At 70.4% G+C, this 54888-nt stretch carries 60 protein-coding genes and 1 pseudogene (1 of these 61 only partly in view); 44 read left to right on the forward strand and 17 right to left on the reverse strand.

What is annotated here, in order from left to right; genetic code table 11:
- From AB0K18_RS37670 to AB0K18_RS37705, 8 genes and pseudogenes are all read left to right on the forward strand, one after another.
- Window positions 1-252: pseudogene (locus AB0K18_RS37670) on the forward strand (NADH-quinone oxidoreductase subunit H); the annotation flags it as partial.
- Window positions 239-754: an NADH-quinone oxidoreductase subunit NuoI gene (nuoI, locus tag AB0K18_RS37675; protein ID WP_355419610.1), complete on the forward strand. Its 516-nt coding sequence runs from the start codon at window positions 239-241 to the stop codon at window positions 752-754. The pseudogene AB0K18_RS37670 and the gene nuoI, both read left to right, overlap by 14 nt.
- Window positions 747-1550 carry an NADH-quinone oxidoreductase subunit J gene (locus tag AB0K18_RS37680; RefSeq protein ID WP_364924586.1) on the forward strand — a complete coding sequence of 268 codons (804 nt, stop codon included), beginning with the start codon at window positions 747-749 and terminating at the stop codon, window positions 1548-1550. Before nuoI ends, AB0K18_RS37680 begins: the two co-directional genes overlap by 8 nt.
- Window positions 1547-1843 (forward strand): NADH-quinone oxidoreductase subunit NuoK, encoded by a 297-nt coding sequence (gene nuoK, locus AB0K18_RS37685; protein WP_106246199.1) that lies wholly within the window; start codon window positions 1547-1549, stop codon window positions 1841-1843. Before AB0K18_RS37680 ends, nuoK begins: the two co-directional genes overlap by 4 nt.
- 73 nt (window positions 1844-1916) lie before the next feature.
- A complete protein-coding gene (nuoL, locus tag AB0K18_RS37690; RefSeq protein WP_364924988.1) occupies window positions 1917-3767 on the forward strand; it encodes an NADH-quinone oxidoreductase subunit L in 1851 nt (616 codons plus the stop codon).
- Complete coding sequence (locus AB0K18_RS37695; protein ID WP_345394376.1) at window positions 3767-5326, forward strand: NADH-quinone oxidoreductase subunit M; 1560 nt, start codon at window positions 3767-3769, stop codon at window positions 5324-5326. Before nuoL ends, AB0K18_RS37695 begins: the two co-directional genes overlap by 1 nt.
- On the forward strand, window positions 5323-6915 hold the full coding sequence (nuoN, locus tag AB0K18_RS37700; RefSeq protein WP_364924589.1) for an NADH-quinone oxidoreductase subunit NuoN: 1593 nt from the start codon (window positions 5323-5325) through the stop codon (window positions 6913-6915). Before AB0K18_RS37695 ends, nuoN begins: the two co-directional genes overlap by 4 nt.
- An 11-nt stretch (window positions 6916-6926) precedes the next feature.
- Window positions 6927-7916 carry a polyprenyl synthetase family protein gene (locus AB0K18_RS37705; protein ID WP_364924592.1) on the forward strand — a complete coding sequence of 330 codons (990 nt, stop codon included), beginning with the start codon at window positions 6927-6929 and terminating at the stop codon, window positions 7914-7916.
- Here AB0K18_RS37705 and rarD read toward each other — a convergent pair.
- From rarD to AB0K18_RS37720, 3 genes are all read right to left on the reverse strand, one after another.
- Window positions 7892-8821 (reverse strand): EamA family transporter RarD, encoded by a 930-nt coding sequence (gene rarD / locus AB0K18_RS37710; protein ID WP_364924594.1) that lies wholly within the window; start codon window positions 8819-8821, stop codon window positions 7892-7894. The two genes, AB0K18_RS37705 and rarD, sit on opposite strands and share 25 nt — an antisense overlap.
- Before the next feature lie 71 nt (window positions 8822-8892).
- The gene (locus AB0K18_RS37715) at window positions 8893-9099 is read right to left on the reverse strand and encodes a DUF4143 domain-containing protein (protein WP_364924991.1); all 207 of its coding nucleotides are present in this window, start codon (window positions 9097-9099) and stop codon (window positions 8893-8895) included.
- A 227-nt stretch (window positions 9100-9326) separates the two neighbouring features.
- On the reverse strand, window positions 9327-10265 hold the full coding sequence (locus AB0K18_RS37720) for an NADP-dependent oxidoreductase (protein WP_364924597.1): 939 nt from the start codon (window positions 10263-10265) through the stop codon (window positions 9327-9329).
- Between the two features lie 95 nt (window positions 10266-10360).
- Here AB0K18_RS37720 and AB0K18_RS37725 point away from each other — a divergent pair, with 95 nt between their 5' ends.
- The 3 genes from AB0K18_RS37725 to AB0K18_RS37735 all read left to right on the forward strand — a co-directional run bounded on the left by AB0K18_RS37725 (window position 10361) and on the right by AB0K18_RS37735 (window position 11874).
- Window positions 10361-10933 carry a helix-turn-helix domain-containing protein gene (locus AB0K18_RS37725; protein ID WP_364924600.1) on the forward strand — a complete coding sequence of 191 codons (573 nt, stop codon included), beginning with the start codon at window positions 10361-10363 and terminating at the stop codon, window positions 10931-10933.
- Between the two features lie 23 nt (window positions 10934-10956).
- Window positions 10957-11382, forward strand: coding sequence for a hypothetical protein (locus AB0K18_RS37730; protein ID WP_364924603.1), 426 nt, complete (start codon window positions 10957-10959; stop codon window positions 11380-11382).
- A 201-nt stretch (window positions 11383-11583) separates the two neighbouring features.
- A complete protein-coding gene (locus AB0K18_RS37735; RefSeq protein ID WP_364924606.1) occupies window positions 11584-11874 on the forward strand; it encodes a type II toxin-antitoxin system mRNA interferase toxin, RelE/StbE family in 291 nt (96 codons plus the stop codon).
- A 16-nt stretch (window positions 11875-11890) separates the two neighbouring features.
- Here AB0K18_RS37735 and AB0K18_RS37740 read toward each other — a convergent pair whose 3' ends face one another.
- The 3 genes from AB0K18_RS37740 to AB0K18_RS37750 all read right to left on the reverse strand — a co-directional run bounded on the left by AB0K18_RS37740 (window position 11891) and on the right by AB0K18_RS37750 (window position 14641).
- On the reverse strand, window positions 11891-13033 hold the full coding sequence (locus AB0K18_RS37740; protein ID WP_364924608.1) for a CU044_5270 family protein: 1143 nt from the start codon (window positions 13031-13033) through the stop codon (window positions 11891-11893).
- A complete protein-coding gene (locus AB0K18_RS37745) occupies window positions 13026-13610 on the reverse strand; it encodes an RNA polymerase sigma factor (RefSeq protein WP_364924611.1) in 585 nt (194 codons plus the stop codon). The genes AB0K18_RS37740 and AB0K18_RS37745 overlap by 8 nt, the downstream gene beginning before the upstream one ends.
- 83 nt (window positions 13611-13693) lie before the next feature.
- Window positions 13694-14641 (reverse strand): oxidoreductase, encoded by a 948-nt coding sequence (locus AB0K18_RS37750; protein ID WP_364924613.1) that lies wholly within the window; start codon window positions 14639-14641, stop codon window positions 13694-13696.
- A gap of 54 nt (window positions 14642-14695) precedes the next feature.
- On the opposite strand from AB0K18_RS37750, the gene AB0K18_RS37755 reads away from it, so the two are divergent.
- Both AB0K18_RS37755 and AB0K18_RS37760 read left to right on the forward strand, forming a co-directional pair.
- Window positions 14696-15115, forward strand: a complete 420-nt coding sequence (locus AB0K18_RS37755) for a MerR family transcriptional regulator (protein WP_364924994.1) — start codon at window positions 14696-14698, stop codon at window positions 15113-15115.
- Between the two features lie 388 nt (window positions 15116-15503).
- Window positions 15504-15791, forward strand: a complete 288-nt coding sequence (locus AB0K18_RS37760; protein WP_364924997.1) for a DUF6247 family protein — start codon at window positions 15504-15506, stop codon at window positions 15789-15791.
- On the opposite strand, the gene AB0K18_RS37765 is transcribed toward AB0K18_RS37760, so the two are convergent.
- The 3 genes from AB0K18_RS37765 to AB0K18_RS37775 form a co-directional block, all read right to left on the reverse strand.
- Complete coding sequence (locus AB0K18_RS37765) at window positions 15775-16611, reverse strand: helix-turn-helix transcriptional regulator (protein ID WP_364924617.1); 837 nt, start codon at window positions 16609-16611, stop codon at window positions 15775-15777. The genes AB0K18_RS37760 and AB0K18_RS37765 overlap by 17 nt on opposite strands.
- A gap of 69 nt (window positions 16612-16680) precedes the next feature.
- The gene (locus AB0K18_RS37770; RefSeq protein WP_364924620.1) at window positions 16681-17034 is read right to left on the reverse strand and encodes a hypothetical protein; all 354 of its coding nucleotides are present in this window, start codon (window positions 17032-17034) and stop codon (window positions 16681-16683) included.
- A gap of 117 nt (window positions 17035-17151) precedes the next feature.
- Entirely contained in the window at window positions 17152-17991 is an 840-nt protein-coding gene (locus AB0K18_RS37775; protein WP_364924623.1) for an oxidoreductase, read from the reverse strand.
- Window positions 17992-18104: 113 nt separating this feature from the next.
- Here AB0K18_RS37775 and AB0K18_RS37780 point away from each other — a divergent pair, with 113 nt between their 5' ends.
- The 3 genes from AB0K18_RS37780 (at window position 18105) to AB0K18_RS37790 (ending at window position 20435) form a co-directional block, all read left to right on the forward strand.
- Complete coding sequence (locus AB0K18_RS37780; RefSeq protein ID WP_364925000.1) at window positions 18105-18650, forward strand: helix-turn-helix domain-containing protein; 546 nt, start codon at window positions 18105-18107, stop codon at window positions 18648-18650.
- Between the two features lie 113 nt (window positions 18651-18763).
- The gene (locus AB0K18_RS37785) at window positions 18764-19888 is read left to right on the forward strand and encodes a hypothetical protein (RefSeq protein WP_364924626.1); all 1125 of its coding nucleotides are present in this window, start codon (window positions 18764-18766) and stop codon (window positions 19886-19888) included.
- 127 nt (window positions 19889-20015) lie between these two features.
- On the forward strand, window positions 20016-20435 hold the full coding sequence (locus tag AB0K18_RS37790) for a VOC family protein (protein WP_355419652.1): 420 nt from the start codon (window positions 20016-20018) through the stop codon (window positions 20433-20435).
- Here AB0K18_RS37790 and AB0K18_RS37795 read toward each other — a convergent pair.
- Genes AB0K18_RS37795 through AB0K18_RS37805 form a run of 3 tightly spaced genes read right to left on the reverse strand, consistent with a single transcriptional unit; the run spans window position 20380 to window position 22359 of the window.
- Window positions 20380-21042: a TetR family transcriptional regulator gene (locus AB0K18_RS37795; protein ID WP_364924631.1), complete on the reverse strand. Its 663-nt coding sequence runs from the start codon at window positions 21040-21042 to the stop codon at window positions 20380-20382. The two genes, AB0K18_RS37790 and AB0K18_RS37795, sit on opposite strands and share 56 nt — an antisense overlap.
- A gap of 19 nt (window positions 21043-21061) precedes the next feature.
- Entirely contained in the window at window positions 21062-21727 is a 666-nt protein-coding gene (locus AB0K18_RS37800; RefSeq protein WP_364924634.1) for a DUF4166 domain-containing protein, read from the reverse strand.
- Complete coding sequence (locus AB0K18_RS37805; RefSeq protein ID WP_364925003.1) at window positions 21610-22359, reverse strand: hypothetical protein; 750 nt, start codon at window positions 22357-22359, stop codon at window positions 21610-21612. The genes AB0K18_RS37800 and AB0K18_RS37805 overlap by 118 nt, the downstream gene beginning before the upstream one ends.
- Before the next feature lie 106 nt (window positions 22360-22465).
- Here AB0K18_RS37805 and AB0K18_RS37810 point away from each other — a divergent pair, with 106 nt between their 5' ends.
- The 13 genes from AB0K18_RS37810 to AB0K18_RS37870 all read left to right on the forward strand — a co-directional run bounded on the left by AB0K18_RS37810 (window position 22466) and on the right by AB0K18_RS37870 (window position 36408).
- A complete protein-coding gene (locus tag AB0K18_RS37810) occupies window positions 22466-22837 on the forward strand; it encodes an MmcQ/YjbR family DNA-binding protein (protein WP_345394450.1) in 372 nt (123 codons plus the stop codon).
- A gap of 11 nt (window positions 22838-22848) precedes the next feature.
- Window positions 22849-23427 (forward strand): GNAT family protein, encoded by a 579-nt coding sequence (locus tag AB0K18_RS37815; RefSeq protein ID WP_364924638.1) that lies wholly within the window; start codon window positions 22849-22851, stop codon window positions 23425-23427.
- Window positions 23428-23496: 69 nt separating this feature from the next.
- Window positions 23497-23874, forward strand: a complete 378-nt coding sequence (locus tag AB0K18_RS37820) for a hypothetical protein (RefSeq protein WP_364924640.1) — start codon at window positions 23497-23499, stop codon at window positions 23872-23874.
- Window positions 23875-23915: 41 nt separating this feature from the next.
- Window positions 23916-24788, forward strand: a complete 873-nt coding sequence (locus AB0K18_RS37825; RefSeq protein ID WP_364924643.1) for an EamA family transporter — start codon at window positions 23916-23918, stop codon at window positions 24786-24788.
- Entirely contained in the window at window positions 24785-25408 is a 624-nt protein-coding gene (locus AB0K18_RS37830) for a GntR family transcriptional regulator (protein WP_364924646.1), read from the forward strand. Before AB0K18_RS37825 ends, AB0K18_RS37830 begins: the two co-directional genes overlap by 4 nt.
- Before the next feature lie 80 nt (window positions 25409-25488).
- On the forward strand, window positions 25489-25839 hold the full coding sequence (locus AB0K18_RS37835; protein ID WP_364924650.1) for a hypothetical protein: 351 nt from the start codon (window positions 25489-25491) through the stop codon (window positions 25837-25839).
- Between the two features lie 362 nt (window positions 25840-26201).
- Entirely contained in the window at window positions 26202-27656 is a 1455-nt protein-coding gene (locus tag AB0K18_RS37840; protein ID WP_364924653.1) for a sugar transferase, read from the forward strand.
- A 2-nt stretch (window positions 27657-27658) separates the two neighbouring features.
- Window positions 27659-28726, forward strand: coding sequence for a glucose-1-phosphate thymidylyltransferase (locus AB0K18_RS37845; RefSeq protein ID WP_364924656.1), 1068 nt, complete (start codon window positions 27659-27661; stop codon window positions 28724-28726).
- The gene (gene rfbB / locus AB0K18_RS37850) at window positions 28723-29649 is read left to right on the forward strand and encodes a dTDP-glucose 4,6-dehydratase (protein ID WP_364924659.1); all 927 of its coding nucleotides are present in this window, start codon (window positions 28723-28725) and stop codon (window positions 29647-29649) included. The genes AB0K18_RS37845 and rfbB overlap by 4 nt, the downstream gene beginning before the upstream one ends.
- Window positions 29650-29674: 25 nt before the next feature.
- Window positions 29675-30526, forward strand: a complete 852-nt coding sequence (gene rfbD / locus AB0K18_RS37855) for a dTDP-4-dehydrorhamnose reductase (protein WP_364924661.1) — start codon at window positions 29675-29677, stop codon at window positions 30524-30526.
- Between the two features lie 92 nt (window positions 30527-30618).
- Window positions 30619-31398, forward strand: coding sequence for a WecB/TagA/CpsF family glycosyltransferase (locus AB0K18_RS37860; RefSeq protein ID WP_364924664.1), 780 nt, complete (start codon window positions 30619-30621; stop codon window positions 31396-31398).
- On the forward strand, window positions 31395-32510 hold the full coding sequence (locus tag AB0K18_RS37865) for a hypothetical protein (RefSeq protein ID WP_364924667.1): 1116 nt from the start codon (window positions 31395-31397) through the stop codon (window positions 32508-32510). Before AB0K18_RS37860 ends, AB0K18_RS37865 begins: the two co-directional genes overlap by 4 nt.
- A gap of 70 nt (window positions 32511-32580) precedes the next feature.
- Window positions 32581-36408, forward strand: a complete 3828-nt coding sequence (locus AB0K18_RS37870) for a LamG-like jellyroll fold domain-containing protein (RefSeq protein WP_364924670.1) — start codon at window positions 32581-32583, stop codon at window positions 36406-36408.
- A gap of 5 nt (window positions 36409-36413) precedes the next feature.
- Here the strand turns inward: AB0K18_RS37870 and AB0K18_RS37875 are convergent, their stop codons facing one another.
- Together AB0K18_RS37875 and rfbC are read right to left on the reverse strand one after the other, a co-directional pair.
- Window positions 36414-37244: a glycosyltransferase gene (locus AB0K18_RS37875; protein ID WP_364924673.1), complete on the reverse strand. Its 831-nt coding sequence runs from the start codon at window positions 37242-37244 to the stop codon at window positions 36414-36416.
- A complete protein-coding gene (gene rfbC / locus AB0K18_RS37880; RefSeq protein ID WP_364924676.1) occupies window positions 37238-37795 on the reverse strand; it encodes a dTDP-4-dehydrorhamnose 3,5-epimerase in 558 nt (185 codons plus the stop codon). The genes AB0K18_RS37875 and rfbC overlap by 7 nt, the downstream gene beginning before the upstream one ends.
- A 93-nt stretch (window positions 37796-37888) precedes the next feature.
- Between rfbC and AB0K18_RS37885 the strand changes: the two genes are divergently transcribed.
- From AB0K18_RS37885 to AB0K18_RS37940, 12 genes are all read left to right on the forward strand, one after another.
- Complete coding sequence (locus AB0K18_RS37885) at window positions 37889-39097, forward strand: class I SAM-dependent methyltransferase (RefSeq protein ID WP_364924679.1); 1209 nt, start codon at window positions 37889-37891, stop codon at window positions 39095-39097.
- On the forward strand, window positions 39094-39873 hold the full coding sequence (locus tag AB0K18_RS37890) for a glucose-1-phosphate cytidylyltransferase (RefSeq protein ID WP_364924682.1): 780 nt from the start codon (window positions 39094-39096) through the stop codon (window positions 39871-39873). Before AB0K18_RS37885 ends, AB0K18_RS37890 begins: the two co-directional genes overlap by 4 nt.
- Window positions 39870-40517: a PIG-L deacetylase family protein gene (locus tag AB0K18_RS37895; RefSeq protein WP_364924685.1), complete on the forward strand. Its 648-nt coding sequence runs from the start codon at window positions 39870-39872 to the stop codon at window positions 40515-40517. Before AB0K18_RS37890 ends, AB0K18_RS37895 begins: the two co-directional genes overlap by 4 nt.
- Window positions 40517-41533, forward strand: a complete 1017-nt coding sequence (locus tag AB0K18_RS37900) for an SDR family oxidoreductase (RefSeq protein WP_364924688.1) — start codon at window positions 40517-40519, stop codon at window positions 41531-41533. Before AB0K18_RS37895 ends, AB0K18_RS37900 begins: the two co-directional genes overlap by 1 nt.
- Window positions 41530-42804, forward strand: a complete 1275-nt coding sequence (locus tag AB0K18_RS37905) for a DUF4910 domain-containing protein (protein WP_364924691.1) — start codon at window positions 41530-41532, stop codon at window positions 42802-42804. Before AB0K18_RS37900 ends, AB0K18_RS37905 begins: the two co-directional genes overlap by 4 nt.
- Complete coding sequence (locus AB0K18_RS37910; protein WP_364924694.1) at window positions 42792-43784, forward strand: hypothetical protein; 993 nt, start codon at window positions 42792-42794, stop codon at window positions 43782-43784. Before AB0K18_RS37905 ends, AB0K18_RS37910 begins: the two co-directional genes overlap by 13 nt.
- 12 nt (window positions 43785-43796) lie before the next feature.
- Window positions 43797-45272 carry an oligosaccharide flippase family protein gene (locus tag AB0K18_RS37915; protein ID WP_364924697.1) on the forward strand — a complete coding sequence of 492 codons (1476 nt, stop codon included), beginning with the start codon at window positions 43797-43799 and terminating at the stop codon, window positions 45270-45272.
- Between the two features lie 17 nt (window positions 45273-45289).
- The gene (locus AB0K18_RS37920) at window positions 45290-46168 is read left to right on the forward strand and encodes a glycosyltransferase family 2 protein (RefSeq protein ID WP_364924700.1); all 879 of its coding nucleotides are present in this window, start codon (window positions 45290-45292) and stop codon (window positions 46166-46168) included.
- A 7-nt stretch (window positions 46169-46175) separates the two neighbouring features.
- Window positions 46176-47000 (forward strand): hypothetical protein, encoded by an 825-nt coding sequence (locus AB0K18_RS37925; RefSeq protein WP_364924702.1) that lies wholly within the window; start codon window positions 46176-46178, stop codon window positions 46998-47000.
- Window positions 47001-47089: 89 nt separating this feature from the next.
- Window positions 47090-47929 carry a hypothetical protein gene (locus AB0K18_RS37930; RefSeq protein WP_364924705.1) on the forward strand — a complete coding sequence of 280 codons (840 nt, stop codon included), beginning with the start codon at window positions 47090-47092 and terminating at the stop codon, window positions 47927-47929.
- Between the two features lie 7 nt (window positions 47930-47936).
- The gene (locus AB0K18_RS37935; RefSeq protein ID WP_364924708.1) at window positions 47937-48668 is read left to right on the forward strand and encodes a hypothetical protein; all 732 of its coding nucleotides are present in this window, start codon (window positions 47937-47939) and stop codon (window positions 48666-48668) included.
- On the forward strand, window positions 48665-50089 hold the full coding sequence (locus AB0K18_RS37940) for an O-antigen ligase family protein (RefSeq protein WP_364924711.1): 1425 nt from the start codon (window positions 48665-48667) through the stop codon (window positions 50087-50089). The genes AB0K18_RS37935 and AB0K18_RS37940 overlap by 4 nt, the downstream gene beginning before the upstream one ends.
- Here the strand turns inward: AB0K18_RS37940 and AB0K18_RS37945 are convergent.
- Window positions 49978-50526 (reverse strand): dTDP-4-dehydrorhamnose 3,5-epimerase family protein, encoded by a 549-nt coding sequence (locus AB0K18_RS37945; protein ID WP_364924714.1) that lies wholly within the window; start codon window positions 50524-50526, stop codon window positions 49978-49980. The two genes, AB0K18_RS37940 and AB0K18_RS37945, sit on opposite strands and share 112 nt — an antisense overlap.
- 10 nt (window positions 50527-50536) lie before the next feature.
- Window positions 50537-51451, reverse strand: a complete 915-nt coding sequence (locus tag AB0K18_RS37950) for a glycosyltransferase family 2 protein (RefSeq protein WP_364924717.1) — start codon at window positions 51449-51451, stop codon at window positions 50537-50539.
- Between the two features lie 106 nt (window positions 51452-51557).
- On the opposite strand from AB0K18_RS37950, the gene AB0K18_RS37955 reads away from it, so the two are divergent.
- The 3 genes from AB0K18_RS37955 (at window position 51558) to AB0K18_RS37965 (ending at window position 54873) form a co-directional block, all read left to right on the forward strand.
- On the forward strand, window positions 51558-52373 hold the full coding sequence (locus AB0K18_RS37955) for a 2OG-Fe(II) oxygenase (protein WP_364924720.1): 816 nt from the start codon (window positions 51558-51560) through the stop codon (window positions 52371-52373).
- Window positions 52370-53302 (forward strand): hypothetical protein, encoded by a 933-nt coding sequence (locus AB0K18_RS37960; RefSeq protein WP_364924723.1) that lies wholly within the window; start codon window positions 52370-52372, stop codon window positions 53300-53302. The genes AB0K18_RS37955 and AB0K18_RS37960 overlap by 4 nt, the downstream gene beginning before the upstream one ends.
- 164 nt (window positions 53303-53466) lie before the next feature.
- Entirely contained in the window at window positions 53467-54873 is a 1407-nt protein-coding gene (locus AB0K18_RS37965) for a hypothetical protein (RefSeq protein WP_364924726.1), read from the forward strand.
- On the opposite strand, the gene AB0K18_RS37970 is transcribed toward AB0K18_RS37965, so the two are convergent.
- On the reverse strand, window positions 54774-54888 hold the final stretch of the coding sequence (locus tag AB0K18_RS37970; RefSeq protein ID WP_364924729.1) for a class I SAM-dependent methyltransferase. It continues 641 nt past the right edge of the window; the window shows 115 of its 756 coding nt (coding positions 642-756); the start codon falls outside the window, past its right edge; it ends in the stop codon at window positions 54774-54776. The two genes, AB0K18_RS37965 and AB0K18_RS37970, sit on opposite strands and share 100 nt — an antisense overlap.

The following is a 54888-nucleotide window of genomic DNA, read 5'->3' on the forward strand; positions in this document are numbered from 1 at the left end:
GTCGTGGTGTACGAGGAGAGCCGCACGGTCGGCATCGCACTCGGCGCCGTCATCGTGGTCGGCGCGCTGGCCATCTGGATGCGGTTCGACACCGTTAACCAGCGGCGCAAGGAGGCGAAGAAGGCGCAGGTGGAGGCCGAGTTCGAGGAACTGTCCGAGGAGCCGGCGGCCGGTGGCTTCCCTGTGCCGCCGCTCGACCTGCCGCACTACCACGGGGTGCAGCACAAGGAGATTCCCAGTGGGACTAACTGACTGGCTGAACCCCGTCAAAGGCTTCGGGGTCACCTTCCACACGATGTTCAAGAAGCCCGTCACGACGAACTACCCGGAGGAGAAGAAGCCGACGGCTCCTCGCTTCCACGGGCGTCACCAGCTCAACCGCTGGCCTGACGGGCTGGAGAAATGCGTCGGGTGCGAGCTGTGCGCCTGGGCGTGTCCGGCCGACGCCATCTACGTCGAAGGCGCGGACAACACCGAGGACGAGCGCTACTCGCCGGGTGAGCGTTACGGACGCACGTACCAGATCAACTATCTGCGGTGCATCCTGTGCGGCCTGTGCATCGAGGCGTGCCCGACGCGAGCGCTCACCATGACCAACGAGTACGAGCTCGCCGACTCCAGCCGCGAGAGCCTCATCTACACCAAGGAGATGCTGCTCGCGCCCCTCACGCAGGGCATGGAGCAGCCGCCGCACCCCATGCGGCTCGGTGAGACCGAAGAGGACTACTACCGGCTGGGGCGGACCAATGGGTGAGACCATCACTTTCTGGGTGCTGGCCGTCGTCTCCGTCGGCGCCGCACTCGGCATGGTCTTCAACCGCAAGGCCGTGTACTCCGCGCTGATGCTCGGCACCGTCATGCTCTGCCTGGCCGTCCTGTACGCCGTGCAGGACGCGCCGTTCCTGGCCGCGGTGCAGATCATCGTCTACACCGGCGCGATCATGATGCTGTTCCTGTTCACGCTCATGCTCGTCGGCGTGGACTCGTCCGACTCGTTCGTCGAGACGCTGAAGGGCCAGCGCTTCTGGGCGATCATCGCGGCCGTCGGCTTCTCGGTGCTGATCATCCTGGCCGTGGGCAACGCGATCTTCGCGCCCGAGGCCGGGCTAGCGGCGGCCACCCAGCAGGGCGGCTACATCCGCTCGATCGCGCTGCAGCTCTTCACCAAGTACGTGTTCCCGTTCGAGATCACCTCGGCGCTGCTGATCACCGCGGCGCTGGGCGCGATGGTGCTGGCGCACCGCGAGCGGGTCACCCAGAAGGCGACGCAGAAGGACCTGTCCCGGGCCCGCTTCCAGGGCGACCGCCCGTCGCCGCTGCCCGGCCCCGGCACCTACGCCAGGAACAACGCCATCGACATGCCGGCGCTGCTGCCCGACGGGTCGGTGGCCGAGTCCTCGGTCAACCGCTACATCGCCCGCTACGACGTGGAGCACGACCGCCTGCCGGACAACCCCAAGCTGGCCGAGGCGATCAAGCACACGGCCGAGGAGGGCACGGCGCCGACCGAGGCCGAGCAGGACGCCGAGAGCAATGAGGTGACCAAGTGACGACCCACTACCTCGTCCTGTCCGGCCTGCTGTTCGCGATCGGCGCCATGGGCGTGCTGATCAGGCGCAACGCCATCGTGGTGTTCATGTGCGTCGAGCTCATGCTCAACGCCTGCAACCTCGCGTTCGTGACGTTCGCCCGGCAGGTGGGCAACCTGGAGGGCCAGATCATCGCGTTCTTCGTGATGGTGGTGGCCGCGGCCGAGGTCGTCGTCGGCCTGGCCATCATCGTGACGATCTTCCGAACCCGCAGGTCCGCGTCCGTCGACGACGCCAACCTGCTGAAGTACTAAGAGGTGACTGGTGGAATCTCAACTCGCTGAGATCGTCCAGCACACCGGTGGAGTGATCGGCAACGCCTGGCTGATGATCGCGTTCCCGCTCGTGGGCGCGTTCATCCTGCTGGTGTTCAACCGGTTCACCGACCGTTGGGGCCATCTGCTGGGCGTGGCCATGTCCCTCGCCTCGTTCGTCGTGGCGGTGCTGGCGTTCTTCGAGCTGATCGGGTTCGGGGCGGAGGAGCGCCGCCGGGCGGTGCACCTGTACGAGTTCATCCCCGGCATGGTCGACATGGGGCTGCTCATCGACCCCCTGTCCATCAGCTTCGCGCTGCTGATCACCGGTGTGGGCTCGCTGATCCACATCTACTCGATCGGCTACATGGCGCACGACGAGCACCGGCGCAGGTTCTTCTCCTACCTGAACCTGTTCGTGGCCGCGATGCTGCTGCTGGTGCTGGCCGACAACTACGTCGGGCTGTTCATCGGCTGGGAGGGCGTCGGTCTGGCGTCGTACCTGCTGATCGGGTTCTGGCAGTTCAAGCCGTCCGCGGCGACCGCGGCGAAGAAGGCGTTCGTCGTCAACCGCGTCGGTGACTTCGGCCTGCTGGTCGGCATGTTCGTCATCTGGACCACGTTCGGCACCCTGACCTTCCAGGGGCTGGGCGAGCAGATCCAGCCCGGCCAGACCAACGGCGCGATGCTCGCCATCGGCCTGCTGCTGCTCCTCGGCGCCTGCGGTAAGTCCGCGCAGCTGCCGCTGCAGTCCTGGCTCCTCGACGCCATGGAGGGCCCGACCCCGGTCTCGGCCCTCATCCACGCCGCGACCATGGTCACCGCCGGTGTCTACCTGGTGGTCCGCTCGGGGGCGTTCTTCTTCCCCGAGGGCTCGGGCGCCGCGCTCGCCGCCGCCATCGTCGGCGCGGTCACGCTGCTCGCCGGTGCCATCATCGGTTGCGCGAAGGACGACATCAAGAAGGGCCTGGCCGGCTCGACGATGTCGCAGATCGGCTACATGATGCTCGGCGCGGGCCTCGGCCCCGCGGGCTACGCCTTCGCGATCGGCCACCTGATCACGCACGGCTTCTTCAAGGCCGACATGTTCCTCGGCGCCGGCTCGGTCATGCACGGCATGAACGACGAGGTCGACATGAGGAAGTACGGCGCGCTGCGCAAGGCCATGCCGATCACGTTCGTCACGTTCTTCATCGGCTACCTGGCGATCATCGGTTTCCCGCTGCTGTCCGGCTACTTCACCAAGGACGGCATCATCGAGACCGCGGTGCACCACCAGCCGATTCTCGGCTGGCTGGCCGTGCTCGGCGCCGGCGTCACCGGCTTCTACATGTCGCGGATGGTCTTCATGACCTTCTTCGGCGAGAAGCGCTGGGACAAGGAGGCGCACCCGCACGAGTCGCCGCTCGTGATGACGGTGCCGCTGATGATCCTCTCGCTCGGCGCGCTCGGCCTCGGTGCCTATCTGGTGCTGGGCGGCACGCTGTACAAGTTCCTGATCCCGGCGGTCGGTGGCAGCCTCGACACGGTGCCGGAGTTCGCGCCGTTCAGCACGCCAGGGCTCGTCACGCTCGCGCTCGTCGCGGTCGGCGTCGTGTTCGCCTGGCTGCGCTACGGCCGGGTCGAGGTGCCGTCGGTGCAGCCGCGCGGCAACTTCCTCACCACGTTCGCCCGGCGCGACCTGTACGGTGACGCGCTCAACGAGTCGCTCTTCATGCGGCCCGGCCAGTGGCTGACCCGCCTCGCGGTGTTCTTCGACAACCGCGGCATCGACGGGATCGTCAACGGCCTGGCGGCGGGCATCGGCGGCAGCTCCGGGCGCCTTCGGCGGATCCAGACGGGCTTCGCCAGAACGTACGCGCTGTCCATCCTGATCGGTGCCGCCCTGCTGACCGGCGCCCTGCTCCTCGTTGGGAACATCTGATGTCACCCTGGCTTCCGATACTCATGGCGGTGCCCGTGGTGGGCGCCGTCGTGGTGGCCCTGCTTCCCAAGGGCAGTGACAAGCTGGCCAAGCAGGTCACCCTGCTGTTCTCGCTGGCGACGCTGGTCCTGACCGGTGTCATGGCCGCCGGGTTCGACCCCGACGGCGACCGCTTCCAGTTCACCGCCGCCTACAACTGGATCCCGAGCTTCGGCGTGAAGTTCGGGGTCGGCGTGGACGGCGTCGCGCTCGTGCTCATCGCGCTGTCGGTGGTGCTGGTGCCGATCGTGGTGCTGGCCTCCTGGCACGACGCCGACGGCGTGAAGACCGCCGACGGCACGGTGATCGCGCCCAAGCGGTCGGTGAAGACGTACTTCTCCCTGCTGCTGGTGCTGGAGACGATGATGATCGGCGTCTTCGCGGCGACCGACATCTTCCTGTTCTACGTCTTCTTCGAAGCCATGCTGATCCCGATGTACTTCATGATCGGGTCGTACGGCGGCGCCCAGCGGTCCTACGCGGCCGTCAAGTTCCTGCTGTACTCGCTCTTCGGCGGCCTGCTCATGCTGGTCGCGGTCATCGGCCTCTATGTCGTCGCCGGCAAGCAGTCCTTCATGTTCCCCGAGCTCGTCGGGGCCATCCAGGACCCGGCCATGCAGAAGTGGCTGTTCGGCGGCTTCTTCATCGCCTTCGCCATCAAGGCGCCGCTGTGGCCGGTGCACACCTGGCTGCCCGACGCGGCCGCGCAGGCTCCGGCCGGCGCCGCGGTGCTGCTGGTCGGCGTGCTGGACAAGGTCGGCACGTTCGGGATGCTGCGCTTCTGCCTGGAGCTGTTCCCCGACGCGGCCAAGGCGTTCACGATGCCGATCGTCGTGCTGGCGGTCATCAGCATCATCTACGGCGCCATCGTCGCCATCGGCCAGACCGACATGAAGCGGCTCATCGCGTACACGTCGATCTCGCACTTCGGGTTCATCGTGCTCGGGGTGTTCGCCATGTCGGACGTCGCCCAGTCCGGTGCGGCGCTCTACATGGTCAACCACGGCTTCGCCACGGGCGCGCTGTTCCTGGCGGCCGGGTTCCTCATCGCGCGGCGCGGCTCGCCGTTCATCGGGGACTACGGAGGCGTGCAGAAGGTCGCCCCGCTGCTCGCGGGCTTCTTCCTGATCGCCGGTCTGGCCGGTCTCTCGCTGCCGGGCCTGTCGTCCTTCGTCAGCGAGTTCATGGTCATGATCGGCACGTACTCCAGCCAGGCCCACGGGTCCGGCGCGCTGACGGTGGCGGCGATCGTCTCCGCGGTCGCGGTGATCCTCGCGGCCGTCTACATCCTGTGGATGGTCCAGCGGACCATGAACGGGCCGACGGCCGAGCCGGTCAAGGCGTTCAAGGACCTGAACGCCCGCGAGGTCTGGGTGCTGGCTCCGCTGGTCGCCCTGATCATCGGGTTCGGCTTCTTCCCCAAGCCGCTGCTTGACGTGATCAACCCGTCAGTGCAACAGACGCTGACCAACGTGAAGGTACCCACCTCCACCGTCGCTGAGAAGGGGACAGGCCAGTGAACCCCGCCATCGAAGCGCCGACGATCGAGTACGGCACGCTGGCGCCGCTGCTGGTCGTCTTCGGCGCGGCCTGCATCGGCGTGCTCGTCGAGGCGTTCGCGCCGCGTTACCTGCGCAAGTCCATCCATGTGCCGCTCACGCTGCTGAGCCTGGCCGGCGCGTTCGCGCTGGTGCTGGTGCAGACGCTGCGCGGCCAGGTGTCCGCCACGCCGGCCGCCATGGGCGCGCTCGCCGTGGACGGGCCGTCGCTGTTCATCTGGGGCGTCATCCTCGTCCTGTCGTTCGTCTGCGTGCTGCTCATCAACGACGAGGGTCACTTCGTGGCCTCCGCCGCGGCCGTGCCGGGCAGTGCCGACGAGGAGGAGGCCGAGGCCCACGACAACGGCACCGGTCACACCGAGGTCTACCCGCTGGTCCTGTTCGCGGTGGGCGGCATGCTGCTGTTCCCCGCCTCGCACGACCTGCTGATGATGTTCGTGGCCCTTGAGGTCATGTCGCTGCCGCTGTACCTGCTGTGCGGCCTGGCCCGCAGGCGTCGCCTCCTCTCGCAGGAGGCGTCGATGAAGTACTTCCTGCTGGGCGCGTTCTCCTCGGCCTTCTTCCTGTACGGCACCGCGATGATCTACGGCTTCGCGGGCACCGTCTCGCTGCCGGGCATCAACCAGGCCATGGCCGCGGGCAACTCGCTCGACCCGCTGCTGCTCATCGGGTTCGCGCTGCTCGGCGTGGGCCTGCTGTTCAAGATCGGCGCGGCGCCGTTCCAGGCCTGGAAGCCGGACGTCTACCAGGGCGCCCCGACGCCCATCACCGCCCTCATGGCCTCCGGCACCCTCGTCGCGGCCGTCGGGGCCGTGCTGCGAGTCTTCTGGGTCGGCCTGGGCAACCTCGACTGGGAGTGGCGGCCGGTCATCTGGGGCGTCGCGGCGCTCACGATGATCGTCGGCTCGATCCTGGCGATCACGCAGACCGAGATCAAGCGCATGCTGGCGTACTCGTCCATCGCGCACGCCGGCTTCCTGCTGGTCGGTGTGATGGCCACGTTCGGCGACGCGCGGCAGAACGCCGACTCGCTCAAGGCGATCCTGTTCTACCTCGCGGTCTACGGCATCACCACGGTCGGCGCGTTCGCCGTGCTGACCCTCGTCCGCGACCCGGGCGGCGAGGCGGGGCACCTGTCCCGCTGGGCCGGTCTCGGCAAGCGGGCGCCGGTCCTGTCGGGCGTGTTCGCCTTCTTCCTGCTCGCCTTCGCCGGCATCCCGCTGACGAGCGGCTTCTTCGGCAAGTACGCCGTCTTCGCCGCCGCGCTGAACAGCGGCACGCAGCCCGGCGACTCCATGGGCGGCTGGATGGCCGGCCTGGTGGTCGTCGGTGTGGTCGCCTCCGCGATCGCCGCGTTCTTCTACGTCCGCGTCATCGTGCTGATGTTCTTCAGCGAGCCGGCCGCCGACGGCCCGGCAGTCGCGGTGCCCAGTATGGGGACCGTGGCCGTCATCGCCGTTTCGCTGCTGGTTACGGTAGGGGTGGGGCTCTATCCGGAGTCCGTGCTCGGTGTTGCCAACGACGCTGCTAGCAGCCTGTTCATCAGATAAGGGGATCTCGTATGTCCGCGCCTCCCGTGGTTGACCTTCCCATCGAGGACGAGCGGTTGGCGCAGGACGTGGCCAACGGACTGGCCGCGGTCGAGAAGCTCCTGCGCTCGTCCGTCGAGAGCGAGGACGCCTTCGTCACGGTGGCGTCCAAGCACCTCATCGAGGCGGGCGGCAAGCGGTTCCGTACGTTGATGGTGCTGCTGGCCGCCCAGTTCGGCGACCCGTCGGCGCCGGGTGTGGTGCCCGGCGCCGTGGTCATCGAGCTGACCCACCTCGGCTCGCTCTATCACGACGACGTCATGGACGAGGCCCCGGTGCGCCGGGGCTCCCCGTCCGCCAACGCCCGGTGGGACAACACCGTGGCGATCCTCACCGGCGACTACCTGTTCGCCCAGGCCTCGGATTTGCTCGCCGACCTCGGTCCCGAGCTGATCCGCATCCAGGCGCAGACGTTCTCGCGGCTCGTGCAGGGTCAGATCAGGGAGACGATCGGCCCGCGCGCCGACGAGGACCCGATCGGCCACTACCTGAGCGTCCTGTCCGACAAGACCGGCTCGCTGATCGCGGCCTCGGGCCGCTTCGGCGCGCTGCTGTCGGGCGCCCCGGCCGACGTGGAGGAGCGGCTCAGCCGCGCCTGCGAGGCCATCGGCGTGGCTTGGCAGCTCGGCGACGACCTGCTCGACGTGGCCTCCTCGGGCGCGCAGTCGGGCAAGACGCCCGGCACGGACCTCAAGGAGGGCGTCAAGACCCTCCCCGTCCTGTACGCGCTCGCCGCCGGCGACCACCCCCGCCTGACGGCGCTGCTGTCCGGCCCGGTCGCCGATGAGGACCTGGAGGAGGCCCTGACCCTGCTCCGCGCCCACTGCGGCATGGAGCGGGCGCGGGCGGAGCTGGTGGCCTGGGTGGACCGCGCCCGGGCCGACATCTCGGGCCTGCCCGACATCCCGGCCAAGGACGCGTTCCTGGCGCTCTGCGACTACGTGGTCGAGCGCTCCGGCTGAGCCTTGAGCGCCGCGACGCGGCTCCGGGCGGTCTGACGGGCCGCCCGGAGGCTGTCGTACGAGAAGAGCGCCAGCGCCAGCCAGACGATCGAGAAGCCGATCCAGCGGCTGGGCGGCATGGTCTCCTTGGCGATGAGCACGCCGCAGGCGAACTGCAGGATCGGCGCGATGTACTGCAGCAGCCCGATCGTGCTCAGCGGCACCCTGATCGCCGCCGCGCCGAAGCAGATGAGCGGCACCGCCGTGATGAGGCCGCCCGCGACCAGCAGCAGCGCGTGCCCCGCGCCCTCCTGGCCGAACGTGGCCGTCCCCGTCGTCTGCAGCCAGGCCAGGTAGCCGATCGCCGGCAGGAGCAGCACCAGGGTCTCGATGGCCAGGCTCTCCGTGGCCTCGACGTTGGCCCGCTTCTTGACCAGGCCGTAGATGCCGAAACTGAACGCCAGCGTCAGCGCCACCCACGGCAGCCGCCCGTAATTGAGCGTCAGCACCAGCACCGCCAGCGCGCCGAACCCGACCGCCGCCCACTGCAGCGGACGCAGCCGCTCGCGCAGCAGCGCCACCCCGAACAGCACGTTGACCAGCGGGTTGATGAAGTAGCCGAGGGCGCTTTCGACGACGTGGCCGCTGTTGACCGCGTAGATGTAGGTGCCCCAGTTGACGGTCACGAAGATCGCGGCCAGCGTCAGCAGCCCGAGCTTGGCGGGCTGCCTGAACAGCTGTTTCACCCACGACCAGTGCCGGCGTACGGCCAGTGCCACGGCCACCACGACGAGCGACCACACCATGCGGTGGGCGAGGATCTCGATGGCGCCGGAGGGCTTGAGCAGCGGCCAGTAGAGGGGGAACAGGCCCCACATGGTGTAGGCGGCGATCCCGTAGAAGATGCCACGCCGGGAGTCAGGCATGTAGTCCAGTTTCAGGCATTACCACCTTTCAATACAAATTTGATCTTCTTTGACTGATTATGTAGAGACGCTTAATCGTCGTATGGCGTCGTACAGTGAAGTGGAGGTGGTGGAGGCGTCGCCGTCCACAACGGCATTTCGGTGGACTTGACTTCGATACCGATGATCTCACCAGAGGCTCGTTCGAGTATGCCGTCGACTTCGACCCCATCTCGATCTCGGTAGCGATAGAGCTGTACAGGATCCTCGGACCACGTGAGCTGGGCGGGCCAGCTCACCAAGGGCGAAGTTCTCCATCAGTGGACCTCCGGGGGCCGTCATGTCGGACACGCGGGATGGGGTCAGACCTGCCCGATAGGCGCCAAGGCCAGAGTCGTCCAGCAGCAGTTTGGGGTCGCGCAAGGTCTGTCTTGGCAAAGCTTCAATAAGTGAGGGTGGCGGCCGCGTGGCAGGCCTGAAGCCTGCCGATACGCCCAGGGCTTGCAGTCTCATCTACTGGCGCGGTTCAGAGGGTGATGACGATCTTGCCGCGGACGTGGCGGGTGGCCTGGAGTTCCGTCGCCTCGCGGATCTTGTCCACGGGGAACGTCGCCGCGATGGGCATCCGGATCTTGCCTGTTGCGACCAGGCGGGCGAGCCCCTCCAGGTCGCTGGGGGTGGTGCTCGCGCCGTTGGCGGCTGGTACGCCCTCTACCTGGGCGGCGATGGTGCAGATGCGGTTGTCTGGGACGCCGAGTTCTCTGGCGGTCTCCACCGTCTCCGTTCCGTGCAGGTCCATGGCGGCGGTGATGCCGTCGGGGGCGAGGGCTTGGACTCGGTCGGCCAGGCCGTCGCCGTACGCCGCCGGCTCGGCCCCCAGGTCACGGAGGAAGTCGGCTGAGGTCGGGGAGCCCGTACCGATGACGCGTGCTCCTGCGAGCCGGGCCAGCTGGACGGCGAAGACCCCGACTCCGCCCCCCGCGCCGCCGATGAGCACGGTGTCTCCCGGGCCGAGGTCGGCCACCCCGACGGCGGCCAGGGCCGTGCGGCCGGCGATCGTGAGGGTGGCGGCGGTGTGGTCGTCGATGCCGTCCGGGGTGTGGTGGGCCTCGTTCGCCGCGTTCCCGTCGGCCGGGTCGATCACCACGTGGTCGGCGATCGCACGGGACAGGGCGCCGCCGAACACCCGGTCGCCGGGCGCGTAGCCGCTCACCCCGTCGCCGACCTGGTCGACCACTCCCGCGTAGTCCGTACCGAACCCGGCCGGGAGGCTCAGGCCGAACCGGGCGGCGGTGTCGGCGTCGGCGGTCATGATCCAGTCCATGGGGTTCAGACCGGCCGCGGTGACCCGTACGCGGATCTGTCCAGGGCCGACCTCCGGAACGGGGACCTCGCGGACGTCCAGGACCTCGGGGCCGCCCCACGCGTCGAGCTGGACCGCTCTGCCCTTCTGCTGTTCCTGCATGTGCACCTGTCTCCTTGGGGATCGAGGGAACGCGTTGAAACGGACTATGCTCCGTTTATTGGGATGACAGTAACACAACCGGAGCGTGATCCGTTTTGACTGAGGCTGAGATGCGCGCGCCGCGGGCGGACGCGGCCCGCAACCGCGACCAGTTGCTCGCGGTGGCGACCCGCATGTTCATGTCGGCCGAGGCCGAGCCGTCGATGCGGGCGATCGCGCGCGAGGCCGGCGTCGGCATCGCCACGCTCTACCGGCACTTCCCGACCCGGGAGTCGCTGGTCGACGCGGTCTACCGGGACCAGGTCGTACGGCTGACGTCCGGTGCCCAGGAGCTGCTCGACCGCATGCCTCCGGCGGCGGCGATGCGGCGCTGGATGGACCTGTTCGGGGACTGGATCGCGGCCAAGAGCGGCATGATCGACACGCTGGTCGCCATGATCGAGTCGGGCGAGATCGCCCATGCGCAGACCCGGGGCGAGCTGCTGGCGGCCATCACGACGATCCTCGACGCGGGGCGCGTGGCCGGCGACCTCCGCTCCGACGTCACCGCCGAGGACGTCGCCGACTCCCTCATCGGCATCTTCACCGTGGCGCCCAGGCGCGAACACGACGCCAAGGCCGCCCGCCTCCTGGACCTCCTGATGGACGGCCTCCGCCCCGTCGCCTGAGCCCCAGAAGGAAGGTAGGGCTGATGCGCTTTTTCTGGTGGGTGGTGGTGCCGGTGCTGGCCGGGCTCGTTCTGTTCGCCGCCGTACGCGAGGTGGTCCCCGCGTACACGGCGCAGTTCGGCACCGGGATCCCCGGCACTTTCACCGCCACCGAACGGAACTGCGGCGGACGCAGTTGCAGCTGGCGGGGGATTTTCGTCTCTGATGACGGCTCAGTCGTCAGGCGGGGGATCGGTCTCACGCCGGGCGCGGAGCCGGCCCGGGTGGGGGATCGGGTGCCGGCCATAGAGGCGGGTAATCGGTACAACGTCTATCCACGGGACGGCTCCACGGACTGGTTCCTCATCACCTTGCTCGGCACGGTCAGCGTGGGCGTGCTCGCCGCTTGGGGCATCGGAGTGGTACGCGCGATTCGCCGATCGGTGGGCTGGGGTCCGTCTGGATCCTGAGTCGGGGGGGCTCGCCGGGTCCGATTCTGCGATGGCCTTCTCCGGCGTATGCGCTGGGATTCTGTACAGATCGATGTCCAGTTCATTTATGACTGTTCTGCACGACGCCACTGAATTGAGCGTCACCGAGGCGGCCAAGCGAGGCGTTGCCCGCCTGGTGGCCGACACGGAGCATCCGCCCTTCCGGACGATGAGTCAGTCGTGTCCGACGTCATCTTCACTGCGCCGGCAGTCGACGATCTCAGGCGCATCGGCCCGGACGCGGTGCCCGAAGTGCTCAAGAAGATACTCCTTCTGCTGGACGATCCTGAGGCCGGTTATCCGCTGAGCGGGGAGCTGACCGGTTGTCGCAAGCTGGTGGTCGGACGCAACACCTGGCGGGTCGTCTATCGGATCACCGAGGACAAGACAGTGGAGATCTGCGAGGTGTGGGCGGTCGGTGAGCGGGCTGCGATCGACGTGTGGGCGGAGTACCGATCCAAGCCTCAGTAGTTCGCGCATCCTGGTTTCAGCTTGGTGTCTCGTCGGTCCATTCGGCGACTTCATAAGTTGCGTACTCCGCCAGCTCGCCGGGCTGGTGGAAGCGGTCGGGTTGGGTTTCGGGCGTCAGGCGGCGGGGTTTGCCGTCGTCGCCCGTTGGAAGGTCGCGGGAGCCTTGTGGCGGGGTGGCCACCAGGTCTCGCATGGCGAGCAGGGTTCCGTTGTCGGGGTTGATGATCCACTGGCGGCGGTACGTGCCGAGTTGCCGGGGTGCGGTGGAGAGGCCGAGAGGGATGGTCGTTTCCAGCGGCAAGGAGATCACCACTCCTGTACGGCCCAGCGGGTCGGTCGTTCGGCCTTCGACTTTTACGCCGGGCAGGGCGGCGAGCATGCGGAATGCGGCCGCTCGGACCGCCGGCGGGGCGGGTGCTTCGGCGAGCAGGGTGCCGGCCACGTCGCTCAGCGCCCGGATCCGCTTCTCGCCTTCCAGTGCCCGGATCGGCTGCCGGGTGACTTTCGGTGCGTACGCCTCCCAGTTGCCTTTGAGGTCCAGCAGCGCGTTCTTCAAGTCCTCGGGGTGGGTGGGCAGTGCGGCGAGTCGGCGTGGTGTCATGCCGAAGAATCGACGTTCGGTCACCTGGCGGCACGACTGTTTTCTGTCGGGGGCTTCGAAGAAGAGGAAGCCCGACGCGACCTCCACCTTTGTCGGAGCACCCGCGGCCTGCCATCTCTGCTTGTCGCGGGCGGTCCACGGGCGGGCGGGCAGATCCTTGACGGCGTTGCATCCCGTGCCGCGCAGGTCGGTCCAGGCGTCGTACCGCATTCTCGACTCGACCTTGTAGTGCTCCGCCGCGTTCTCGCCGACCGCGTGAATCTTCCCGACGATTCTGGTGGTGTGCCAGTACGTGCCGGTCGGCCCCCTCTGTACGTTGGTGGCGGCCACCAGAAGGGCGTTTTCCGGGGTCCGCTTGCCGGGAAGCTCCCGGTCCGGGGTTACAGAAATGGCGGCGAACGCTGCCGCGACCAGGGCGGCCGTCGCCATCGCCAAAGGGATTCCGAAGCGGCGTGGCCGGCGAACGGATCGCCAGTCCGCCCGCACGGCGAGCCGTTCCGGGCTTTCCTCCTCGGCCAATGCCGTCCGCATGCGCCGCAGTGCGTCGAGTTCATCCATGGTCGTTCTCCCGCAGGAGGGCCTTGCGGAGTTTCGTCCGGGCCCGGTGAATTTTGGCCTTGACGGTGCCGAGGGGCAGATTCAGTACGGCCGCGATCTCGGCGTACGACAGCTCGCCCCAGGCCAGCAGCAAAAGGGCGCTGCGATCCTGGGCGCTCAGCGTGGCGAGGGCCTTCGCCAAATGGGGGCCCTGCGCCGTGGCGGTGACGCGGTCGCTGACCAGGTCGGCGATGCCGTCCTCGGCCGGGTCCACGCCTGTTCGGGCGAACGCCCTGAACATCCGGGTCTCCTGCCGATGATGCTTGGCGATCGAGTTGCTGGCGATGCCCCACAACCACGCGCCGAACTCCGCCCGCCCGTCGAATCTCCCTCGCTGCCGGAACGCGGTGGCGAATGTCTCTGCGACGATGTCGTCGGCGAGCGTACGTCCGAGGCGGCGCTTGACATAGGCGTGGAGCCGGGGCGCGTGGCGGTGGAACAGTTCGCCGAACGCCTCGGGGTCATCCGAAGAGGCGGCGACGAGTTCCGCGTCGCCGAGCTGCTCCGTCGGCCGACTCACCACTCTGGCCGTGGCCATGGCGCGGTGTGTCGCTTCATGATCGGTTCCTCCGTGTCCGAGGTGCTGGTACCTCCTCTATCCCGATGGCCGCTTCCTGGTTGCTATGTCGTGAAGGTGTCGAGGTCGGTGAGTTCGGCGGAGAGCGTCCAGAGCCTGGCGGCGGAGCCGGGGTCGGTCGCCCATGGCTTCACGCCGCCGATCAGCATGTCGTCGGTGACGGCGGGGTCGGCGATGTCGCAATCCTGGCAGTACGCGCCGCCGTACGCGTCGAGCAGCGGCGACGTGGCGGCCCAGACGGCGGTCGCCGCGCCCTGCTCCGGGGTCTTGAAGCCGTCGGCGGGACGGCCCTCCGGGGTGATCCAGCCCTGGGCGAGCTGCTGCTCGCGGGGGATGCGCCGTTGCAGCGGGGTGAGGATGCTGCCCGGGTGCACCGCGAAGGCGCGCACGCCGTCGAACGTGTCGAGGTGGACGGCGAACAGGGCGTTGGCCGTCTTGGACTGCCCGTACGCGACCCAGTGGTCGTAGCCGCGACGGAAGTGCGGGTCGTCCCAGCGGATGTCCGACAGGAAGTGGCCCGACGAGGCGACGGACACCACGCGCGCTCCCTGGGACAGAGCGGGGCGAAGGCAGTTGATCAGGGCGTAGTGGCCAAGGTGGTTGATGGCGAGGTGGGCTTCCCAGCCGGGGCCGATGAGCTCGTACGGGTGAGCCATGACGCCCGCGTTGGCGAGGACGATGTCCAGGGAAGTGCCGGTCTCCAGGAACTTGTCACTGAAAGTCCGGATGCTGCCGAGATCCGCCAGGTCGAGCTCCCAGACCTCCGTCCGCGGGATGCCGCGCAGCGCCTCCGTCGCGGCGGCGGGGCGGCGAGCGGGCACGATCACGTGGGCTCCGGCGCGGATCAGCGCGCTCGTGGCCGCCAGTCCGAGCCCTGAGTAGCCGCCGGTGATCAGGACGTACCGGCCGGACAGGTCGATGCCGGTCAGGACGTCGTCCGCCGTGCTGTGCGCGCCGAACCCCGACCCGATCTTGTGTTGCGTGATGGTCATGCGGTGGAGGCTAGAATCTAGAGTGCGATCTAGGTCAAGCTATGGCGGTGCGTGATGGTCAGGAAGGCCGGCGACCTCTCCATCGGCGACGTCGCGAAGGTGACCGGCCTGGGCGTCCACGCATTGCGGTTCTTCGAGCGCGAAGAGCTCTTCCTCCGCCCGATCCCGCGTACGGCGGGCGGGCAGCGGGTCTACGAACCGGCCGACGTCGAATGGCTGCTGCTGTGCAACCGGCTGCGCGAGTCCGGCATGCCCATCGCGACCTTGAAGAGGTTCGCCCAGTTGGTCCGCTCCGGTCCCGGCAACGAGCCGGAGCGGCTCGCGCTGCTTGAGGAGCATGAGAGGGCCGTACGGGAGAAGATCGCCGACCTGACGGCCGGCCTGGACATCATCCACGACAAGGTCGTCACCTACCGCCGGCACGTCGAAGAGGGAACCGCAGCCGGCCTCTGGTCACCGCAACCTCCGACATAGCGGCGACTCGCCCGTGGCATCCTCATCCCGGAGGAGGTGCCAATCTACGGACGCGTGGTACGCGGCAGGTATGTCAACCCGGTCCGTTTCCGGTAGGCGGTGGTAGCCCCGTACAGCCAACATCAGAATAAGTTCTGACGTAACTGCGGATGTGAGCACCAGCCATGCAGAAGCGGTGACCTTCTCCGACCTGTCGAGAAATCCGCGAGCGGTCGCCGAACGTGCGACGCGCCTCGGGCGAGTCCGTGTCACGCACCGAGACGCTCCCGACTTCTACTTGACGGCAGCCGATCGGGAAGAAGAGCGTGAGCGGACGCTGGCCACCGCTTCCCGGCTGTTCCTAGCGTTGCTCAAGCACGATTGCACAGCACATACCCTGGTCATCGCCATGCCGGAGGTCTTCCCCTGGGTACGCCACCTGTCTTCGGACGAACTCCGTGCGTTCACGCGGGAACTGGTCGAGGCTCTCTCGGATGCGGCCGAGCTGGACGTCGACGCCACCAGCCAAGAGGTCATTGCGGGCTGGCGAGCCACTGCCAGGATAAAAGCGGATCCGGCGCAGTACGCGAGGCTCGTAAGGCGACGAGCGGCGACTTCGGCCCGGCCCAGGACGCATCTCCTCGGCACCCGAAGGACACCGAGTAGGCCCGGAATATCTATCAATGCCGGCCGGTGAGTTCCTGGGTGCCGATGACGGACAGGAGAGCTAGGCGGTCGGCGTCTTCCGTGCCTGGTTCGGCGGTGTAGACCATGAGGCGCAGGTCCTCGCCGGCCGCCACCAGCACGTCGCAGTCCAGCGTGATGGCGCCCACGTGTGGGTGGTCGATGGTCTTGCGGGCTGATTCGTGGCGGCCCACCGCGCCGGACGTCCAGAGGGTGGCGAACTCCGGGCTTTCGGTGCGGAGGCGGCTCATGAGGTGGTGCAGGTGGCGGTCGGACGGGTAGCGGGCGGCGGTTCTGCGCAGATCGGCTACCTGGGCGGCGCGGAGGGCGCCGAGTGAGTCCGGGGTGTGGCGGACGCGGGTGCCGGCGCCGAGGAAGTTGCGCCAGACGGCGTTGAGGTCGTCGCCCTGCCAGTCGCCCATCAACGCCGTGTAGAGGGGGTTGGCCAGGAGTTGGGTCCAGGCGGCGTCGAAGACCGCGACGGGCGTGCCGGTGAGGCGGTCCAGCATGCGGTGGACGCTCGGCGGGATGTACGCGGGGACCGTCGCAGCGCCGGGGGCGGCGAGGCCGGCGAGCTGGTAGAGGTGGGCGCGGGCGTCGCTGGTGAGGCGCAGGGCACGGGCGAGTGCCTCGACGACCTGGGCGGAGGGGTGGGTGGCGCGGCCCTGTTCGAGGCGGGTGAGGTAGTCGACGGAGATGCCCGCCAGCTGCGACAGCTCTTCCCGCCGCAGCCCGGCGGCCCGCCGGCGACCGCCCGCGCGCAGTCCCGCCGCCTCGGGCGAGACCCGGTCACGCCAGTGCCGCAGCGCCGCGCCGAGTTCTGTGGCTGCCATAACGGACAGTGTGCATCATCTCGTACGAACCAGTCCTGGCCCTGGCGGTCCTATGACCCGTCGGCGGCGTCACTGGCGATAGGGCTTGGTGTAGGGGCTCGTCGACTGGCGTACGGACTCGACGATAGGCCGCATGGCCGGTCCGGCCACGTAGTAACGACCTCGTGCCTGCCCCTGCGGCACCAGCCACTTGAGCCGGCACATCTCCCTGATGTCCCGGACGGCCTGCTGCGGGCTGAGTTCCGCGTCCTGCTGGTAGACCGTACGCCGGACGCGGGACTCCCAGAACGCCGGGAGCAGAGCGAAGACGGTGCGCTCGTCGAGGCCGTCCCCGACGGCCGCTTCTGAGAGCGCCGACCAGGCCCGGCTCAGCAGCGCGACCCGGCGTTTGGCCTGCTGGGCCTGCAGGTGGTGGGCGCGCACGGTTGGGCGATCAGCCCGACCTGAGCCGTGGACGGGCTGCGGGAGGCCGGGATGCGTCTGCCGGGTACGGGGTCGGGCTTCGGGGTCTTCGTTCGTCGTAACGGGGCCGGGTGAGAGTCACTCGCCGGGTGGGAAGGCGGTGGCGAGGGTGAGGTGGCGCCAGCGGGCTGCTTCTTCGGCCCGGGCGCGGGAGGACTGGTCGGCGAGGGTCAGGGCGTCCTCGCCCATGAGGAGGCGGAGCGGGGGGTCGTCCAGGGTGACGATGTCGAGGAGGACGCGGGCGGCGCGGGCCGGGTCGCCGGGGGCCGAGCGGTCGAAGCCGGCGCGGCGGTAGTTCATGGCGCCGACGGTCTGCTCGTAGTCGGGGCCGACCTGCGGGATGTGCATGGACGAGCCGGCCCAGTCCGTACGGAACGCGCCGGGCTCGACGATGGTGACCTTGACGCCGAACGGCTTGACCTCGTTGCTGAGCACCTCGGAGAAGCCTTCGACGGCGAACTTGGCCGACTGGTACGCCGCCAGCCCAGGCGAGCCGCCCACCCGGCCGCCGATCGAGGAGAACTGGATGAAGTGGCCCGAGCGCTGGGCGCGCAGGACGGGCAGGGCGGCCTTGGTGACGTTGACGACGCCGTAGAAGTTGGTCTCGACCTGGGCGCGGAAGTCGTCCTCAGGGGTCTCCTCGATGGGCGAGGAGTTGGCGTAGCCGGCGTTGTTGACGACGACGTCGAGCCGGCCGAACGCGGTGACCGCCTCCTGGACGGCGGCGCGGGCGGCGGCGGCGTCGGTGACGTCGAGGGCGAAGGTGCGGGCGCGGTCGCCGTACCGCTGGACGAGGTCGTCGAGCCGGCGCGGGTCGCGGGCGGTGGCGAGCACGTGGTCGCCGCGCTCCAGCGCGGCTTCGGCGAGGGCGCGGCCGAAGCCGCGCGAGCTGCCGGTGATGAGCCAGGTGGTGGTCATGGTGGTCCTCACGAGATAAGTGCCACTTGATTGTGGCAGTAATACTGTTATATGCAACGGATGTGGGTCTGTCAAAGAGGCATGTGTCACAGTTCGCGTAGACTGATCGGGTGATGAGAGCCGACGCCGCGCGTAACCTGCGGGCGGTCCTGCGTACGGGCGCCCGCCTGCTGGCCGAGGACCCGGCGACGAGCATGAGCGCCATCGCCGCCGCGGCCGGGGTCGACCGCAGGACCGTCTACCGCCGCTTCCCCACCCGCGAGGCGCTGCTCGCCGCCGTCTTCCAGACCAAGCTCGACGGCTCGGAGCGGGTGCTCGACGAGGCCAGGCTGGTGGAGGCGCCCGTGGCGGTGGCGCTGCACCGCTACGTCGAGGGCATCGTCCCGGTCAGCAGGGAGTGGCCGGTGGACGTGCGGCGGATGATGCGCGCCGACCCGACGGCCGACGTGCGGCGGAGCGAGCAGAGCGGGCGGCTCGACCGGTTCGTACGGCGGGCCGCCGACGAGGGGCTGATCCGCGGCGACGTGCCGGTGGCGTGGGCCCGCGCGATGCTGGACGACCTCGTCGACACCGCCGCCCACCGCTTCCCCGACCTCGACCCGCCGCAGGCCGCCGACCTGGTCGTGCGGAGCTGGCTCGGCGGCGTCGGCCACGGCTGATCGGTTCACAACGCGAGAGGCGGATTTGTGCGTCTCTACCTGGGGAAACCGCGGATTGCGGGCGGGAAGGCGATCACCGTAAGGTGAGGCGTCCCGACCCGAGCGGAGTGGTGATGCGCGAGCCGGAGCCGACGGCGGCTGATCAGTGGTCCACCTGGCCGACCGAGCCCGAGCTGCCGGGCTGCTGGCCGGGGCTCGGCGACGAGCATCGCGGTGACGGGTTCCACATCGACCGCAAGGGCGTCAAGAGCGTCGCCGGGCAGATCGTCGGCCTGGCGTTCGGTATGCAGCGCTTCGACGGGGTCCAGGACGCCGGCCCCGGGGTGCCCGAGGGCGAGTGGCTGCTGCCGTACCACCTCGGCCTGATGCTCTCCTCCGCAGCGCACGCCGTGGACGTGTTCTGGCGGGACCTGCACGCCGAGGTCGGCGTGGCCGGCCTGCTGATCGAGCGCGCGTCCTCCCGCTACGACCTCGCCGACGACCCCAAGCTCGGCGACGTGCCCGACTCCACCCTGAAGGAGCGGCTGCCGATCACGGGCGACCGCAACCACCTGAGCGACCTCTACCCGAACGGCGGCATCGACCTGAAGCTGCCCGGCACGTCGTACGACGTCGGCCACCTGACGGCGAGCCAGGCGCAGTGGAGCGTGTCCACCCTGCCCAGCGCCGCGGGCACGGCCGGCATGTTCTTCGGGCGGATGCCGGAGCCGCTGGTCGACCTGGCCAACCTGCTGCTCCGCCGGGCCCAGGACCTGCGCGACGCCCCCTGGTACGGCGCCGCCGCCGACCGGGCCCAGGGAGTGCTGCGGCAGATCTACGCCAACGCCACCGCGCTGGCCGCCGTCTCCGGCCGGCTGGACGCCGCGGCCCGCTCGTTCGTGGAGATCAGCGACTGGTGCAGGAAGAACTTCGAGCGGGTGGCCGACCCCGATCGCGGTGTCCTGCACGAGACCTTCGACTTCGGCGGCACGCCGGACAGCCGAGCACGAGACTTCCTCGCGCGGGCGAACAGCGCGTACATGGAGGTCTACGACAGCATGCCCAAGCGGATCACCGAGGACCTCCCGGGGCTCCAGGTGACCGACCGGGACGTGGGCGCGGAGGGCAGGAGGTTTCTCGAGCTGCGGCTCCGTGCCGAGGAGAGCCTGGCCGACAACCTGGCGGACGGCCCGCAGTGGTGGGTGGACCACGAGGAGGTCTTCGAGGGGCGCCGGCAGGCGGAGAAGGAGTACGGCTGAGCACGCGGCGTGAAATCAGCCGCCAACACGGAATGAACCATCGCTTTCCATCCGGCGGCCGTCGGCATCGGCAGGTGGACACGGCGAAACGAAAAAAGGATATTGGAAGGAAAGCGGAGGTGTTTTCATGCGCGTACGCCTTGACCATCTCGTCTGCTGGGTCTCCGATCAGCTCGTCTCGCTCCATTTCTACGAGCACGTGATCGGGCTGCCCGGAGTGCGGGCCGAGGAGTTCCGTGAGGGGAAGGCACCGTTTCCCAGCGTGCGGATCACGCCGACGTGCATCCTCGACCTGATGTCCTTCGAGGTGATGCGGGGCGTGGACGAGGGCACGGGGGTGCACGGCAGCGCCGGGCACCAGATCAACCATTTCTGCCTGGCGTTCGGGAAAGAGGATTTCGACGCCCTCAAGCTACGCCTCAAGAAACACCGGGTGGAGATCACCGGCACCGGCACGAACTCGTTCGGTGCGCAGGGCATCGCGCCGGAGACTATCTATTTTCCTGATCCCGACGGGAACGTGATCGAGGCCCGATACTACGAGTGAGCCTGGCGCGTACGGCACGGCGCGCGACGGGGCCCATGTCCTCCAGGGCCGTCACCAGCACCGCCAGCTGTTCGAGCGCGTCGAGCGCCTGCGCCGCGCCGTCGCCGTCGACGCCCTCGTAGAGCTCAAGCCCCACGAACGCCGCCGCCGTGGCCTTGGCCAGCCCCGCGACGTCCACGAACTCGGCCAGCGGCGAGTTCGCCAGCACGCGCGTGAGCGCCTGCTCGACCTCGGCGATCCACAGGTTGAGCCCGGCGACCACGGCGGGCGCCAGCTTCTCGTCGGTCTGGCTGCCGGCGAGGAGCTGCGCCAGCGCCGCCACGTTGCCCTCCGCCGCCTCTTCCGCGTGCACCTCGCGGCCGAGGTCGAGCAGCTCGCGCAGGGTGGCGACGGCGGCGAAGCGGTCGCGGTAGCGCTCGACGCGCCGGGTCGAGCCGTGGGCGCAGGCGGCCGACAGGAGCTGGTCGACGCTGCCGAAATGGTAGAAGACCAGGGCCTGGTTGACGCCCGCCGCGGCGGCGATCGTGCGTGCCGACGCGCCGGACATGCCGGACGTGCTGAGCGTCTCCAGCGCCGCTTCGAGCAGCTTCGTACGTGTGTCGGCCACCGCTCCCACTCCGTGCCGGTCAACGACGGGCATCCTCCCGTCTGGGCCTCACGCTAGCGGGAACGCCGTGCTCCGCGACGTCCACGTACGAGACCGTGAAGCTGCCCCAGTAGCCGAAGACGCGGCCGAGCCACGGGTTCGACACGGTCACCGCGATCCTGAACCGCTCGGCCTGCTCGTCGTAGTGCTCGGTGACGACGGCGGTGCCGGAGGCGGCGGCGGGCAGCGGCAGCGCGAGCGGGCCGAGCAGGCGCTGGCGGCCCGAGCGGATGACCAGGCCGCCCCTGTCGTCCACGGAGAGCGTCAGGGGGACGGCGAGGTGCTGGTGGGTGCCCAGGTAGTCGACGATCTCCCCTTGGGCGGGGTCGTAGACCATGGTGGCGTCGAAGCGGCTGCTGGGGAAGGTGCGGACGAAGGTGACGGTCTCGCGGCCGTAGGAGTCGGCGTACGGGTAGTTCTCGATGGTGAACGGCAGGTTCGTGCCGGTGTCGGTGGCGAGGATGTTGCGGCGGCGGCCCAGGGAGAGGAACGGGCGGACGACGGGGCCCGCGTTCCAGACCCGGTTCATCACGCCGGTGCCGACGCAGGCCTCTCCTGAGTCGAGCCCGACGCCGAAGCGGCGCTGGAGCTGAGGGTGGAGGCGGTCGAAGCGGGTGCCGAGCGCGCGCTGGAAGATCGAGGGCATGGCGGCTCCTGACGTTCGGGGCGGTGACGGTGGTGATGGCGGTGGCGGTGGTGGTGGTGGAGGCAGCGGCGGGCGGCGGGGGTGCCGGGGAGCGGCGGCCAGAGCAGGGCGGCGACGAGCACGGTCAGGGCCGCCCAGAGGGGCAGCGCGCAGCCGGCCGCGATGACGGCGGCCGCGCGGACGGCGACCTCGCCGAGCGCCCGGCGCAGCAGGCGCTCGGGGGTGACGCCGGTCTCCAGCCACAGGCGTAGCCGGTCGAAGGACCAGGCGGTGGCCCACCACATGAGGCGGCGGGGCAGCAGGCGGGGGCGGTAGCCGTAGGAGGTGAGGAAGCGCGTGCCGGCCGGGGTGGGCAGGTAGCGCCAGTAGCCCGCGCCGGATCGGATCGGCGACAGCGGGTGGGTGGAGCCGAAGCGCAGCGCCGACGTACGGGTGCCGTCGGCGGCGTGCCGGTCGCCCGTGGCGATGGCCGTGCCGCTGATGCCCAGCGTCGAATAGCGCAGTCGGCCGGAGCCGAGCGCGGTGATGCGGCCGAAGCGCAGGTCCCAGCGCTGGTGCAGGTCCAGGGCCTGGGTGGCCTGCCAGATCCGGTCGATGTCGGCGCTGATCAGGGTCTCGACGTAGAGGCGCATGCGCACGTCCCGGTGTATTTGAGCGAGTGCTTAAGGCGACCGTACGACGATTTGAGCGACTGCTCAAGTCCGCGGAAGTGTCGGACTCGTCTGGTACACAGGCGGCATGGGTGTGACCGTGGATGAGTTCCTTGAGCTGCTGGACGAGTTGCCCGAGGTGCGCACGAACCATGCGGGCGAGTGGATCGGCCTCAAGGTGCGCGGCAAGGGCTTCGGCTACCTGTGGGAGGCCACCGAGACCGTCGGGCTCAAGGCGACCATCGAGGAGCAGATCGCGCTGGTCAACGAGCGGCCCGAGGTGTTCGAGGTGCAGTTCACCGCCGGGCGGTTCGGCTGGGTCGTGGTGCACCTCGACAAGATCGACGCCGACGAGCTGCTTGAGCTGGTGGCCGAGGCGTGGTGCCTGACCGCGCCCAAGCAGCTTGTGGCCGACTTCGAGGCGAACCACCCGATCGGGCAACGGGTGCAATCCGGGTAATCTCGGGCAGCGTGACCTTCGTGAACGTCCGCCTGCGCGCATGGTGCGACGACGACGCCCCCGCCGTGCTGCGCGCCTTCCAGGCCCCCGACCTGCGCCGGCAGGCTCCCTTCCCGGTCGTCACGCTCACCGACGCCCGCGGCTGGATCGCCTCGTGGGAGGGGATCGGTCACGCCTTCGCCATCGTGGAGCAGGGCGTCGGGGTGGGTGCCGGCCAGGAGGATGGGCGAGGCGTCGCGGCGGACGACGCGGGGGAGCGGGTCGTCGGAAACGTGGCGGTGACCAGGATCGACGATCACCTTAACGGCTGGGTGTCCTACTGGGTCGTGCCCGAGGCGCGGGGTCGCGGGGTCGCGGTGGCGGGCACCGAGTTGCTGGCCCGGTGGGCCTTCGAGGAGCACGGGCTGTTCCGGCTGGAGCTGGGACACCGGACCAACAACGCGGCGTCGTGCCGGGTCGCCACCAAGGCCGGGTTCGTGGCCGAGGGGGTCGAGCGGGGGCGGCTCTGTTACGAGGGCGTGCGCTACGACGTCGAACGTCACGCTCGCCTGGCCACCGACCCCGCTCCGTCGCGCTCGCCTGGCCACTGAGCCCGTTCCGTCATGCCCCACCGACCCCTCGCCTGGTCACGCAGGGGTGTCCTGAACTAACCTTTTCGGGTGGACAGCGAGAGTCTGGCCGCAGCCGGGCTGCTGGCGGCCCTTGGTCGGGCGTCGGAGATTCTCGCCGAGTTACGCCACCCGTTCGTGCGCAGCGCCCCCTTCTCCTACTTCTTCCCGCCCGCGGGCGCCCGCGTCGGCACCGCGCTCACCCTGCCCGACGGCCGCGAGCTGCGGTTCGAGGTGTCGATCCGGGCGGCGGGCGGCGCCTTCCACGTCGAGGGCGGGGTCGCGGCCGAGGACGAGGGGCTGCTGACGCTGCCGCGCAAGAGCGTGCCGGGCATCCACGACGGTCTCGCCGTCTTCGAGGACTACGCGGGGGAGGTGGCGGCACCGGCGTCGCGGTTCGTCGAGCAGCTGCTGGAGGAAATTGTCTGACAACTAGACTGCGACTGTCTTATTGTCGGACAATGTCCACCATGAGAACAGGACCACTCGCCGTGGTCGGCGCCGCTGTGCTCTGGGGCACCGCGGGCACGGCGGGACTGCTCGTCTCCGCCGACTCCGTCGCCCTGGCCGCCGCCCGCCTGGTCATCGGCGGCGCCGCGCTCGCGCTCGCGGCGGGAGCCGGGCTGCGGCGCGTGCTCAGGCCGGGGCTGCTGCTGGGGGCCGTGGCGGTGGCCGCGTACCAGCTGTGCTTCTTCGCGGCCGTGGGCCGCACCGGCGTCGCCATCGGCACGGTCGTCGCGATCGGCAGCGGCCCCGTCTTCACCGGCCTGTTGTCATGGATCCTGCACGGGCGCCGCCCGAGCGGCCGGTGGACGCTCGCGACCACGGCCGCCATCTGCGGCTGCGCCGCACTGATCGCCGGCGGTCAGGCTCATGGCGGCGCTCAGGCGGGGGCGCAGGTGGTCTCCGGCGTCCTGCTCGCGCTGCTGGGCGGCCTGCTGTACGCCTTCTACGCGGTCACCGCGGCCCGCGCGATCGACCAGGGACACGAGTCGAACGCCGTGATGGGGCTGATGTTCGGCGGCGCCGCGCTGCTCATGCTGCCGGTGCTCGCGCTGAGCGGCGTCGGCTGGCTGGCCGAGCCGCGCGCCCTGCTCGCCGTGCTCTACCTCGGCCTCGGCACCACGGCGCTGTCCTACTTCCTGTACGGCCGCGGCCTGCGCACCACCCCGGTCGCCACGGCCGCCACCCTGGCCCTGGCCGAGCCGGCCGTGGCCGCGCTGCTCGGCCTGGTGGTGCTGGGCGAGCGGCTGGCCCCGGTGTCGATCGCCGGGCTGGTGCTGCTGGGGCTGAGTCTCGTGGCGGTGGCCGTACCGGAAAGGGAGCTAGAGTCGCAGCCGTGACGTTGCCCCTCAGACCCGTCTCCACCGTCGGCGCGCTCGCCGACGCCCTGCGCAGCAGGGTGTTGTCGGGTGAGATCCCGCCCGGCACCACGCTGCCCGAGCAGGAGATCGCCGCCTCCTACGGCGTCGCCAGGCCGACCGTGCGCGAGGCGCTGGCCAGGCTCGTGCACGAGGGGCTGCTGCGCCGCGAACGCAACCGCAGCGCCTATGTCCCGGAAGTGACGCTCGCGGACCTGGAAGACCTCATGTACGTCCGCCGCCCCCTGGAGGACCTCATGGCCGGCGCGCTGGCCGGCCGGACGGTCCCCGGGGCGCAGGCCGCGCTCGACAGGATGGCCGCCCTGCCCGCCGACGCGCCGTGGTCGGAGGCGGTGGCCGAGCACATGGCCCTGCACGAGGCGCTCATCGAGGCGGTCGGCAGCCCGCGGCTGGAACGCCTCTATGGCGCGCTCGCGGCCGAGACCCGGCTCGGGCTGGTCCGGCTGCGCGCCGTCTACAAGGACCGTGACGTGCTCGTGGCCGAGCACAGCGAGCTGCTCGACGCGATCGCGAACGGCCCCGCGGAGGCGGCGCGGGCGGCCGTGGCGGCGCATCTCAGCCACTCCTGGGGTGGTGACTGATCTTCCATGTGGTGCTCGCATCGGCACCTTTGAGTGCGAACCCTTGCGGGAGTGGCCGGTAACTCGCAAGAATCGCGGCCATGCACGGCAATCCGATGCCGGACTCCTACGTGTATGTCACGGAAGAGGGCGTCACTCGTCACTATGCGGACGGTAGCGTCGAGGCCCTCGCCTGGGAGGACGTGGTGGAGGTCCGTGTCGTCACCGAAGCCGGCGAAGACGTCCTCTACATCCTGCTCGACCGCGAGGGGGAGGGCTGCGTCGTGCCGCGCTCGGCCACGGACGCCACGTTTGTCGCCCGCCTGCGTTACCTGCCGGATTTCGACGTCGACCGGCTGACGCTGGCCGCCGACTCGGCGCACGACGGGGTGGTGGTGGTCTGGCGCAGCCCGGATCCGCCGTCGGCGCTGCCCGACCTCGAATACGACTAAGACGCCGTTTCGGCGCGGGCCGCCTGTCCGGTACGCCTTTCGACGCGCGCACGGCCTGCCCGGTACGGCCTTTCACGCGGCGCTGGCCGCTCACGCCCGCGTAGCCGCATCACATAACGGAAATCGACCGAAATTCCCTGGCAAAACTCTTGCCGACTCTTGCCACTTGTGGACCGTTCCGTCAACCCCTGAGCCGATCTATCAATCGTCCGATTGTGGACATATGTCGTTATTCCCCAGCTCGGAATGGATCTTTACTCTTTAGTGGGGGCCGCCGCCCTTTGTTCACGTGGGACTTGTCAACCCATGTGGTGCAAGGAACGTCAAGTTATCGCGGTGAACGGAGTTGACAGGGTGGTGCTATGAGGGTGGGGACTGGGGAGTCCGCTGTCGTGCTCCTCGAGGCCGTACCGCGCCGCGCGTCGAGCATCTGGACGCGTGCGTACTTACGGCTCCTGCTGTACGGCGACACGACCTGCGTACTCCTGGCATGCGTGTGCGTGCTGGGCATCAGGTTGCTCGCCGGGTCGTACGTGCCGGTGGCCGAGTTCCTGCTGGGAGCCGGCCTCGTCATCGCCTGGCCGATGGCGCTGACGCTGGGCGGCGCCTACCGCCAGCGCGCCAACGGGGAAGGCACGGAGGAGTTCAAAGCGGTCTTCAACGGCGGGGCCGGGCTGATGGCCGCCGTCGCGATCATGGCGTACGCCACGCAGACCGCCATCGCCCGCAGCTTCGTGATGGCGATGCTGCCGCTGGCGCTGCTGGCCACGCTGTTCTACCGCTACCGGATGCGCAAGCGCCTGCACCGCAAGCGAGCGGCGGGCGAGTACCTGCGCCAGGTGATCGCGGTCGGGCACCGGGAGTCGATCCTCGACCTGGTCGTGCAGTTCAGGCGGCAGCCGTACCACGGGATGCGGGTGGTGGGGGCCTGTCTGCCCGATCATGCGCCCGACCTGGATCTCGACGGCATCCCTGTGCTGGGCACCTTCGCCGACGTGGCGAGCGTGGTCGAGCGGGAGGGGGCCGACGCCGTGGCCGTGCTGGCCTGTCCCGAGCTGGACGGGGCGGCGCTGCGCCGGCTGGCGTGGAGCCTGGAGAACGCGCGTACTGACCTGTTCGTCGCGCCGGCGCTGCTCGACGTGGCAGGGCCGCGCATCAGCATCAGGCCGGTCGCCGGAATGCCACTGCTTCACGTGGAACATCCCGAGTTCGACGGCACGCGGCAGTTCGTGAAGAGCGTCTTCGACCGCGTGGTCGCCGGGCTCGCGCTCCTGCCGCTCGCGCTGCCGTTGCTGGGGATCGCGCTGCTGATCCGCGCGACCAGCGACGGCCCCGCGCTGTTCCACCAGACCAGGGTGGGCCGGGGAGGCAAGGAGTTCCGGCTGGTCAAGTTCAGGACGATGGTCGTGGGCGCGGAGAGGCTCAAGGGCGCGCTGCTGGAGGCGAACGAGTTCGACGGCGTGCTGTTCAAGATAAGGAACGATCCAAGGATCACGCGAATAGGCGCTTTCCTGCGGAAATACTCTCTCGATGAGCTGCCGCAGCTGCTGAATGTCCTGCGCGGCGAGATGTCCCTGGTCGGGCCGCGCCCGCCGTTGCCGGAGGAGGTCGGCAAGTACGGCACCGACGTGCACCGCCGCCTCGCGGTCAAGCCAGGCATGACCGGCCTGTGGCAGGTCAGCGGCCGCTCCGACCTGACCTGGGAGGAGTCCGTACGCCTCGATCTGCGTTACGTGGAGAACTGGTCGCTCATCCTCGACCTGCAGATCCTGTGGAAGACCTGGTCGGTCGTCACCCGCGGAGAAGGGGCTTACTAGCGGTGAAAGCACTCGTGCTCGCCGGAGGGTCGGGCACCCGGCTGAGACCCATCACGCACACCTCGGCCAAGCAACTGGTCCCCGTCGCCAACAAGCCGGTGCTCTTCTACGGCCTGGAGGCGATCGCCGAGGCGGGCATCACGGAGCTGGGGCTGGTCGTCGGCGACACGCACGCGGAGATCGAGGCGGCGGTCGGCGACGGGTCGGCGTTCGGGCTGCGGGTGACGTACCTGCGGCAGGAGGCGCCGCTCGGGCTGGCGCACGGCGTGCTGATCGCCAGGGAGTTCCTGGGGGACGAGGACTTCGTCATGTACCTCGGCGACAACTTCATCGTCGGCGGCATCAGCGAGCTGGTGGGCCGCTTCGCGCGGGAACGTCCGGCCGCGCGGATCATGCTCACCAAGGTCGCCGACCCGCGCCAGTTCGGGGTGGCCGAGCTGGACGCGGAAGGCCGGGTGATCGGGCTGGAGGAGAAGCCCGAGCGGCCCAAGAGCGACCTGGCCCTGGTCGGCGTCTACCTGTTCAGCCCGGCCGTGCACGACGCGGTCGCCGAGCTGAAGCCGTCGTGGCGGGGCGAGCTGGAGATCACTGACGCCATCCAGTGGCTCATCGAGGCGGGGTTGCGGGTGGAGTCCTCGCTCATCTCCGGATACTGGAAGGACACCGGCAACGTCACCGACATGCTGGAGGTCAACCGGCTCGTGCTGGAGTCGGTCGAGCGCAGCGTCGGAGGGCGGGTGGACGCCGGCAGCGAGCTGATCGGCCGGGTGGTCGTCGAGCCGGGCGCGGTGGTCGAGCGCTCGCGGGTGGTCGGCCCGGCCATCATCGGCGCGGGCGCGCTCGTCCGCGACAGCTACGTCGGGCCGTTCACCTCCATCGGCGCCGCCTGCACGGTCACCGGCAGCGAGATCGAATACTCGATCGTGCTGCCCCGAGCGTCGATCGCCGGGGTCGGCCGCATCGAGGCGTCGCTGATCGGCCACGACGTCGAGGTCACCCCGGCGCCCAACACGCCAAGAGCCCACCGCCTCGTGCTGGGCGATCACAGCAAGGTACAGATCAGTTCATGACAAGAGTCCTGGTGACGGGGGGCGCGGGGTTCATCGGCTCGCACTTCGTCCGCACCCTTCACGACGCGTACGTGACCGTGCTCGACCTGCTCACCTACGCCGGCGACCGGGCCAACCTCGACGGGGTGCGCCACGAGTTCGTGCACGGCGACATCTGCGACGCCGAGCTGCTCGCCCGCGTCGTGCCCGGCCACGACCTGGTGGTGAACTTCGCCGCCGAGTCGCACGTGGACCGCTCGATCGAGGGCGCCGCCGCGTTCATGCGCACCAACGCGCTCGGCACGCAGACGCTGCTCCAAGCCTGCCTGGACGCCGGGGTGCCGAAGGTGGTGCAGGTGTCGACCGACGAGGTCTACGGGTCGATCGACGTCGGCTCGTGGGACGAGGGCGCGCCGCTGCGGCCGCGCTCGCCGTACGCGGCCTCGAAGGCGAGCGGCGACCTGATCGCGCAGGCGTACGCCATCACCCACGGCCTGAACGTGTCGATCACCCGGTGCGGCAACAACTACGGCCCCGGGCAGTATCCGGAGAAGATCATCCCGTTGTTCGTCACCCGGCTGCTCAGCGGCGGCACCGTGCCGCTCTACGGCGACGGCGGCAACGTCAGGGACTGGGTGCACGTCGAGGACCACTGCGCCGGCATCCGGCTGGTCGCCGAGAAGGGCGAGCCCGGCGAGGTCTACCACATCGCCGGCACCGCCGAGCTGACCAACAAGGAGCTGACCGCGCGGCTGCTGGAGGCGTGCGGGTGCGGCTGGGACCGGGTCGAGTACGTCGCCGACCGCAAGGGCCACGACCGCAGGTACTCGCTGGACGACAGGAAGCTGCGGGCGCTCGGCTACCGGCCGGAGATCCCGTTCGACAAGGGGCTGCGCGAGACCGTCCGCTGGTACGCCGAGCACCGGGACCGGTGGAGCGCGTGATCGCCCGCTTACGCCGGGAGGCGGCATGAGATGGCTCATCACCGGGGGCGGCGGCATGCTGGCCACCGACGTGCTCGACCGGGCGGCACTGACCGGGGAGCCGGTGCTCGCGCTCGGCCGCTCGGAGCTCGACGTGGCCGACCGGCGGGCCGTCCGCGACTTCGTGTGCGCCTACCGGCCGCGCGTGGTGGTCAACTGCGCCGCGTGGACGGCGGTGGACGACGCCGAGGCCCACCCCGACGCGGCCCTGCGCGTCAACGGGCAGGCGGTGGGCTGGCTGGCCGAGGCGTGCTCGCGGGCCGGGGCGCGGCTGGTGCACGTCTCCACCGACTACGTCTTCGACGGCACCTCGCCGCTGCCCTATCGGGAGGACGCGCCGGCCGCGCCGGTCAACGTGTACGGGCGGAGCAAGCGGGCGGGGGAGCTGGCGGCCCTTGAGCACGGGCACTATGTGGTCCGCACGGCCTGGCTCTACGGCGCCGCCGGGCCGAACTTCGTCCGGACCATGATCGGGCTGGCGGGCGCGCGGGACACCGTGGACGTCGTGGACGACCAGCGCGGCCAGCCGACGTGGACGGCCGACCTCGCCGACTACCTGGTCCGCCTGGCGCAGTCCGATCTGCCGCCCGGCGTCTACCACGGCACCAGCGCCGGCGAGACGACCTGGCACGGCCTGGCCAGGGAGATCTTCACGCTGCTCGGCCGTGATCCGGAGCGGGTGCGTCCCGTGCCCTCGGAGGCGTTCCCCCGCCCGGCCCGCCGCCCGGCCAACAGCGTCCTCGCCCACACCCGCGCGGACCCCCTCCGCCACTGGCGCGACGCCCTGCACGCCGCCTGGCCGGTCCTGACCCGCGGCCGCCGGTGCAGCACCGTGTAGCGGCGTGGCCGTATCCGGCCACGTCAGCGGGGCTGTGGGGTGTCACGTTTCCGCGGCTGGGAGCGATATCCCAGGGACACCCAGGGGGACGGATGACGAAATTTCCGGATCGGACCGGCAGAAAAGCGTTATTCGGCACCGTGCTGGACGCCCTGACCATGCGCCAGGTGATCGAGCGCTGCGTGGCGGCCGTGGCGGAGCGGCGCCCGCTGACCATCGGCGTGGTGAACGCCGCCAAGGTCGTCAACATGCGCGCCGACGCGGGCCTGCGGCGCTCGGTGCTGGACAGCGACCTCGTCCTGGCCGACGGGCAGTCCGTGGTGTGGGCGGCGCGGCTGCTCGGACACCGGGTCCCCGAGCGGGTCGCGGGCATCGACCTGTTCACGGAGCTGATGGCCGAGGGCGGCCGGCGCGGCCACCGCGCCTACTTCCTGGGCGCCACCGACGAGGTGCTCGCCGACATGCTGGCCGAGATTCGCAGGCGCTATCCGGGGCTGGCCGTGGCCGGCTCGCGCGACGGCTACTTCGCCGACGAGGAGTCGGGACAGGTGGCGGCCGAGATCGCCGCGTCCGGAGCCGACCTGCTGTTCCTCGGCATCACCTCGCCGAAGAAGGAGATCTTCATCCGCGAGTGGGGCCCGAGCACGGGCGCGTGGGTGATCCACGGGGTGGGCGGCTCGTTCGACGTGCTGGCCGGGCGCACCAGGCGGGCGCCGGCGCGCTGGCAGCGCCTCGGCCTGGAGTGGCTCTACCGCATGGCGCAGGAGCCGGCCAGGCTCGGCCCCCGGTACGTGCGGACCAACGGCAGATTCCTGCTCCTGGTGCTCGGGGAGTGGGCCGGTGTCAGACGCAGGATCGAGGAGACGACGTGACGGATCACCGGATCGCTCTGCTGAGCTCCGGACATCAGGACTTCGTGACCGGCATGGTGGACCTCGCCGTGCGCGGGCTGCCCCCCGCGTACGAGGACGGCGAGTTCGTGTTCACCCGCCGCGCCAGGCGAGAGCTGGGCGGCACGTGGACGGCGGTGCCGGAGGGACGCAGCATCCGTTACGCGGCGATCGTCGCGCTCGGCGTGGCCACCCTCGACGAGCAGCGGCAGCGCGCCGCCCTGGCCGGCGACGACGTGCACGACCTGGTGGGCGCCCTGGTCAAGCGGCTGCCCGAGGTGAGCGGGGTCGGGGACGCGGCGCTGATCTGCTGGGCGGCGGCCGAGACGGGCCACGCGGACCTCGGCAGGGCGCTCGACCGGCTGGACGAGCTGGACACCGCACCTCATCTGCACACCGTCGAGGCCGCGTGGGCGCTGGCCGCCCTGGTCGCGGCCAGGGTGGGGGACGCGCGCCTGGAACGTGCCCGCGCACGCCTGCTCGGCGGGCTCGCGGGCAACCGCCTCTATCCGCACGCGCTCGGCGACGGGCCGCTGGTGCCGCGTTTCCGCGCCCACGTCGGCTGCTTCGCCGACCAGGTCTATCCGCTGCAGGCGCTGGCCAGGCTGCACGCCGCCACCGGCGACGACGCGGCGCTGCGAGCCGCCGAGCAGGTGGCGCGGGGCATCTGCGCCGCCCAGGGGCCGGACGGCGAGTGGTGGTGGCACTACGACGCGCGGACGGGGTCGGTGGTCGAGGGCTTCCCGGTCTACTCCGTGCACCAGCTCTCCATGGGGCCGATGGCGCTGCTCGACCTGGCCGACGCGGGCGGCACCGCGTACGTGGCCCAGATCGAGAAGGGGCTCGGCTGGATGATGGCGCGGCCCGGGTTCGTACGTGACGACCTCGCGCTCACCTGGCGCAAGGAGGCCAGGAACGACCCGCGCAAGCTCGTCCGCGGCCTGCGCGCGGCGGCGACGGGCGTGCACCGGGGGCTGCGGCTCGGGGTGCTCGACCGGCTCTACCCGCCGGTGGCCGTGGACCGGGAGTGCCGGCCGTACGAGCTGGGCTGGCTGCTCTACGCATGGATGACCAGAAGCGGACAAACATCGTGACTTCCGGCTAATTGCATGCGATAGATCGAATTCCGGGCTCGGGGGAGTTTCGCTCTTGGAGGGGGTTCTCGTGGTGAGACGGCTTTGCCGTGCGCTCTTATCCACCCTGTCAGCCACACTGCTGATCACGACCGGTCTGGTGTTCGTCGCCTCGCCCGCCGCGCAGGCGCTGCCCGCCGGCTTCCAGCGGCAGGTCGTCTTCAGCGGGCTGACGAATCCGTCGAACATCGAGTTCGCCTCCGACGGCCGGGTGTTCGTGGCCGAGAAGAGCGGCCTGATCAAGGTCTTCGACTCGCTGAGCGACACCACGCCGAGCGTCTACGCCGACCTGCGCACGCAGGTGCACAACTTCTGGGACCGCGGCCTGCTCGGCCTGGCCCTGCACCCCGACTTCCCCGCTGACCCGCGCATCTACGTCCTGTACTCCTACGACGCCGTGCCAGGCGGCACCGCGCCACGCTGGGGATCACCGGGCGCGACCGCCGACCCCTGCCCGACCCCGCCGGGCCCGACCGGCGACGGCTGCCTGATCACCGGCCGGCTGTCCACGCTGACGCCGTCGGGCACGGGCGGCGCGATCGTCGAGACGCCGCTGATCACCGACTGGTGCCAGCAGCACCCCAGCCACTCGGTCGGCGACCTCGCGTTCGGCCCGGACGGCATGCTGTACGCCAGCGGCGGCGACGGCGCCAGCTTCAACTTCGCCGACTACGGCCAGGACAACCTGACCGGCTCCGACATCACGCCGGACAACCCGTGCGGCGACCCGCCCTCGCCGGGGGGCACCGCGCTCACCCCGCCGGCCGCCGAGGGCGGCGCGCTGCGCTCGCAGGACCCGCGTACGACCGGCGACCCGACGGCGCTGAACGGCACCACGATCAGGATCGACCCGGACACCGGCGCCGCCGCCCCCGGCAACCCGAACGCCGGCAGCAGCGACGCCAACCTCGCCAGGATCGTCGCCTACGGCCAGCGCAACCCGTTCAGGATCACGATCAGGCCGGGCACCGGCGAGGTCTGGGCCGGCGAGGTCGGCTGGAACATCTATGAGGAGATCAACCGCATCCCCGACCCGACGGGCCCGGTGCGCAACTTCGGCTGGCCCTGCTACGAGGGCGCGGGCCGCCAGGGCGGCTACGACAACCTGAACCTGACGCTCTGCGAGAACCTGTACGCGGCGGGGTCGTCGGCCCACACGCCGCCGTACTTCGCGTGGAGCCACAACTCCAGGCCGGCGCCGAACGACCCGTGCCCGTCCGGCGGCTCGTCCTCCAGCGGCGTGGCCTTCTACGAGGGCGGCAACTACCCGCCGGCCTATGACGGGGCGCTGTTCTTCTCCGACTACAGCCGCTCGTGCGTGTGGGTGATGACCGAGGGCGCGAACGGCCTGCCCGACCCGGCCACGATCGCCACGTTCGACTCCGGCATCCCGGCGGTGGAGCTGGAGACGGGGCCGGGCGGCGACCTGTTCGCAGTGGACTACAACAACGGCCGCATCGTCCGCTACCTGTACGACAACACGCCCCCGACCGCGGTCATCGGCGCCGGCGCCACCTCGGGCAGCGCCCCGCTCACCGTGAACTTCACCTCGGCGGGCTCGGGCGACGCCGACGGCGACCCGGTGACGTTCCGCTGGGACCTCGACGGCGACGGCGACTTCGACGACTCCACCGCGGCGAGCCCGTCGCACACCTACACCCAGCCCGGCTCGTACGTGGTCAAGCTGCGGGTGGACGACGGCCGGGGCGGCCAGGGCGACGCGACGGTGACGATCAACGTGAACAACACGGCGCCGGTAGCCGCCATCACGACCCCGTCGGCCACCGACACGTGGGCGGTCGGCGACACGGTGACGTTCTCCGGCACCGGCACCGACGCCCAGGACGGCTCCATCCCCGGCTCCCGGATGTCGTGGCGGCTGATCCTGCACCACTGCCCGAGCACCTGCCACGAGCACGAGATCACCACCTACACCGGCGCGAGCGGCTCGTTCGCCGCTCCGGACCACGAGTACCCGTCGCACCTGGAGCTCAGGCTGACCGTCACGGACGCGCACGGGCTCACCGACACCGCGAGCGTGCTGCTGCAGCCGAAGACGGTCGAGCTGACCTTCCAGACCGAGCCGGCCGGGCTGCAGCTGGGCTTCAACGGCGAGCAGACGATCGCGCCCTTCACCAGGACGGTGATCGCGGGCTCGCACAACTCGGTCTCCGCGCCGTCGCCGCAGAGCGCCGACGGCCGGTCGTACACGCTGGAGTCCTGGTCGGACGGCGGCGCGGCGACGCACAACGTGACCGCGCCCGCCACGGCGGCGACGTACACGGCGACCTACGAGGAGGCTGAGGCCCCCGATGGCCTGGTGGCCGCGTACGGGATGAACGCCGGCACCGGGACGGCCGTCACCGACGCCTCAGGCGCGGGCAACGACGGGACCGCCGCGAACACCTCGTGGGCCGTGACCGGCAGGTACGGTCAGGCGCTGACCTTCAACGGCACCTCCAGCTGGGTCACCGTGCCCGATGACGGCTCGCTCGACCTGACGAACGGCATGACGCTGGAGGCGTGGGTGCGGCCCACCACGGTCACCGGCTGGCGGACGGTGCTGATGAAGGAGTTCGGCGCCGACCTGTCGTACGCGCTGATGAGCAGCGGCGGCAGCGGACCCGGCGCGTTCGTCCACACCACGTCGGGAGCCAACGCCCAGGCCCCGGGGAACCTGCCGCTGAACACGTGGAGCCACCTGGCCGCGACCTACGACGGGACGACGCTCAGGATGTACGTCAACGGCACGCAGGTGGCCACCAACCTGACGGCCGGCAACCTGCGCATCGGCACGGGCCCGCTGCGCATCGGCGGCAACGGCGGCTCCGGCGAGCATTTCGGCGGCCAGATCGACGAGGTCCGCGTCTACGACAAGCCGCTCAGCCAGGCCGAGATCGCGATCGACATGAACACCCCGGTCGGCCGGCAGGGCTCCCCCGACACGCAGCCGCCCACCGCGCCCGGCTCGCTGAGCGCGACCGGCGGCCCCGGCAGCGTCCAGCTCTCCTGGACGGCCGCCACCGACGACACCGGCGTGACGGGCTACACCGTGCACCGCTCGGAGACCGCCGGGTTCACCCCCTCGGGAGCCAACCAGGTGGGCTCGACGGCGGGCACGTCGTTCACCGACTCCGGGGTCGCGGCGGGCACGTACCACTACCGCGTGGTGGCCTTCGACGGGTCGAGCAACACGGGCCCGCCGTCCGGTGAGGCGTCGGCGGTGGTGACGGAGCCGCCGGGCGGTGACGGGCCGGTGGCCGCGTACGGGATGGACGCCGGGTCGGGCACCGCCGTGGCGGACGCCTCAGGTGGCCATCACGGCACGGCCACCGCCACGACCTGGACGGCCGGCAGGTACGGGCAGGCGCTGACGTTCGACGGCTCGTCCAGCTGGGTGACGGTGGCCGACGCGCCCGCGCTGCGGCTCACGGACGGCATGACCGTGGAGGCGTGGGTGCGGCCGACGACCGTCACGGGCTGGCGGACGGTGGTGATGAAGGAGTTCGGGGCCGATCTGGCGTACGCGCTGATGAGCAGCGGCGGCAGCGGCCCAGGCGCGTTCGTGCACACCACGTCGGGAGCCAACGCCCAGGCCCCGGCCAACCTGCCGCTGAACACCTGGAGCCATTTGGCGGCCACCTACGACGGCACGACGCTCAAGATGTACGTCAACGGCACGGAGGTCGCCACCAACGTCACCGGCGGCGACCTGCGGACCGGCACAGGGCCGCTGCGCATCGGCGGCAACGGCGGCTCCGGCGAGCACTTCGGCGGCCAGATCGACGAGGTGCGGATCTACGCCAGGGCGCTCAGCCCCGCCGAGATCGTCACGGACATGAACACCCCCATCACATGACCGGGTCAGCTCCTGCTGCTCTCGTCGCGCAGCCAGGTGGTGTAGTCGCCCGCGCGGATCGCGCGGGCGGCCCGCCGCCTGGCGAGCACGGCGACCAGGGCGAACAGCGCCGCCGCCGGGGCCAGCCACGGCCGCCTCGCCACGATGGCGAGCAGGTCGCGCGCCCCCGTGCGCTCGCCGGCCGTGGCGGCGGCCTGCTCCAGCTCGCTCACGCTGGTGACGGCCCGCACCCGGCGGCGCATCAGGTCGGCGAACGTGCGTGGCGGCCTGATCACGGCGCGGGCCCCGGGCACGATCACCCGCTCGCCGGGCTCGAACGCGAGCGAGGCGGCGAGGTCGTCGGCCATCGCGGGGGGCAGCGCCCTGATGCGCGTGTTGCCCTCCTCGCCGACCGCGATGACGCCGCGGCCGAACAGCCCGGCGCGCACGTGCGGCAGCCGCGTCCAGATCGCGTAGTAGGCGCGGACCGTCCAGGGGCGCCCGGTCATGGGCAGGTCGCGTTCAGGGGCGGCGGCGAGCGGGCCGCCCGGCGCGGACAGGGCCGCCGCGAGCGCGCGGGCGGCGGCGGTGCTCAGCTCGATGTCGGCGTCCACGTACAGGCGGGGGTAGCCGCGGACGGCGGCGTCGCCGAGCCGCAGCGCCTCGCGCTTGGACGGCACCGGCGTCGTCAGGACGCGCACGCCGTGGGAACGTGCCACGCCCTCGGTGTCGTCGGTGCAGCCGTTGGCGACCACCACGACGTCGAACTCGCCCGGCGCCGCCTGCGCGAGCAGGCCGCCGAGCAGCCGGCCGAGCACCGCGGCCTCGTTGTGCGCCGGGACGACGACGCTCACCACGACGGGAGGATCCCCGCGTCGAGCGCCTGCTTGAGCGTGGGCGCGGCGGCGTCCTTGGCCGACAGCAGGGGCTCGCCGTCCAAGGGCCACTCGATGCCGAGATCGGGGTCGAGGGGGTGGACGCCGTGCTCGCGGGCCGGGTCGTAGGGCGTGGAGCAGAGGTAGACGACCGTGGCCGACTCGCTCAACGCCAGGAACGCGTGGCCGAGGCCCTCACCGATGTAGAGGCCGTGCCGGGATTCGTCGTCCAGCCGTACGGACTCCCAGCGGCCGAAGGTGGGCGAGCCGGCGCGCACGTCCACGACCACGTCGAGCACCGCGCCCGCCGCGCAGGTGACGTATTTCGCCTGGCCGGGAGGCACGTCGGCGAAGTGCACGCCGCGCAGGACGCCGCGCCTGGAGACGGAGCAGTTCACCTGGGACAGCTCCATCGAGTGCCCCAGGGCCTCGCGGAGGTCGGCGGCGCGGAAACTTTCCAGGAAATCGCCGCGGTGGTCGCGGTGGATGCGGGGGGTGTGCAGCAATGCCCCGTCGATGCTCAGGCGTTTCATGCAGACACTTGTAACACTCTTTGCCGCCTATCCGAAGTACGTCTGTGGGTGGATATAGGGGGAAATCGTGCCATTAACGGGTGGGATCCATCGATGACGACACCGTGCCGCTTGTGCGGGGCGAAAGACCTGGTCAGCGTGGTGGATCTGGGGGCGACGCCGCCCTGTGAGCTTTTTCTCACCGCCGAACGCCTTGACGAACCCGAGACCACGTATCCGTTGCACCTCCGGGTGTGCACGCAGTGCTGGCTCGCGCAGATACCGCCGCTCATCACACCGGAAGAAACTTTCACGGAATACGCATACTTCGCCTCCTATTCTTCGTCCTGGGTCGAGCACGCAGGACGCTATGTCGCCGCGGCCGTGGAACGGTTGAAGCCGTCCTTCGTCGTCGAGGTGGCCAGCAACGACGGCTACCTGCTGCAGCACGTGGTCGAGCGCGGCATCCGGTGCCTCGGCATCGAGCCGTCGGCCAACGTGGGGCAGGCGGCCAGGGACAAGGGCGTGCCGACGCTGACCGCGTTCCTGACCCCGGAGACCGGCGCCGAGGTGCGGGCCGGGAACGGTCCCGCGGATCTCGTGGTGGCCAACAACGTCTACGCGCACATCCCCGACGTCATCGGCTTCACCGAGGGCCTGCGCGCGCTCGTGGCCGACGACGGCTGGGTCTCGATCGAGGTGCAGCACCTGCTGACGCTGGTCGAGCTCAACCAGTACGACACGATCTACCACGAGCACTTCCAGTACTACACGGTCGCCTCCGCGCAGCGGGGGCTGGCCGCCGGCGGGCTGACGCTGGTGGACGTCGAGCTGCTGCCCACCCACGGCGGCTCCATCCGGCTGTGGGCCCGGCCGTCGGGCAGCCCGTCGCAGCGGGTGCACGACGTGCTCGCCAGGGAGAAGGCGGCCGGGCTGCACGACCTGTCCGGGTACGCCGGCTTCGCCGACCGGGTCGCCAAGGTCAGGCGCGACCTGCTGCGCTTCCTCATCGACGCCGCCGACGCGGGGAAGACCGTCGTCGGGTACGGCGCGCCCGGCAAGGGCAACACGCTGCTCAACCACTGCGGCATCAGGCCCGACCTGCTGGCGTACACGGTGGACCGCAACCCGTACAAGCACGGCAGGTTCACCCCGGGCGCCAGGATCCCGATCGCCGAGCCCGAGCGCATCGCCCGGGACCGCCCCGACTACGTGCTGGTGCTGCCCTGGAACCTGCGCGACGAGCTCACCGCCCAGCTCTCCCATGTGCACGAATGGGGAGGCCGGCTGGTCTTCCCGATTCCCCACCTGGAGGTCGTGTGAAGGTCGTCCTGTTCTGCGGAGGTTACGGCACGCGCATGCGGACGGGCGTCCCGGGCGAGGTGCCGAAGCCGATGGCGCTCGTCGGCCCGCGCCCGCTGCTCTGGCACGTCATGCGCTACTACGCGCACTTCGGGCACAAGGAGTTCATCCTCTGCCTGGGGTACGGCGCCCACCACATCAAGGACTTCTTCCTCGGCTACCAGGAGGCCACCTCCAACGACTTCGTGCTGCGCGGTGGCGAAGTCGAGCTGCTGTCCAGCGACATCTCCGACTGGTCGATCTCGTTCGTGCAGACGGGCGTCAACTCGCCGATCGGCGAGCGCTTACGCCGCGTCCGCGACCACCTCGGCGGCGAGGAGATGTTCCTCGCCAACTACGCCGACGTGCTCACCGACGCGCCGCTGCCGGACGTCATCGACCGGTTCGTCACCTCGGGCGCCGCCGCCTCGATGATGGTGGTGCCGCCCTCGCAGACCTTCCACTGCGTGGACGTGGCCGAGAACGGCGTGGTCGGCGGCATCTCCCCGGTCAGCGAGATGCCGGTGTGGGTCAACGGCGGCTACTTCGTGCTCACCCAGGAGGTCTTCGAGCACATCCCGGAGAACGGCGACCTGGTCGCCGACGGCTGCGTCGAGCTGGCCAAGCGCGGCCGGCTGCTGGCCTACCGGCACCGCGGCTACTGGCGGCCCACCGACACCGTGAACCAGCGGATGGAGCTGGACGAGGCGTACTCGCGGGGCGAGCGGCCGTGGGCCCTGTGGGAACGGTCCCGATGATCGGGCTCCGCGCCGGTCGGCTGACCGGCATCGTGGCGCTCGCCGCCCACTGCGACGATCTGGCGATCGGGGCCGGCGGCAGCCTGCTGACCCTCTGCGCCGCCCGTCCTGGGCTGCGGGTGGACGCGCTGGTGCTGACCGGCGGCGGCACCGCCAGGGAGGACGAGGAGCGTGCGGCGCTCGCCGACTTCTGCCCCGGCGCGGACCTGCGGGTCACCGTGCTCAAGCTGCCCGACGGCTACCTGCCCGCCCGGTGGGAGGAGGCCAAGGCGGCGGTGGAGGACCTGCGTTCGCGTACGGACCCCGGCCTGATCTTCGCGCCCTGGCGGGGCGACGCCCACCAGGACCACAGGGGGCTGGCGAAGCTGGTGCCCACGGCCTTCCGCGATCACCTGACGCTCGGCTACGAGATCGTCAAATGGGACGGCGACCTCGCCGCCCCGTCCGTCTACCAGCCGCTCGCCGACGAGGTGGCCGCGCTGAAGGCGGACCTGCTCCAGCGGCACTACGCCTCGCAACGGCACCGCCCCTGGTACGACCGCGAGGCGTTCCTCGGCCTCGCCCGGATCCGCGGCATCGAGTGCCACGCGCGCTACGCAGAGGCGTTCCACGTTTCCAAGCTGACCGTCGATCTGGAGAACTGATGCGGGTACTTCTCACCGGCCACCAGGGCTACCTGGGCACCGTGCTGGCCCCCATGCTCGTCACCGCCGGGCACCAGGTGATCGGCCTCGACTCGGGGCTGTTCGCCGACTGCGTGCTCGGCCCGTCCCCTGAGCCGGTGCGGGCGCACGCCGTGGACCTGCGGGACGCGGGGCCCGAGCACGTGGCCGGCTGCGACGCCGTGATCCATCTGGCCGCCTTGTCCAACGACCCGCTCGGGGCGCTCGCGCCCGACCTCACCTATGACATCAACCACCACGCCTCCGTCCGGCTGGCCAGGCTGGCGAAGGACGCGGGCGTGCGCAGGTTCCTCTACGCCTCCACGTGCTCGGTCTACGGCGCGTCCGGCGGTGCGGACCTGCTGGACGAGGACGCGCCGCTGCGGCCCGTCACCCCGTACGCCGAGTCCAAGGTGCGGGTCGAGGACGACCTGGTGGCGCTGGCCGACGCCGACTTCACGCCGGTGTTCCTGCGCAACGCCACCGCCTTCGGCTTCTCGCCGCGGCTGCGGGCCGACATCGTGCTCAACAACCTGGTCGGGCACGCGTACCTGACGGGCGAGGTCCGGGTGCTGTCGGACGGCACGCCGTGGCGGCCCCTGGTGCACGCCAAGGACATCGGGCAGGCGTTCATCGCGGCGCTCGAAGCGCGGCGCGAGGCCGTGCACGCCAGAGCCTTCAACGTGGGCACCGAGGTCAACAACGTGACCGTGGCCGAGATCGCGGACGAGGTGATCGAGGCGGTGCCGGGATCGACGCTGACGATCACGGGGGAGGCGGGCGCCGACCCGCGCTCGTACCGGGTGGACTTCTCCCGCATCAGGGCCGCCCTGGGCTTCGAGGCGCGCTGGACGGTCAAGGCGGGCGCGGTCGAGCTGATCGACGCCTACCGCGACTACGGCCTGACCAGGCACGACTTCGAACGCCGCTACACCCGCCTGGCCAGGCTCGGCGACCGGCGCGCGGCCGGCACCGTCGACGCCACGCTGCGGCCATGACCGGCGAGGAGATGCACGCCCTCGTACGCCGCCTCTACCCGCTGTGCCGCAGCATCACCGGCGACGGGCTGCGCCGCACCCTGGAGATCATCGGCGAGTCGGCGCCACTGCGGCTCACCGAGGTGCCGACGGGCACGAAGGTGCTCGACTGGACGATCCCCCGGGAGTGGAACATCCGCGACGCCTCCATCAAGGACCCCTCGGGGGCCAGGGTGGTCGACTTCCAGGAGTCGAACCTGCACGTGGTGGGCTACAGCGTGCCCGTCCACGCCACGCTCACCCTGGACGAGCTGCGCGGGCACCTGCACACGCTGCCCGACCAGCCGCAGCTGGTGCCGTACCGGACCAGCTACTACGCCGAGACGTGGGGCTTCTGCCTGAGCCAGGACACCCTGGACACGATGGGCGAGGGCCCTTACGAGGTGCGCATCGACGCCACGCTCGCCGACGGCCACCTGACCTACGGCGAGCACGTCGTGCCGGGCGAGAGCGCGCAGGAGGTGCTGATCTCCTGCCACGTCTGCCACCCGTCGCTGGCCAACGACAACCTGGCCGGGGTGGCGGTGGCCGTCGCGCTGGCCCGCCGGCTCGCCGAGCTGCCGCAGCGCCGCTACACCTACCGGTTCGTCTTCGCGCCGGGGACCATCGGGGCCATCACCTGGCTGGCCCGCAACAGGGAAAGGACCGGGCTCATCAGCCACGGTCTCACGCTGGCCTGCGCCGGAGACCCCGGCCGGCTCACCTACAAGCGCAGCAGGCGGGGGGACGCCGAGATCGACCAGGTCTTCGCGTACGTGCTCAAGGACCGTCCGCACACGCTGCTCGACTTCACCCCGTACGGCTACGACGAGCGCCAGTACGGCTCACCCGGGTTCAACCTGCCCGTCGGATCGCTGACCCGGTCCACCTACGGGAGTTACCCGGAATATCACACCTCGGGGGACGACCCGGATCTCGTCCGCCCCGAGGCCATGGAGGACACCCTGGAGACCCTGTGGGCCGCCGTACAGGTGCTGGAGGGCAACCGCCGCTACCAGAACCTCAGCCCGTACGGTGAGCCACAGCTCGGCGCCCGCGGCCTGTACGGCTCGCTCGGCGGCCGCAGCGACACCAAAGAGGCCCAGCTGGCCATGCTGTGGGTGCTGAACCTCTCCGACACCGAACACAGCCTCCTCGACATAGCACGTCGTTCCACGATGCCGTTCGCCGCGCTGGCGGACGCCGCACGGTCATTGCAGAACGCCGGTTTGCTGAAGGAGTGGATCAGTTGAGTCCGACGCTGAAAGTCGGAGACGTGGTCGAGGTCCTGAGCGCCGAGGAGATCCTCGCCACGCTGGATGAGAACGGGGAGCTGGACAACCTCCCCTTCATGCCCGAGATGCTGCGCTACTGCGGACGCAGGCTCACCGTGCACAAGGTGGCCACCAAGCTCTGCGACACGATCAGCAGCACCGGCATGCGCCGCATGCGGGACGCCGTGCACCTCGCGGGCACCCGCTGCGACGGCTCGGCGCACGGCGGCTGCCAGACGGCCTGCCTGCTGTACTGGAAGACCGCCTGGGTGCGCAAGGTGGACGGCGCGCCCACGCCGGAGCCCGGCCGGGTGAGCCCCGAGCGGCCGCTGCTGCCGATCCTGGAGGTCAACACCCGCAAGGAGCCCGGCCCCGGCGGCGAGGAGCGCTTTCGCTGCCAGGCGACCGAGCTGCTGCGGGCGGCGCCCGAGTTACTGCCCTTCCGTAACGTCGGGCAGTACGTGGCGGATATCCGGGTGGGCAACGCCGGGATCTGGCCGACGCTACGGACGATCTTCTTCGGGCTGTTCAACCGCTACCAGCGGCTGTCGCGGAAGTTCCCGCGACGGCTGCGCATCAAGGACGGTCTGGCATGGGGGTTCGTCCAGCCAGGCCCGCACACCGGACCCGCCCCGACGGGCACGACCGGTCTGCAGCCGGGCGAGCTGGTCAGGATCAAGTCGAAGGACGAGATCGTCGCCACCCTGACCACCAAGGGCTACAACAGGGGGCTCGGCTTCGAGGAGGACATGGCGCGCTCCTGCGGGCGCACCGCCCGGGTGGTGGCCCGGGTGGAACGCTGCATCGACGAGAAGACCGGCGTGATGCTGACCATGAAGAACCCCTGCATCGCGCTCGACGGCGTCATCTGTGACGGCGTCTACAAGTCCAACTGCCCCCGCGCGTTCATCCCGTTCTGGCGGGAGATCTGGCTGGAGCGGATCGACGAGCCTAGCTAGGGAAAGGCGGGCATGGAAGAGCAACCGGGCCCGGACATCAGCGACATCGGACGCAAGGCCGGCCGAGGGGCCGTGTGGAGCCTGCTCGGCACCCTGGTCACCAGGGCGGGCTCGTTCGTCCTCGGGCTCGTGCTGGCCCGGTTGCTCGCACCCGCCGACTTCGGCATCTACGCGGTCGCCCTGGCCGCGACCCAGCTCGTCATGGTCGTCAAGGACGTCGGCGTCATGTCGGCCGTCGTGCAGTGGCGCGGCCGGCTGGAGGAGATCGCGCCCACGGCGACGACGCTGACCATGTGCTCCGCGCTCGGCCTGTACGGGCTCTTCTGGGTCGGCGCCCCCTACTTCTCGGCGCTGGCCGGCAGCGAGGAGGCCACCCCGGTGGTGCGCATCCTCACCGCGGTCATCCTCGTCGAGGCCATCACCGCGGTGCGCAGCGCCGCCCTGCTGCGCTGGTTCCGCACGGGCAGCAACACCAAGGCCGTGCTGGCGGGCTTCCTGGTCAACGCGCCGGTGGCGATCGTGCTCGCGGCGGGCGGGGCAGGGCCGTACAGCTTCGCCTGGGGGCAGCTCGTCGGGGCCGTGGTGACCGGGTTCTTCATGCTGTACTACGCGCGGCTGCCGTACCGGCTGGGGTTCGACCGGCGGATCGCGGGGCGGCTGCTGCGCTTCGGCATCCCGTCGGCGGCCGGCATCGCGCTGGAGATCATGCTGCTCAACGTGGGCTACATCATCGTCGGCAACATCATGGGCAAGGACTGGCTGGGCTTCTACCTGATGGCGTTCAACGTCTCCAGCTGGGTGCCCGGCGTGATCGGCAGCGCCATCCGCATGGTGTCGATCGCCGGCTTCTCCCGTCTCGCCGAGCGGGACGGCGCCTCGCTCTCGCTCGGGGTGCAGAAGAGCGTGCCGCTGCTCGTCACCATGGTGCTGCCGCTCGCCGCGTTCATGGCGGTGCTGGCCCACCCGCTGATCATCTTCATCTACGGCGAGCGCTGGGAGCTGTCGGCCGGCGTGCTGCGCTTCCTCGCCGTACTGATGGTGGTGCGCATGCTCACCTCCTTCGCCCTCGACATACTCAACGGCCAGGGCGCCACCCGCTCGACCGTGTGGATGAACCTCGGCCACGCCGCCGCGATGATCCCCGCCGTCATCGTCGGCACCCACCTCGACGGCATCCGCGGCGCCGCCATCGGGCAGGCCGCCGCCGCGGTGCTGGTGGCGCTGCCGCTCGCCATGCTCGCCGTGCACCGGGCCGGGGTGCGGCTGGCGCCGGTCCTGCCCGGCCTGCTCCGCCCGGCGATCGGCGCCCTCGTGTGCGCCGCCGTCATGCTGGGCCTGGCCACCGTGACCGACGGCCTGCCGTTCGTCCAGCTCGTCGTGGCCGGCGGCGGCGGGCTGCTGGCGTACGCGCTGGTCGTCGTGACCCGCGACCAGTTAACCCTGCTGAGCGATCGGCTCGTGCGGCTGCTTCCCGCCCGAGCGCGATGACCCACGAGGAGAAGAGCGTGCTGGTGTCCATCGGAATCCCGGTCCGCAACGGCGCGGACCGTCTGGAGACGGCCGTGCGGTCGGCGCTGGCCCAGGACCACGCCGACATCGAGGTGGTGATCTCCGACAACGCCTCGACCGACGGCACCGAGGAGCTCTGCCGCGAGCTGGCCCGCCAGGACGAGCGGATCTCCTACCACCGCCAGCCGCGCGACCTGCACGTGGTGGGCAACTTCGTGGAGGTGCTGAGGCGGGCGCGCGGCGAGTACTTCCGCTGGATGGGCGACGACGACCTGCTCGAACCCTCGTACGTCTCCCAGGCCCTGCGGCAGTTCCTGGCCGACGAGCGGCTCATCCTGGTCACCACCGACATGACGTACACGCGGGCCGACGGCACTGTGCACCGGCCCCGCTACCGCGGCACCCGGATGCTCTCCGACGACCCCGTGGACCGGCTCGACGAGCTTTGGGACGTCGTCACCACCCAGCACCACGGGCTCGACCCGCTCTACGGCCTGATGCGGCGCGAGCGGGTGGCCGCCGTGCCCAGGCCGCTGATGATCCGCGAGGACGAGGTCTACGCCACCATGCTGGCGCTGACCGCGCCCTGGGGGCACGTGCCCGAGCCGCTGGCCCACCGCGGCCTGCGCGAGCGGCGGCTGTCCGGGATCGCCGCCGCGCTCGGCGTGCCGGCCTGGACCGCGCACTTCGCCACCACCCTGCAGTTCCGGGCGATGTACCGGGCCCTGGGCATCGTCGAGCTGTCCGCGGAGCAGCGCGGCAGGGCGCGGGCCGTGCTGGCGCGCACGTACTGGCGGCGGCAGCGGCAGATGCTGACGCACCGTGGCCGCAAACTCGCCGGGCTGGCCGCCCGGGCCGTCTCCTCGAAAGGGTGAATCGCCGGTGTTGATACGTCTCGTGCGGCTGCTCATGCAGCCGGGCCGGATCCTGCTGGCCGTCATGCGCCGCCTGCCGTTCGGCTCGTACGACCTGCGCTGCGCACTCGACCTCTACCCGCGCCCGCACTACGCCTACGGCGTGCGGCAGGCCGCCGAACTGGCCAGGAGGCTCGGCGTGGGCCGGATCAGCGTGGTCGAGTTCGGCGTCGCGGGCGGCGCCGGCATCGTGGAGCTCAACCGCATGGCGGCGCTGGCCACGGCCGCGACCGGCGTGCGCATCGACGTGTACGGCTTCGACACCGGCGCCGGCCTGCCCAAGCCCACCGACTACCGCGACCTGCCCTACATCTGGCGCGAGGGCGACTTCGTCATGGACGTGGACGCGCTGCGGGCCCGCCTGGGCGACGCCAAGCTGATCCTGGGCGACATCAGCGACACCGTGGTCGACTTCCTCGACGCGGAGCGGCCGGCGCCGATCGGGTTCGTCTCGATCGACGTCGACTTCTACAGCTCGACGGCGGCGGCGCTGCGGATGTTCGAGGGCGACCACAAATACTTCCTGCCGCGCGTCTTCTGCTACCTCGACGACACGGTGGGCGACGACGACCAGGTCATCCACAACGAGTACGTCGGCGAGCTGAGCGCGATCAGGGAGTTCAACGAGGCCGGCGAGCTGATGAAGCTGGCCCCGATCAACGGCCTGCGGCACAAGCGCCCGGTGCCCGCGCCCTGGAACGACAACATCCAGGTGCTGCACCGCTTCGACCACCCCGACTACTCGACGTACGTGGCACGTCCCGACACCGAGACGCAGTTGCCGCTCAGCTGAGCAGCGAATTCGGTGAAATGTAACGTTGAACGGCTTATCGGCGATGGCTCCCTATAGAGGGAGCGTCGCGAGGCGGGGGAACGTACCAAATGGAGTTCTGGAAGGCGCTTCTCGGTCTCCTCACGAAAGTGCGCATCGGCCCGCCGCTGATCGTGGCGTCGATCCTGGCCGGCCTCGCCGTGCACGCCTTCGTGCCCGCCCGCCACACCACCGACGTCTCCCTCGTGCTGGCCATGCCGGTCAACGGCGGCACCATTCCCAACGACAAGACCAAGCAGGGCCTGACGAACCCGTTCCTGTCCTTCAACGACGCGCTCAAGACCGGGGCCAGCATCGTCATCCTGTCCATGAACACCCAGGACGTCTGGACGGAGCTGGGCGCGCCCAAGGACGGCCCGACCGACATCGTCATCGACGACGGCCGCAGCAACCCCAACGTCCTCGACATCAACGGCCCCTACATCTACATCCAGGTGACCAGCGACTCGCCGGGCCGCGCCACGTCCGTGCTCATGGCGGCGCGGCAGCGGGTGGCCGACGAGCTGGCGGAGTGGCAGCGGGCGCTCGGCGCGCCGCCGAACACGTTCATCACCTCGACCGACATCGTCCCGCCCTCCGTGCCGGAGGCCGACGAGAGCCTGAAGTGGCAGGCGGGCATCGGCGCCGGACTGCTCGTCCTGGTGCTCGGCATGGGCCTCGCGTACGCGCTGGTCATCAGACGCCCGGCCCGTCCCGTCAAGCAACCCGCCGAGCCCGACGAGCCCGTGCCGCCCGCCGCAGCCAAGGCCGAGGAGCCCGAGGAGCCCTCGGAGCCCGAGGCGGCCGACGAGGACAGCTCCGCCACCGTGGAGTTCCCCGCCTACCGGGGCGAGGACCTCTCGCCCGTCCCCGGGCCCAGGAAGGCCGGCCAGGACGACGGCGAGGGGTGACGGCCCCATGGACTTCTGGGCGACGGTGACGGTGCTGTTCAGGCGCTGGTACGTGACGGCACCTGCCTTCCTGCTGACGATCGCCGCGACCTTCGGCGTGTACGCCACGGCACCGAAGACCTTCGTCTCCACCTCCGCCATCGTCCTCACGCTGCCCGTCACCGGCGGCAGCCTGCCGAGCGACCCCAAGTTCCCCAACCCGAGCACCAACCCGCTGGTCACCTTCGACCAGGGGCTCAACATGACCTCCGCGATCCTCATCCAGGCGCTGAACACCCCGAGGGCCGCCGCCGAGGTCGGGGTGCCGCCGGGCGGCGACGTCACGCTCAGGGTCACCAGCGGCGGCACCAACCCCGAGCTGATGCCGGCGACCCCGTTCATCGTCGTCACCTGCGAGGCGCCGGCCGCCGAGCAGGCCCACTCCATCGTCGTCAAGGTGACCGCGCTGGCCGCCAAGGAGCTGCGCGCCCGGCAGCAGCAGGTCAAGGCGCCGCCCGCCACGTACGTGAGCGCCACCGTCGTCGTGCCGCCGACCGAGCCCGACGAGAAGAAGGGCAGCCGGCTGCGCAGCGCGGTCGTCGCCGGCGCGCTGGCGGCCTTCGTGAGCCTGTTCGCGGCGTTCGCGGCCGACAGCTTCGCCCGTCACCGCCGCGCCCGCCGTCGCGACGGGGCCGCGTCCGCGCCCCTGAAGACGGCCGCCGCCAACGGGGCCCGCTCGCTGGCGGGACACGAGGGATGACGGCCGCGCCCCCCGGCCTGACCGCCGCTCCCGTCGTGGTGCCCCGGCGCGCGGACGGCGCCACGCTGGCCGGCCTGTTCGCCCTGGTGCTGCTGTTCGTCCCGGCCCGGCTGGCGGTCGCGGGGCTGCCGCTGTCGCTCACCCCCGCCGAGATCGTCGCGCTGACGCTTGGCCTGGTGTGGGCGTGCGCGCAGATGGTCAGCACGACCGGCGTGGCCAAGGGGCCGAACCCCGTGCGTACCGCGGTCTTCGCGTACGCGCTGGTCATCCTGGCCGTCTACGGCTACACGACCTCCCTCTACCTGCCCTCCGACGAGCTCAACCTGGCCGACCACACGCTCGTCCTCTACTTCGGGTACGTGAGCCTCGTCCTGGTCATGTGCGACGGCGTCGGCACCCGTGAGCGCCTCGACTTCGTGCTCAAGGCGCTCGTGGTCGGCGGCACGTTCGCGGCGGCCGTCGCGCTGCTGCAGTTCAGGCTGAATGTCGACCTCACCCAATATCTGCGGCTGCCCGGCCTGCGCCCCACGTCGACCGAGGAGGTGCCGACCGTCATCTCCCGCTCGGCCCTGCGCCGGGTGTCGGGCACGCTGGGGCATCCGATCGAGTTCGGCGCGCTGTCGGCGATGCTGCTGCCGCTGGCCGCGCACCTCGGCTTCCAGGCGCACCGGCGCGGCCAGGGCGCGGTGCGCTGGTGGCTCTGCGCCGCCGTCATCGCGGCCGGCCTGATGTTCTCCGTCTCCAGGACCGCCGTGCTCGGCCTGGCGGGCGCCGGGCTGATCCTGCTCATCGGCTGGAACAACCGGCGGCGCCTGGCCGCCCTCGCCGCGTTCGGGGTGTTCCTCGGCGTCATGAAGCTGCTGGCGCCCGGCCTGCTCGGCACCTTCTACAACCTGTTCGCCGGGGCCGGCGAGGACAGCAGCATCATCTACCGCACCCACGACTACCCCTGGGCGATCCGCGAGTTCGAGCGGAGCCCGATCTTCGGTCGCGGGCCGGGCACCTGGTACCCATACAAGCACCAGGTGTTCGACAACCAGTACCTGCTCTCCCTGGTCGAGACCGGGCTGCTCGGCATGCTCGGGTTCGTCGGGGTGATCGTCACCGGGGTCGTCGTGGCGCTGCGCGTACGCCGCATGAGCACCGACCCCGACGTGCGCAACCTCGCGCTGACCGTCGCCGCCTGCCTGCTGATCCCGCTGCTCGGCGCGGCCACGTTCGACCTGCTGTCCTTCCCCGGCATCACCAGCGTGATGTTCCTGTTCGTCGGCACGGCCGGGGCGATGCTGCGGATGGAACGGCGCGCCGCTCAGGCCCCCAGCCTGGCCCTGAGGTCCTTCCACGACCCCGCCGACCGGTCCCGCTCGCTGACCGCGCCGACCGGCAACGGCCACGGCAGCGCGAGGTCGGGGTCGTCGTAGCGGACCGCCAGGTCCTCCGCCGGGTCGTGCTCCCTGTCGATGCGGTAGCAGACGTCGGCGTGCTCCGTCAGCGCCTGGTAGCCGTGCAGGAAGCCGGGAGGGACGTACAGGTGGGCGAACGTCACGTCGTCGAGCCGGACGGCCGTCCGCGCGCCGAACGTCGGCGAGCCGGGCCTGGCGTCCACCAGGAAGTCCAGGACGGCGCCGTGCGCGGCACGCACCAGCTTGGCCTCGCCGCGTCCGGAACGCCCGTGCATGCCCCTGATCGTGCCCCTGCGCGAGCGCGACTGGCTGTCCTGCACGAACGCGTGCGGGTCCAGGCCGTGCTCGGCCGCGAGCGCGGTGTCGAACGTGCGGGTGAAGAAGCCGCGCTCGTCGTGGTGCGGCGTCGGCACGAACAGCAGCACGCCTTCGAGCTCCAGGCGCTCGACTCTCATCGCGTTCCTCTCATCCCGGTAGGGTCCGCAGCCGGCGGGACGGCCTGAGCAGCGCCACGACCGACGCCCGCGCCGTACGCCGGCCGGCCGCCGCCCGCATCGCCTCGCCCAGCAGCACCGCGAGGTAGAAGCATGCGCTCGCCACCCGGCCGCGCCGCCGCCTGAACAGCCGCACCCGGTTGACCGTGAGCAGCGCGGCGAGCATGGGGCTGGTCTTCGCCTCGCCGCCGATGTGCTCGGCCACGGCCTCCGGGTCGTACCAGAGCGTCCAGCCGGCGTCCCCGGCGCGCAGCGCGTAGTCGGTCTCCTCGCTGTAGAGCAGGAACGACTCGTCCCAGGGGCCGACCTGCTCGATCATCTCGACCGACAGGAGCATGGCGGCTCCGGTGGCCCAGTCGGCGGGGCCGGGGCGCTCGTACCTGGCCGGGTCGGTGACCATCTCGCCCAGCGTGCCGATCCGGGCGGCGAGCCGGCCGCCGATCAGCGCCTCGGCCAGCGCCCTGCGTACCGCCGGGGTGCGGCGCAGCGAGTGGTGCAGCACGCCGTCCGTGCTGACCAGGCGGGGGACGGCGATGCCGGTGCCGGGACGGTCGAGCGCCGCGCAGAGGGCGGCCAGCGCTCCCGGGCGGAGCCGGCAGTCGGGGTTCAGGACGAGGACGGCGTCCAGCTCGGCGAGGTCGAGCGCGGCGATGCCGGCGTTGATGGCGGCCGCGTACCCGGCGTTCCTGCCGACCTGGACGGGACGTACCGGCAGCTCGGCCTTCCCGGCGAGCGCGAGCGAATCGTCCTTGGAGGCGTTGTCCGCCACCACGACGGCCGCGAGCCGGGTCCCCTCCGCGCCCGCGGCCAGCGAGGCCAGGCAGCCGCCGAGCACCGGCGCGCTGTTGTAGGTCACGATCACGATCGCGACTCGGGCGGGCGTCACAAATCGGCCATCGTGCCCCAGGAATGGATCGTTACAGGTAACAGAAGGCACATGTGGGGCGATATGTGGATCAGGGGCCGGTGTCGTAGAGACGGAGACACAATCCATGCAGGATCTGCAGGCTTTCACGTTTCGTCGCGACGAGCTCTTCCCGCTCGCGGACAAGTACTCCGAGCAGTTCCGTACGGCGTCGCCGTTCCGTCACGTCGTGATCGACGACTTCCTGCCGCCCGAGGCGCTGGAGCCGGTGCTGGCGGAGTTCCCCGAGCCGCGGGACGCCACCTGGCAGCGCTTCGACACCGCCCGCGAGGTCAAGCTCGCGCTGGCCGACCCCGAGCGCATGGGCCCGGCCACCCGGCACCTGCTGGCGGAGTTCAACGGCGGGGTGTTCATCGACTTCCTGGAGCGGCTGACCGGCATCACCGGCCTCGTCTCCGACCCGCACTTCGAGGGCGGCGGCCTGCACCAGATCCGCCCAGGCGGCTTCCTGAAGGTGCACGCCGACTTCAACCGCAGCCGCCGCCTCAACCTCGACCGGCGGCTCAACGGCCTGCTCTACCTCAACAAGGACTGGCAGGAGGACTACGGCGGTCACCTGCAGCTCTGGAACAAGGACATGACCGCGTGCGAGGGCAAGATCCTGCCGGTCTTCAACCGGTTCGTCCTGTTCGCCACCACCGACGACGCCAACCACGGCCACCCCGACCCGCTCACCTGCCCTGAGGACCGGGCACGGCGCTCGATGGCCCTCTACTACTACTCCAACGGCCGGCCCGCGGACGAGGTCACCGAGGAGCACACCACGCTGTTCCGCCAGCGTCCCGGCGAGGCGTGGAAGAGCAACCTGCGCCAGGTCGCCAAACGCTGGACGCCGCCCGCGCTGGCGGACCTCGTCGGCGGACGGAAGACCAAGGGCGAGTGAGGCCGCGCATCGCGGCCAGGGGTCTCGGGGCGGGCCTGGCCGCGCTGCTCGTGCTGCTCGGTACGGCCTGTCAGGCGTCCGGCGGGCGGGACCGGCTCGACGTCACCCCGGCTCCTTCGAGCCCGGCCGCCGCGCCCACCACGCCTTCCGCCCCGCCCTCCCAGCGGGTCTGGCCCGGCCCTGACAACACCGGCGTGCCCGACGGTGTACGGCTGCGCAAGTCGGGCCCGATGGTGGTCAAGGAGAACGGCGCGGTGATCGACGGCGTCGAGGTGACCGGGTACATCACGGTCGAGGCCGACGACGTGACCATCCGCAACACGCGCGTGCGCGGCACCGACAACTGGTGGGGGATCCTCCAGCGGGAGGGGCGCACCGGGCTGACCGTCGAGGACACCGAGGTGTTCGGGAACGGCAAGAAGCGGACGCAGTTCGGCATTCTCAACCAGGGCAGGCTGATCACGATCCGCCGCGTGGACATCCACACGATCTCCAACGGCATCTCCACCGATCAGGGGTTGATCGAGGACTCGTACGTGCACGACCCGAAGTACTACAAGGGCGATCACACCGACATGATCATGTCTACCGGGAGCGCCGCGCCCGGCACCGAGCTGATCATCAGGAACAACACCGTGATCAACACGCTCGACCAGACGGGCGCGATCGCCCTTTTTCAGGACTTCGGGGTGAGCCGTAACGTCACGGTCCAGGGCAACCTGCTCGCGGGTGGCGGGTGGACGCTTTATGCGGGGGCCGGGGAGAAGGGGCCGTCGTCGAACATCAAGGTCATCGACAACGTCTTCAGCCGCCAGGTGTGGCCCAAGGGGGGAGCTGCCGGGCCGGTTGCGTATTGGGATGATGACGGGTCCGGAAATCAGTGGGAGGGGAATGTATGGGAAAACGGGGAAACAGTAACGCCTGGATAGGTGCCGTTTTATGATCGTTTTTCGGGATATTCGGGAAAGGTGAGTTTCCTGAGAATGGGGAGGCCGCGAGTCCTTTTTCGCGGAATATCCTCTCTTTGTCCTTCGGCATGGCTAATCTCTCCCCCTGGGGGACTTGACGTGGCCGTGATCGGAAGGAGTCGCCTGTGTCCAGGCAGCGCAGGAAGAGCAGGAACGCCGGCTGGTTGTCCCTCGCCGGCGTCTCCGTGGTGGCGGCACTGGCCGGCACGTACGCGGTCGTCGTCGGTGAGCCGGAACCCCGTACCGTCCTGACCGACGCGTCGGAGCCCCGCCTGAGCGGCGCCGAGTCCCGGAAGGTCGCTCCCGGCGCCGCCGCGGGCCGTCACCTGCGCGGCCCCGCCACGACGCCGCCCTGGTACCGGCGCGAGCGGGACTTCTGGCGATGGTGGCCCCGGCGTCCCACGAAGCAGGCGCCCCGCCCGACCCGCCGCCCGACCGCCGCGCCGACCACGACGCGCACGGCGACCCCGGCTCCCAGCCCCACGCGCACCCGCACATCCGCCCCCACCCCGACGCGGACGCGCACGCTGCCCCTTCCCAGCCCGACGGTGACGCGGACGCTGCCGCTCCCGCCGAGCCCCACGCCCGTCCCGACACGGACGTTCACCCGGCCGCCGACCCCGCCCGTCACCCAGACCCCGGAGCCGACCAGGACGCCCACCCCGACCCCCACCCCGACCCCCACCCCGACCCCCACGCCGACCCCCACCCCGACCTCCACGCCGGCCCCGGAGCCGACCAGGACCACCGTGCCGCCCTCGGGCGACTGGCCGGGACCCGGCAACACCGGCGTCCCCGCGGGCACCAGGATGGTCGAGAAGACCGGCTCGATCATCATCAAGCAGGACGGCATGGTCATCGACGGCTGGGACGTCACGGGCGACATCACGGTCGAGGCGGACAACGTGACCATCCGCAACACCCGCGTCCGCGGCCAGAAGGACTATTGGGGCATCCTCCAGCGCGCCGGCCACACCGGCCTGAAGGTCGAGGACAGCGAGATCTTCGGCAACGGCAAGCGCCGCACCCAGTTCGGGATACTCAACCAGGGCAAGATGATCACGATCCACCGGGTCGACATCCACACGATCTCCAACGGCATCCTCACCGACCAGGGCCTGATCGAGGACTCGTACGTGCACGACCCGAAGTACTACTCCGGCGACCACACCGACATGATCATGTCCACCGGCACCGCCGCCTCCGGCACCGAGCTGATCATCCGCCGGAACACGGTCATCAACACCCTCAACCAGACCGGGGCGATCGCCCTGTTCCAGGACTTCGGCGTGACCCGCAACGTCACCGTCCAGGGCAACCTGCTGGCCGGCGGCGGCTGGACCCTCTACGCGGGCGCCGGCAAGAAGGGCATGTCGTCCAACATCAAGGTCATCGACAACGTCTTCAGCCGCCGGGTGTGGCCGAAGGGCGGCTACGCGGGCCCGGTGTCGTACTGGGACGCGCACGGCCCCGGCAACGTCTGGCGCGGCAACACCTGGGAGGACGGCGTCGCGAGCGTGACCGCGGGTTGACCCCGTATGGCGATC

The sequence above is a fragment of the Nonomuraea sp. NPDC049421 genome, from assembly GCF_040677005.1.
GTDB lineage: Bacteria > Actinomycetota > Actinomycetes > Streptosporangiales > Streptosporangiaceae > Nonomuraea > Nonomuraea salmonea.

Excerpts from the sequence above, each read along its gene's own strand:
- AB0K18_RS37680 (WP_364924586.1), top strand. The coding sequence starts at position 747 with ATGGGTGAGACCATCACTTTCTGGGTGCTGGCCGTCGTCTCCGTCGGC.
- nuoL (WP_364924988.1), top strand. The coding sequence starts at position 1,917 with ATGATCGCGTTCCCGCTCGTGGGCGCGTTCATCCTGCTGGTGTTCAAC.
- AB0K18_RS37695 (WP_345394376.1), top strand. The coding sequence starts at position 3,767 with ATGTCACCCTGGCTTCCGATACTCATGGCGGTGCCCGTGGTGGGCGCC.
- AB0K18_RS37705 (WP_364924592.1), top strand. The coding sequence starts at position 6,927 with ATGTCCGCGCCTCCCGTGGTTGACCTTCCCATCGAGGACGAGCGGTTG.
- rarD (WP_364924594.1), bottom strand. The coding sequence starts at position 8,821 with ATGCCTGACTCCCGGCGTGGCATCTTCTACGGGATCGCCGCCTACACC.
- AB0K18_RS37720 (WP_364924597.1), bottom strand. The coding sequence starts at position 10,265 with ATGCAGGAACAGCAGAAGGGCAGAGCGGTCCAGCTCGACGCGTGGGGC.
- AB0K18_RS37730 (WP_364924603.1), top strand. The coding sequence starts at position 10,957 with ATGCGCTTTTTCTGGTGGGTGGTGGTGCCGGTGCTGGCCGGGCTCGTT.
- AB0K18_RS37740 (WP_364924608.1), bottom strand. The coding sequence starts at position 13,033 with ATGGATGAACTCGACGCACTGCGGCGCATGCGGACGGCATTGGCCGAG.
- AB0K18_RS37745 (WP_364924611.1), bottom strand. The coding sequence starts at position 13,610 with ATGGCCACGGCCAGAGTGGTGAGTCGGCCGACGGAGCAGCTCGGCGAC.
- AB0K18_RS37750 (WP_364924613.1), bottom strand. The coding sequence starts at position 14,641 with ATGACCATCACGCAACACAAGATCGGGTCGGGGTTCGGCGCGCACAGC.
- AB0K18_RS37755 (WP_364924994.1), top strand. The coding sequence starts at position 14,696 with ATGGTCAGGAAGGCCGGCGACCTCTCCATCGGCGACGTCGCGAAGGTG.
- AB0K18_RS37760 (WP_364924997.1), top strand. The coding sequence starts at position 15,504 with ATGCCGGAGGTCTTCCCCTGGGTACGCCACCTGTCTTCGGACGAACTC.
- AB0K18_RS37765 (WP_364924617.1), bottom strand. The coding sequence starts at position 16,611 with ATGGCAGCCACAGAACTCGGCGCGGCGCTGCGGCACTGGCGTGACCGG.
- AB0K18_RS37775 (WP_364924623.1), bottom strand. The coding sequence starts at position 17,991 with ATGACCACCACCTGGCTCATCACCGGCAGCTCGCGCGGCTTCGGCCGC.
- AB0K18_RS37780 (WP_364925000.1), top strand. The coding sequence starts at position 18,105 with ATGAGAGCCGACGCCGCGCGTAACCTGCGGGCGGTCCTGCGTACGGGC.
- AB0K18_RS37785 (WP_364924626.1), top strand. The coding sequence starts at position 18,764 with ATGCGCGAGCCGGAGCCGACGGCGGCTGATCAGTGGTCCACCTGGCCG.
- AB0K18_RS37790 (WP_355419652.1), top strand. The coding sequence starts at position 20,016 with ATGCGCGTACGCCTTGACCATCTCGTCTGCTGGGTCTCCGATCAGCTC.
- AB0K18_RS37800 (WP_364924634.1), bottom strand. The coding sequence starts at position 21,727 with ATGCCCTCGATCTTCCAGCGCGCGCTCGGCACCCGCTTCGACCGCCTC.
- AB0K18_RS37805 (WP_364925003.1), bottom strand. The coding sequence starts at position 22,359 with ATGCGCCTCTACGTCGAGACCCTGATCAGCGCCGACATCGACCGGATC.
- AB0K18_RS37810 (WP_345394450.1), top strand. The coding sequence starts at position 22,466 with ATGGGTGTGACCGTGGATGAGTTCCTTGAGCTGCTGGACGAGTTGCCC.
- AB0K18_RS37825 (WP_364924643.1), top strand. The coding sequence starts at position 23,916 with ATGAGAACAGGACCACTCGCCGTGGTCGGCGCCGCTGTGCTCTGGGGC.
- AB0K18_RS37835 (WP_364924650.1), top strand. The coding sequence starts at position 25,489 with ATGCACGGCAATCCGATGCCGGACTCCTACGTGTATGTCACGGAAGAG.
- AB0K18_RS37840 (WP_364924653.1), top strand. The coding sequence starts at position 26,202 with ATGAGGGTGGGGACTGGGGAGTCCGCTGTCGTGCTCCTCGAGGCCGTA.
- rfbB (WP_364924659.1), top strand. The coding sequence starts at position 28,723 with ATGACAAGAGTCCTGGTGACGGGGGGCGCGGGGTTCATCGGCTCGCAC.
- rfbD (WP_364924661.1), top strand. The coding sequence starts at position 29,675 with ATGAGATGGCTCATCACCGGGGGCGGCGGCATGCTGGCCACCGACGTG.
- AB0K18_RS37860 (WP_364924664.1), top strand. The coding sequence starts at position 30,619 with ATGACGAAATTTCCGGATCGGACCGGCAGAAAAGCGTTATTCGGCACC.
- rfbC (WP_364924676.1), bottom strand. The coding sequence starts at position 37,795 with ATGAAACGCCTGAGCATCGACGGGGCATTGCTGCACACCCCCCGCATC.
- AB0K18_RS37885 (WP_364924679.1), top strand. The coding sequence starts at position 37,889 with ATGACGACACCGTGCCGCTTGTGCGGGGCGAAAGACCTGGTCAGCGTG.
- AB0K18_RS37895 (WP_364924685.1), top strand. The coding sequence starts at position 39,870 with ATGATCGGGCTCCGCGCCGGTCGGCTGACCGGCATCGTGGCGCTCGCC.
- AB0K18_RS37900 (WP_364924688.1), top strand. The coding sequence starts at position 40,517 with ATGCGGGTACTTCTCACCGGCCACCAGGGCTACCTGGGCACCGTGCTG.
- AB0K18_RS37905 (WP_364924691.1), top strand. The coding sequence starts at position 41,530 with ATGACCGGCGAGGAGATGCACGCCCTCGTACGCCGCCTCTACCCGCTG.
- AB0K18_RS37915 (WP_364924697.1), top strand. The coding sequence starts at position 43,797 with ATGGAAGAGCAACCGGGCCCGGACATCAGCGACATCGGACGCAAGGCC.
- AB0K18_RS37930 (WP_364924705.1), top strand. The coding sequence starts at position 47,090 with ATGGAGTTCTGGAAGGCGCTTCTCGGTCTCCTCACGAAAGTGCGCATC.
- AB0K18_RS37935 (WP_364924708.1), top strand. The coding sequence starts at position 47,937 with ATGGACTTCTGGGCGACGGTGACGGTGCTGTTCAGGCGCTGGTACGTG.
- AB0K18_RS37940 (WP_364924711.1), top strand. The coding sequence starts at position 48,665 with ATGACGGCCGCGCCCCCCGGCCTGACCGCCGCTCCCGTCGTGGTGCCC.
- AB0K18_RS37945 (WP_364924714.1), bottom strand. The coding sequence starts at position 50,526 with ATGAGAGTCGAGCGCCTGGAGCTCGAAGGCGTGCTGCTGTTCGTGCCG.
- AB0K18_RS37955 (WP_364924720.1), top strand. The coding sequence starts at position 51,558 with ATGCAGGATCTGCAGGCTTTCACGTTTCGTCGCGACGAGCTCTTCCCG.